The sequence below is a fragment of the Achromobacter ruhlandii genome (genome assembly GCF_002082135.1).
In the GTDB taxonomy this organism is placed as follows: Bacteria; Pseudomonadota; Gammaproteobacteria; order Burkholderiales; family Burkholderiaceae_B; genus Achromobacter; species Achromobacter ruhlandii.
In genome coordinates this window covers 1,169,305-1,225,512 of sequence record NZ_CP017433.1, presented here as the reverse complement: position 1 = coordinate 1,225,512, position 56,208 = coordinate 1,169,305, and the positions used below count along the sequence as shown (strand labels likewise).

54 protein-coding genes and 1 tRNA gene (1 of these 55 only partly in view) are annotated in these 56,208 nt (G+C 67.0%); 17 read left to right on the top strand and 38 right to left on the bottom strand.

Features of this window, described 5'->3' with window-relative positions; translation table 11 throughout:
- The 4 genes from AruCF_RS05545 to AruCF_RS05530 all read right to left on the bottom strand — a co-directional run.
- Positions 1-162, bottom strand: the beginning of a protein-coding gene (locus AruCF_RS05545) for a TIGR03862 family flavoprotein (RefSeq protein WP_049072453.1). It extends 1,122 nt beyond the left edge of the window; the window shows 162 of its 1,284 coding nt (coding positions 1-162); its start codon is at positions 160-162; its stop codon lies off the left edge, out of view.
- Between the two features lie 233 nt (positions 163-395).
- Complete coding sequence (locus AruCF_RS05540) at positions 396-740, bottom strand: hypothetical protein (protein ID WP_049072452.1); 345 nt, start codon at positions 738-740, stop codon at positions 396-398.
- 225 nt (positions 741-965) lie between these two features.
- Positions 966-1,042, bottom strand: a tRNA-Met gene (locus AruCF_RS05535).
- A 20-nt stretch (positions 1,043-1,062) separates the two neighbouring features.
- Positions 1,063-1,443, bottom strand: coding sequence for a hypothetical protein (locus AruCF_RS05530; protein WP_049072450.1), 381 nt, complete (start codon positions 1,441-1,443; stop codon positions 1,063-1,065).
- 168 nt (positions 1,444-1,611) lie between these two features.
- Between AruCF_RS05530 and AruCF_RS05525 the strand changes: the two genes are divergently transcribed.
- Together AruCF_RS05525 and AruCF_RS05520 are read left to right on the top strand one after the other, a co-directional pair.
- Complete coding sequence (locus AruCF_RS05525) at positions 1,612-3,051, top strand: aminotransferase-like domain-containing protein (RefSeq protein WP_049072449.1); 1,440 nt, start codon at positions 1,612-1,614, stop codon at positions 3,049-3,051.
- The gene (locus AruCF_RS05520) at positions 3,048-3,611 is read left to right on the top strand and encodes a DedA family protein (protein WP_049072448.1); all 564 of its coding nucleotides are present in this window, start codon (positions 3,048-3,050) and stop codon (positions 3,609-3,611) included. Before AruCF_RS05525 ends, AruCF_RS05520 begins: the two co-directional genes overlap by 4 nt.
- Before the next feature lie 14 nt (positions 3,612-3,625).
- Here the strand turns inward: AruCF_RS05520 and AruCF_RS05515 are convergent, their stop codons facing one another.
- Complete coding sequence (locus AruCF_RS05515) at positions 3,626-3,856, bottom strand: hypothetical protein (protein ID WP_231891642.1); 231 nt, start codon at positions 3,854-3,856, stop codon at positions 3,626-3,628.
- 232 nt (positions 3,857-4,088) lie between these two features.
- A complete protein-coding gene (locus AruCF_RS05510) occupies positions 4,089-4,334 on the bottom strand; it encodes a hypothetical protein (RefSeq protein WP_006388378.1) in 246 nt (81 codons plus the stop codon).
- 137 nt (positions 4,335-4,471) lie between these two features.
- Here AruCF_RS05510 and AruCF_RS05505 point away from each other — a divergent pair, with 137 nt between their 5' ends.
- The 5 genes from AruCF_RS05505 to AruCF_RS05485 all read left to right on the top strand — a co-directional run bounded on the left by AruCF_RS05505 (position 4,472) and on the right by AruCF_RS05485 (position 8,102).
- A complete protein-coding gene (locus AruCF_RS05505; protein WP_049072447.1) occupies positions 4,472-5,077 on the top strand; it encodes a hypothetical protein in 606 nt (201 codons plus the stop codon).
- Positions 5,078-5,122: 45 nt separating this feature from the next.
- Entirely contained in the window at positions 5,123-5,581 is a 459-nt protein-coding gene (locus AruCF_RS05500; protein ID WP_025140268.1) for an Lrp/AsnC family transcriptional regulator, read from the top strand.
- A 105-nt stretch (positions 5,582-5,686) separates the two neighbouring features.
- Positions 5,687-5,995 (top strand): hypothetical protein, encoded by a 309-nt coding sequence (locus AruCF_RS05495; protein WP_049072446.1) that lies wholly within the window; start codon positions 5,687-5,689, stop codon positions 5,993-5,995.
- A 14-nt stretch (positions 5,996-6,009) separates the two neighbouring features.
- Positions 6,010-6,990: a 4-hydroxythreonine-4-phosphate dehydrogenase PdxA gene (gene pdxA / locus AruCF_RS05490; protein WP_080977350.1), complete on the top strand. Its 981-nt coding sequence runs from the start codon at positions 6,010-6,012 to the stop codon at positions 6,988-6,990.
- 134 nt (positions 6,991-7,124) lie between these two features.
- The gene (locus AruCF_RS05485) at positions 7,125-8,102 is read left to right on the top strand and encodes a bile acid:sodium symporter family protein (RefSeq protein ID WP_049072445.1); all 978 of its coding nucleotides are present in this window, start codon (positions 7,125-7,127) and stop codon (positions 8,100-8,102) included.
- A gap of 71 nt (positions 8,103-8,173) precedes the next feature.
- Here the strand turns inward: AruCF_RS05485 and AruCF_RS05480 are convergent, their stop codons facing one another.
- The 12 genes from AruCF_RS05480 to AruCF_RS05425 all read right to left on the bottom strand — a co-directional run bounded on the left by AruCF_RS05480 (position 8,174) and on the right by AruCF_RS05425 (position 18,320).
- Positions 8,174-9,556, bottom strand: a complete 1,383-nt coding sequence (locus AruCF_RS05480) for a replicative DNA helicase (protein WP_006388372.1) — start codon at positions 9,554-9,556, stop codon at positions 8,174-8,176.
- Positions 9,553-10,392 (bottom strand): RIO1 family regulatory kinase/ATPase domain-containing protein, encoded by an 840-nt coding sequence (locus AruCF_RS05475; RefSeq protein WP_049072444.1) that lies wholly within the window; start codon positions 10,390-10,392, stop codon positions 9,553-9,555. Before AruCF_RS05475 ends, AruCF_RS05480 begins: the two co-directional genes overlap by 4 nt.
- 146 nt (positions 10,393-10,538) lie before the next feature.
- Positions 10,539-10,994, bottom strand: a complete 456-nt coding sequence (gene rplI / locus AruCF_RS05470) for a 50S ribosomal protein L9 (protein WP_020924523.1) — start codon at positions 10,992-10,994, stop codon at positions 10,539-10,541.
- A gap of 14 nt (positions 10,995-11,008) precedes the next feature.
- A complete protein-coding gene (rpsR, locus tag AruCF_RS05465) occupies positions 11,009-11,281 on the bottom strand; it encodes a 30S ribosomal protein S18 (protein ID WP_006218308.1) in 273 nt (90 codons plus the stop codon).
- A 107-nt stretch (positions 11,282-11,388) separates the two neighbouring features.
- Positions 11,389-11,712, bottom strand: coding sequence for a primosomal replication protein N (priB, locus tag AruCF_RS05460; RefSeq protein WP_006388369.1), 324 nt, complete (start codon positions 11,710-11,712; stop codon positions 11,389-11,391).
- 51 nt (positions 11,713-11,763) lie between these two features.
- Positions 11,764-12,138, bottom strand: coding sequence for a 30S ribosomal protein S6 (rpsF, locus tag AruCF_RS05455; RefSeq protein WP_020924524.1), 375 nt, complete (start codon positions 12,136-12,138; stop codon positions 11,764-11,766).
- A 234-nt stretch (positions 12,139-12,372) separates the two neighbouring features.
- Positions 12,373-13,287: a DUF817 domain-containing protein gene (locus tag AruCF_RS05450; protein ID WP_049072442.1), complete on the bottom strand. Its 915-nt coding sequence runs from the start codon at positions 13,285-13,287 to the stop codon at positions 12,373-12,375.
- 7 nt (positions 13,288-13,294) lie between these two features.
- The gene (folE2, locus tag AruCF_RS05445) at positions 13,295-14,092 is read right to left on the bottom strand and encodes a GTP cyclohydrolase FolE2 (RefSeq protein WP_006388366.1); all 798 of its coding nucleotides are present in this window, start codon (positions 14,090-14,092) and stop codon (positions 13,295-13,297) included.
- Positions 14,093-14,282: 190 nt separating this feature from the next.
- The gene (gene dxs, locus AruCF_RS05440; RefSeq protein ID WP_049072441.1) at positions 14,283-16,145 is read right to left on the bottom strand and encodes a 1-deoxy-D-xylulose-5-phosphate synthase; all 1,863 of its coding nucleotides are present in this window, start codon (positions 16,143-16,145) and stop codon (positions 14,283-14,285) included.
- 52 nt (positions 16,146-16,197) lie between these two features.
- Complete coding sequence (locus AruCF_RS05435; protein WP_049072440.1) at positions 16,198-17,109, bottom strand: polyprenyl synthetase family protein; 912 nt, start codon at positions 17,107-17,109, stop codon at positions 16,198-16,200.
- Positions 17,110-17,116: 7 nt separating this feature from the next.
- Complete coding sequence (locus AruCF_RS05430; protein WP_049072439.1) at positions 17,117-17,383, bottom strand: exodeoxyribonuclease VII small subunit; 267 nt, start codon at positions 17,381-17,383, stop codon at positions 17,117-17,119.
- A gap of 82 nt (positions 17,384-17,465) precedes the next feature.
- Entirely contained in the window at positions 17,466-18,320 is an 855-nt protein-coding gene (locus tag AruCF_RS05425) for an IclR family transcriptional regulator (protein WP_049072438.1), read from the bottom strand.
- Between the two features lie 175 nt (positions 18,321-18,495).
- Between AruCF_RS05425 and AruCF_RS05420 the strand changes: the two genes are divergently transcribed.
- The 3 genes from AruCF_RS05420 (at position 18,496) to AruCF_RS05410 (ending at position 22,215) form a co-directional block, all read left to right on the top strand.
- On the top strand, positions 18,496-19,464 hold the full coding sequence (locus AruCF_RS05420; RefSeq protein WP_049072437.1) for a Bug family tripartite tricarboxylate transporter substrate binding protein: 969 nt from the start codon (positions 18,496-18,498) through the stop codon (positions 19,462-19,464).
- A 216-nt stretch (positions 19,465-19,680) separates the two neighbouring features.
- Positions 19,681-20,691, top strand: a complete 1,011-nt coding sequence (locus AruCF_RS05415; RefSeq protein WP_049072436.1) for an acyltransferase — start codon at positions 19,681-19,683, stop codon at positions 20,689-20,691.
- Positions 20,692-21,066: 375 nt separating this feature from the next.
- Positions 21,067-22,215 carry an aromatic ring-hydroxylating oxygenase subunit alpha gene (locus AruCF_RS05410; RefSeq protein ID WP_049072435.1) on the top strand — a complete coding sequence of 383 codons (1,149 nt, stop codon included), beginning with the start codon at positions 21,067-21,069 and terminating at the stop codon, positions 22,213-22,215.
- Positions 22,216-22,281: 66 nt separating this feature from the next.
- Here the strand turns inward: AruCF_RS05410 and AruCF_RS05405 are convergent, their stop codons facing one another.
- From AruCF_RS05405 to AruCF_RS05385, 5 genes are all read right to left on the bottom strand, one after another.
- Positions 22,282-23,412 (bottom strand): TIGR03364 family FAD-dependent oxidoreductase, encoded by a 1,131-nt coding sequence (locus AruCF_RS05405; RefSeq protein WP_049072434.1) that lies wholly within the window; start codon positions 23,410-23,412, stop codon positions 22,282-22,284.
- A gap of 87 nt (positions 23,413-23,499) precedes the next feature.
- Positions 23,500-24,522 (bottom strand): putative 2-aminoethylphosphonate ABC transporter substrate-binding protein, encoded by a 1,023-nt coding sequence (locus AruCF_RS05400; RefSeq protein ID WP_006388357.1) that lies wholly within the window; start codon positions 24,520-24,522, stop codon positions 23,500-23,502.
- Positions 24,523-24,636: 114 nt separating this feature from the next.
- Positions 24,637-25,458: a phosphonoacetaldehyde hydrolase gene (phnX, locus tag AruCF_RS05395; protein WP_049072433.1), complete on the bottom strand. Its 822-nt coding sequence runs from the start codon at positions 25,456-25,458 to the stop codon at positions 24,637-24,639.
- 27 nt (positions 25,459-25,485) lie between these two features.
- A complete protein-coding gene (locus AruCF_RS05390) occupies positions 25,486-27,228 on the bottom strand; it encodes a putative 2-aminoethylphosphonate ABC transporter permease subunit (protein WP_049072432.1) in 1,743 nt (580 codons plus the stop codon).
- A gap of 28 nt (positions 27,229-27,256) precedes the next feature.
- Positions 27,257-28,387 (bottom strand): putative 2-aminoethylphosphonate ABC transporter ATP-binding protein, encoded by a 1,131-nt coding sequence (locus tag AruCF_RS05385; protein ID WP_049072431.1) that lies wholly within the window; start codon positions 28,385-28,387, stop codon positions 27,257-27,259.
- Positions 28,388-28,547: 160 nt separating this feature from the next.
- Here AruCF_RS05385 and AruCF_RS05380 point away from each other — a divergent pair, with 160 nt between their 5' ends.
- Both AruCF_RS05380 and AruCF_RS05375 read left to right on the top strand, forming a co-directional pair.
- Entirely contained in the window at positions 28,548-29,411 is an 864-nt protein-coding gene (locus AruCF_RS05380) for a LysR family transcriptional regulator (protein ID WP_083036572.1), read from the top strand.
- Between the two features lie 52 nt (positions 29,412-29,463).
- Positions 29,464-30,033: a phosphonate degradation HD-domain oxygenase gene (locus AruCF_RS05375; protein WP_049072430.1), complete on the top strand. Its 570-nt coding sequence runs from the start codon at positions 29,464-29,466 to the stop codon at positions 30,031-30,033.
- Positions 30,034-30,105: 72 nt separating this feature from the next.
- Here the strand turns inward: AruCF_RS05375 and AruCF_RS05370 are convergent, their stop codons facing one another.
- Positions 30,106-30,957 carry a sulfurtransferase gene (locus tag AruCF_RS05370; protein ID WP_049072429.1) on the bottom strand — a complete coding sequence of 284 codons (852 nt, stop codon included), beginning with the start codon at positions 30,955-30,957 and terminating at the stop codon, positions 30,106-30,108.
- Between the two features lie 36 nt (positions 30,958-30,993).
- On the bottom strand, positions 30,994-31,848 hold the full coding sequence (locus AruCF_RS05365; RefSeq protein WP_049072427.1) for a DMT family transporter: 855 nt from the start codon (positions 31,846-31,848) through the stop codon (positions 30,994-30,996).
- Positions 31,849-32,001: 153 nt separating this feature from the next.
- Between AruCF_RS05365 and htpX the strand changes: the two genes are divergently transcribed.
- On the top strand, positions 32,002-32,883 hold the full coding sequence (htpX, locus tag AruCF_RS05360; RefSeq protein WP_006388347.1) for a protease HtpX: 882 nt from the start codon (positions 32,002-32,004) through the stop codon (positions 32,881-32,883).
- A 139-nt stretch (positions 32,884-33,022) separates the two neighbouring features.
- On the opposite strand, the gene AruCF_RS05355 is transcribed toward htpX, so the two are convergent.
- On the bottom strand, positions 33,023-34,414 hold the full coding sequence (locus tag AruCF_RS05355; protein WP_020924538.1) for an L-serine ammonia-lyase: 1,392 nt from the start codon (positions 34,412-34,414) through the stop codon (positions 33,023-33,025).
- Between the two features lie 175 nt (positions 34,415-34,589).
- On the opposite strand from AruCF_RS05355, the gene AruCF_RS05350 reads away from it, so the two are divergent.
- A complete protein-coding gene (locus AruCF_RS05350) occupies positions 34,590-36,251 on the top strand; it encodes a Na/Pi cotransporter family protein (RefSeq protein ID WP_049072425.1) in 1,662 nt (553 codons plus the stop codon).
- Positions 36,252-36,992: 741 nt separating this feature from the next.
- On the opposite strand, the gene AruCF_RS05345 is transcribed toward AruCF_RS05350, so the two are convergent.
- The 3 genes from AruCF_RS05345 to polA form a co-directional block, all read right to left on the bottom strand.
- Entirely contained in the window at positions 36,993-37,781 is a 789-nt protein-coding gene (locus AruCF_RS05345) for a dienelactone hydrolase family protein (protein WP_049072424.1), read from the bottom strand.
- Between the two features lie 111 nt (positions 37,782-37,892).
- Positions 37,893-38,732: a ZIP family metal transporter gene (locus AruCF_RS05340; protein ID WP_049072423.1), complete on the bottom strand. Its 840-nt coding sequence runs from the start codon at positions 38,730-38,732 to the stop codon at positions 37,893-37,895.
- Positions 38,733-38,849: 117 nt separating this feature from the next.
- A complete protein-coding gene (gene polA / locus AruCF_RS05335) occupies positions 38,850-41,567 on the bottom strand; it encodes a DNA polymerase I (RefSeq protein WP_049072421.1) in 2,718 nt (905 codons plus the stop codon).
- Here polA and AruCF_RS05330 point away from each other — a divergent pair.
- The gene (locus AruCF_RS05330; RefSeq protein ID WP_455737670.1) at positions 41,566-42,270 is read left to right on the top strand and encodes an LOG family protein; all 705 of its coding nucleotides are present in this window, start codon (positions 41,566-41,568) and stop codon (positions 42,268-42,270) included. The genes polA and AruCF_RS05330 overlap by 2 nt on opposite strands.
- A gap of 69 nt (positions 42,271-42,339) precedes the next feature.
- Here the strand turns inward: AruCF_RS05330 and AruCF_RS05325 are convergent, their stop codons facing one another.
- Together AruCF_RS05325 and AruCF_RS05320 are read right to left on the bottom strand one after the other, a co-directional pair.
- The gene (locus AruCF_RS05325; protein ID WP_049072420.1) at positions 42,340-43,764 is read right to left on the bottom strand and encodes a M20 family metallopeptidase; all 1,425 of its coding nucleotides are present in this window, start codon (positions 43,762-43,764) and stop codon (positions 42,340-42,342) included.
- Positions 43,765-43,861: 97 nt separating this feature from the next.
- Entirely contained in the window at positions 43,862-44,845 is a 984-nt protein-coding gene (locus AruCF_RS05320) for a Bug family tripartite tricarboxylate transporter substrate binding protein (RefSeq protein WP_049072419.1), read from the bottom strand.
- A 130-nt stretch (positions 44,846-44,975) separates the two neighbouring features.
- On the opposite strand from AruCF_RS05320, the gene AruCF_RS05315 reads away from it, so the two are divergent.
- Entirely contained in the window at positions 44,976-45,920 is a 945-nt protein-coding gene (locus AruCF_RS05315; RefSeq protein ID WP_049072418.1) for a LysR family transcriptional regulator, read from the top strand.
- 19 nt (positions 45,921-45,939) lie between these two features.
- Here the strand turns inward: AruCF_RS05315 and AruCF_RS05310 are convergent, their stop codons facing one another.
- Complete coding sequence (locus AruCF_RS05310; protein ID WP_049072417.1) at positions 45,940-46,800, bottom strand: LysR family transcriptional regulator; 861 nt, start codon at positions 46,798-46,800, stop codon at positions 45,940-45,942.
- A 105-nt stretch (positions 46,801-46,905) separates the two neighbouring features.
- Between AruCF_RS05310 and AruCF_RS05305 the strand changes: the two genes are divergently transcribed.
- Entirely contained in the window at positions 46,906-47,298 is a 393-nt protein-coding gene (locus AruCF_RS05305; protein ID WP_049072416.1) for a tautomerase family protein, read from the top strand.
- A 181-nt stretch (positions 47,299-47,479) separates the two neighbouring features.
- On the opposite strand, the gene typA is transcribed toward AruCF_RS05305, so the two are convergent.
- The 6 genes from typA to rimP form a co-directional block, all read right to left on the bottom strand.
- The gene (gene typA / locus AruCF_RS05300; protein ID WP_049072415.1) at positions 47,480-49,303 is read right to left on the bottom strand and encodes a translational GTPase TypA; all 1,824 of its coding nucleotides are present in this window, start codon (positions 49,301-49,303) and stop codon (positions 47,480-47,482) included.
- Entirely contained in the window at positions 49,300-50,049 is a 750-nt protein-coding gene (truB, locus tag AruCF_RS05295) for a tRNA pseudouridine(55) synthase TruB (RefSeq protein ID WP_049072414.1), read from the bottom strand. The genes typA and truB overlap by 4 nt, the downstream gene beginning before the upstream one ends.
- A gap of 39 nt (positions 50,050-50,088) precedes the next feature.
- Complete coding sequence (rbfA, locus tag AruCF_RS05290; RefSeq protein ID WP_006388333.1) at positions 50,089-50,490, bottom strand: 30S ribosome-binding factor RbfA; 402 nt, start codon at positions 50,488-50,490, stop codon at positions 50,089-50,091.
- Between the two features lie 23 nt (positions 50,491-50,513).
- Positions 50,514-53,567, bottom strand: coding sequence for a translation initiation factor IF-2 (gene infB / locus AruCF_RS05285; RefSeq protein WP_083036571.1), 3,054 nt, complete (start codon positions 53,565-53,567; stop codon positions 50,514-50,516).
- Between the two features lie 92 nt (positions 53,568-53,659).
- Positions 53,660-55,138, bottom strand: coding sequence for a transcription termination factor NusA (gene nusA / locus AruCF_RS05280; RefSeq protein ID WP_006388330.1), 1,479 nt, complete (start codon positions 55,136-55,138; stop codon positions 53,660-53,662).
- Positions 55,135-55,638, bottom strand: coding sequence for a ribosome maturation factor RimP (gene rimP / locus AruCF_RS05275; protein WP_049072412.1), 504 nt, complete (start codon positions 55,636-55,638; stop codon positions 55,135-55,137). The genes nusA and rimP overlap by 4 nt, the downstream gene beginning before the upstream one ends.
- Between the last annotated feature and the right edge of the window lie 570 nt (positions 55,639-56,208).

The following is a 56,208-nucleotide window of genomic DNA, read 5'->3' as shown; positions in this document are numbered from 1 at the left end:
CTTGCGCCCCACCGACGGCATCGCGTCGTACACATCGACCTGCGCGCCGCGCGCGGCCAGCTTCTCGGCCGCCATCAGCCCCGCCGGTCCGCCGCCGATCACGGCCACGCGCCTGCCGCACGGATTCTGGGCGCGATGGGAGGAATGCGGATCGGAAGGCATGGCAACGGGATTCAGGATGACCAGGGCGGGACGAACCGCCGGGGCTGCGATTGTCGCATGGGACGGCCACGCCTCCTGCCACGGCCGGCGTCGGATAAAAAATGCCCCGCGCGGGCATTTTTTATCGCTGCGGCCAAGCCTTTGATATTGCTGCGATATCGCGACATGCGCAACGCCTATCCCAAGGCTTGTCCACAGTCGCTGTGGGTAACCGGCCTCCTGACCCGCGGGGCCTAGGCGTTGCCCGCGGCCTGCATGGGACCCGGCCAGGGCTCGGCATCGAGCTGAAAGCGCAATTCCTGGTATTCGCCATCGACCGCCACCGAGCGTAGCAGCCCCGCGCCCAGGGCCTGCCCCAAGGCGCGGCGGCACAGGGTCTCGGGATCATCCGGCAGGGACTGGAACACCCCATCTGGAATGCGCAGCCGCAACAACGCCCGGGGATCGCCCTGCTCGGCAGGCCGACCGATATGGATGTGGGCGGGATAGCCGTGCGGGCACCAGATGCCCACGTGATACTTGCCTTCGGTGCCGGTATCGGCGACGTAGCCGGGATGATCGTATTTTGCCGTGCCCATGGACCCTCCTCGTGTGCGCGGCGGACGCGCGCGCTTGAGCCATGGTAGCGCAGCGCCCGGCCCCTGTGCGGCCGGCGCCCCCCGGGAAACTCCGGGCTGGAACGATGGCTTGATGCAAGGCAAGCGCGGGACGAAAAAAAACCGCGACGAGCGTCGCGGTTTTTTCTGCTGGGCGGGCGGCGGGCCTGGATTGCGGACCGCGCCGGCGCCGATGCTGCTTGAATCTGGTTGCGGGGGCAGGATTTGAACCTACGACCTTCGGGTTATGAGCCCGACGAGCTGCCAGACTGCTCCACCCCGCGTCTGATGTGTGAATCATACATCATTTTGAAATGTTGTGCAGCGCACCGAGGCGATTCGGCGGATTATTTTTGCCTACAAGGCGCCGCAGGCAGCGGGCGGAGGCCAAGATCCACGCCTTTGCGCCGGGGGCTTGCAGGCAGATCAGTTGCGCCTTCCCGAGCGCCGTCACGGTCAGCGTCCCCCGCTCCGGAAGGAAGAAGCTCTCGCCCGCATTCAGGCGCGTGGGCGGCGGCAAATACGTGCCTGGCGGCAGGTCTGAGCGGTAGGCGGGCTCAGCGACCAGCACGCAGCCGCTGACGCAGATGACCGTTGCGCCGCCCCGCAGGCGCAGCTGGCGGCTGGCGCCGGACGGGAGATCGAAACGTTGCGAATGCGGGTCGGGTGCGGAAAAAAGGGCCATGGTCATCTCCAATCTGATGCCCACAGTCTGCGCCCGCCCTGCTTTGCGCAACAGCCACACAATTTGCCTTTCTGTACCGATGCAGGCTATCAGTTTTGGCACTGTTATGGTGTACTTTGCGGAAATCTGTGCCTACCTCAACCTACCCTCGGGGAGCATGATCGGCGCATGGACCCGCAACCGCTATATCTACGCCTGGCGAACCACTACCGGCGCGCCATCCAGACCGGGGTCCTGGCTCCGGCGCAGCGCATGCCGTCGGTGCGCACCCTGGTACGCACCCACCATGTCAGCCTTTCGACCGCGCTGCAGGCCTGCCGGCTGCTCGAAGACGATGGCCTGATCGAGGCCCGCCCCCGCTCCGGCTATTTCGTCCTCAAGCCGCGCCGCAACAGTATCCCGCCCGTCAACGAACCGGACATCCGCCAGGCGCTGGGCACCGCCCAGTATGTCGGCATCCATGACCGGGTGTCGGACTTCGTGGCGAAGTGCGAAGCCCACCCCGTCAGCGCCAACTTCGCGCTGGCCGCCGCGGTGCCGCAAGCGTATCCGATGGAGGAACTCAAGCAGGCCATGATCCGCACCCTGCGGCAGTCGCCGCAAGTGCTGGTCAGCCCGGTGCCGCCGCAAGGCCATCCGCTGTTGCGCACGGTGCTGGCGCGGCGCGCCCTGGCCAACGGCATCAATGCCACGCCCGACGACGTCATCGTCACGCACGGCTGCATCGAGGCCCTCAACCTGGCGCTGCGCGCGGTGGCGCGTCCGGGCGACACCATCGCGGTCGAATCCCCCACCTACTTCGGCCTGCTGCAGATCCTGGAAAGCCTGGGCATGCGCGCGCTGGAAATCCCCACCAGTCCGCAACACGGCCTGTCCATCGAGGCACTGGACCTGGCCTTCCAGACCCACGGCAACATCCGCGCGGTGGTGGTGGTGCCCAACTTCCAGAATCCGCTGGGCTGCGTCATGCCCGACGCCGAAAAGGCCCGCCTGGTCGCCCTGTGCGAGCGCCAGCAGGTGCCCCTGATCGAAGACGACACCTACGGCGCCCTGAACGATGACGACACGCCGCTGGCGGCAGCCAAGTCCTGGGATCCGACTGGCAATGTCATCTATTGCTCGTCGCTGCACAAGACGCTCGCGCCGGGCATGCGGCTGGGCTGGTTGCTGGGCGGGCGCTGGAAAGCGCGCATCGCCATGCTGAAGTTCGCGCAGAGCCGGCCCAACGAACCGCTGGCGCAAATGGCGGTGGCCGAATACCTCGGTTCGCGCGCGTACGATCGGCATCTGACACGGCTGCGCCGACAACTGAAAATGCAGCGCGACCAGACCGCCGAAGTCATCGCCGCGCATTTCCCGCGCGGCACGCGCCTGAGCATGCCCACGGGCGGCATGCTGCTGTGGGTGGAGATGCCGGATGGCCGTTCCGGGCTGGAGGTATTCGAGGCTGCGCTGCGGCAGGGCATCCGCGTGGCGCCCGGCGCCATGTTCTCGAACAGCACGCGCTACAACCATTTCCTGCGCATCAGTTGCGGCCAGCGCCACACACCAGAGATCGCGCGGGCGCTGGCCACGCTGGCGCGCATCGTTGCCGAGCGCCAGCCATGAACCCGCAGCTGCACCAGTTCATCGTCGACTACGGCCTGTGGGCCGTGCTGGGCGGCACGCTGCTCGAAGGCGAAAGCGTGGTGGTGCTGGCGGGATTCCTGTCGCACCAACGCCTGCTGCATCTGCCTTATGTAATGCTGTGCGCGTTCGCCGGTTCGTTCATCGCCGACCAGGGCCTGTTCTACCTGGGCCGGCGCTACCGCGAACACCGCTACGTCCAGCGGATCCGCGCCCAGCCGGCGTTCGGCAAGGCATTGGCGGCGATCGACCGCTATCCGCACGGATTCATCCTGGCGCTACGCTTCCTGTATGGCCTGCGCACGGTGGGGCCGGTGGCGCTGGGCGTATCGCAGGTTTCGCCCATGCGCTTCCTGGCGCTCAACGCCATCGCCGCGGCCATCTGGGCGGTGTGTTTCAGCCTGGTGGGCTATCTGTTCGGACAGACCATCGAGTCCCTGCTCGGCCGCCTTCACGGCGTGGAAACGAAGCTGGCGGTGGCCGTGGCGATCGGCCTGGCGGTCTGGCTGGCCTATTGGCTGTATGCGCGGCGGCGTCGCTGACGCGACGACTTGCGTCAGAACACCAGCTTGCCGCTGGCCCGCAGCACGTGGCGGCGGCGGGCCGCGCGATACAGCCGGCCGATGAAGGGCAGCAGGGCCAGCCGCCGCAGGACGGGGTGGCGCTGGTCGAAGTCGTGCCAGGCCTTGAAGCCATGGCCCAGGCGTTCCCAGCTCTGGCGCGCCTCGGGAGAAAGTTTGCCGGGGTCGAAGGCCGCCAGCTTTGCCGCTTCCGAAACGCGGGCCACCAGGCCACGGTTCCGGTTTTCCAATGGATACTGATTCCGCATGGGGCGGCATATTACCCGGCTTGCGTGACCTCTGCCGCTTCCCGTCGCGGGGGCGGCCAGGCGCGGTTTTGGGGCTGCCTTTGAGCGCGCTTTGCAAGCCATTGTAAATAAAGGAAAAAGGCTTTCTATGCCCGCGCTATCCCAAGGCTTGTCCACAGAAGTTGTGGGTAACTCCGGGCGTCACCCGCGCCTACTTCAGTGCCGCCACGATCTGGTCGCGCACGCTTTCGAAGCCCGCCACGTATTGCGGGTTCTCGGAACGGGCGAGCAGGCTGGAGTAGTTCTGTTCCAGCTGCGCCTCGATGGCTTCGCGCAGGCCCGGCGAGGCCTTGGCCAGATGCAGCATCGTCAGCAGCGCCGAATTGAGCGCGTCGATACGGCCGCCCTGGTGCGAGATGGTGTGCACGATGACGGCGATTTGTTCCTGGGTGTCCATGGGTATGCCTCCTGGCGATAAAGTCGGCGCAAATCCTAGCACGGGCACGACGGGCCGCTGGGCAAGACCAGGCGCGCGCGCTAGCATGAAGCGTAGCGCGGCGCGCCGACGGCGCGTGGCGCAACCGGAGCGCGCCCATGAAGACGATCGACAATTATGTGCCTCCCGACGCGGCCTCGCTGCGGCGCCTGCAGGAGCGGCTGGGCTACAGCGATGCGCAGATGGCCGAACTGGCCGGGCTGGACGAGGCGGTGTCCTGGTCCAGCTACATTGGCGGCCCGGAACCCCGCGCGCTCGGACGCCAGCGCCTCTTGGCCATGGCGGCCCGCCTGACCCTGGACGAACCGGCCTGGCAGGGCGTGCTGGCGGCCATGCGCGAGGCCGGCGCGCGCTTCGACTATGGCGCGCCCGAAGCCGCCGCCCCGGCGCCCTCCCCCATCCCGGCGCCGGAGCAGGAAACCAAATTCGGCATGCTGCTGGTCAGCGACCGCGGCGCGTTCCACGAAATGGAGCAACTGCGCGAGTTCGCCCACCACGTGCATGAATCCGGCGCCAGCGACCTAGTGCGCACGGCGCGCTACGACAGCGGCGCCGACCTGTGCCGCTTCACGTTGGCGCCGCCACGCCCGGAAGACGCCGCGCGCCGCGACCGGGTCTTCGACGCGGCGTCGAAAACCATCACCCGCTTCGCCTTCGATGGCCGCGTCTATCGCGGCGGCCTGCCGCCCGAATCCGACGGTTGACGCGCCGATTGACGCGCGCCACGTCGCCCCTGTATGGTCGGGCGCATGAACGAACGCCTAGACGCCATTGACCGGCAACTGCTCAGCCTGCTGCAGGCCAACGCCCGCGAACCCGCCGCCATTCTGGCCCGCAAGCTCGGGCTGGCGCGCACCACCGTGGTGGCGCGCATCGCCCGGCTGGAACGCGAAAGCATCGTGGCCGGCTACGGCGTGCGCCTGGGACGCCTGCTGGAAGAGGCCGCGGTGCGCGCCTATTGCTTCATCAGCGTGCTGCCGAAGACGCCGGCGGCGGTAATCCGCGAATTGGAAAAGATGCCCGAAGTCGAAGAGGTCTCGTCGGTCAGCGGCCCCTATGACTACCTGATCTTCCTGCGCTGCGAAACCCATGAGCAGCTGGATGCATTGCTCGACCGCATCGGCCTGATCGATGGCGTCAAGCAGACGCAGACCTCCATCGTGCTCAGCCGCAAGGTCGACCGCCGCAGCGCGGTCGGCGCGCCCTGACCCTGCCGCCGCCCTCGGCCTGGCCGCCCTCCCGATGCCGTGACGCACGCCCGATGCGGGCGGCATAATGTTGTAATGTGATTTGTCGCCTTCTACGGATCCACTATGCTCGCTCGCCTTGCCCTCGCCTCCGCCTTGCTCGCCATCCTGGCCGCCTGCTCCAGCATGAGCGAAGTGACGCCTACCGGCAAGAATTCCTACAGCGTCACGTACAGCTCGGGCACGCAGCTGCTGACCTGGGTCGAAATCAAGAACCAGGCACTGCAGCGCGCCGATCAGTACTGCCAGTCGATCGGCCGCAAGCTGCAAAAGCCCGCGGTCACCTCCAACCATGCCACGGGCCTGGGCTCCAAGCGCGCCACCGTCACGTTCGAGTGCGGCGAGATCGAACCGCCGAAGAGCACCAGGCAGTAAACCGGGAACCTATCGTGAACACCCCTGCGCCCGTGGGCATCACCATGGGGGATGCCGCCGGCATTGGCCCCGAAATCGTCGTCAAGGCCTGCGCCCAGGGCCTGAATGCCCCTTGCGTGGTGTATGGCGATGCGGGCGCGTTGCGGCGCGCCGCGGCCGCGCTGGGCGCGCGCCTGGAGGTTCGCGAGATCGCCAACGTCGGCCAGGCCAGCGGCGATGCCGGCCGCATCGAGGTGATGGCCTGCGGTCCCGCCCTGCCGCCCGACCTGCCCCACGGCAAGGTCAGCGCGGCCGCCGGACGCGCCGCCTACGACTACGTCTGCGCCGCCATCGACGACGCCCAGGCCGGCCGCATCCGCGCCATCGTCACGGCGCCGTTGAACAAGCAGTCGATGCACGAGGCCGGCATCGACTACCCCGGCCACACCGAGATCCTGGCGGAACGCTCGGGCACCGACGACTTCGCCATGATGCTCGCCAACGACGAACTGCGCGTGCTGCTGGTGACCATCCACGTCGCCCTGGCCGACGTCATGGCGCGCATCACGCCGGAGGCCGAACTGACCGCCATGCGCCTGGCCGACCGCGCCTGCCGCCAGATGGGCATCGCCCGGCCGCGCGTCGCGGTGGCTGGCCTGAACCCGCACGCCGGCGAAGGCGGCAAGTTCGGCCGCGAGGACATCGACATCATCGAGCCGGCCATCCGTCAGGCACGCGACGAGGGCATCGACGCCAGCGGTCCGTGGCCCGGCGACACAGTCTTCATGCGGGCCCGCCGCGGCGAGTTCGACATCGTGGTGGCCCAATACCACGACCAGGGCCTGATCCCGGTGAAATACCTGGGCGTGGACCACGGCGTCAACGTCACCGTCGGCCTGCCGTTCGTGCGCACCAGCGTCGACCACGGCACCGCGTTCGACATCGCCGGCAAGGGCGTGGCCGACCAGGCCTCGCTGATCGCCGCCTTCGACCTGGCCCTGGCCATGACGCCCTGACCGCCCACGGCGGGGCCGGCAGGCGGACACCCGCCCGGCCCGCCATAGGGCGGCACGCGCCCGAGGTCTACAATACGCCCCGATTCCGGCGCCCTGGCGCGCCGCCGCTTTCCGTCATTGCCCCTACCCCCTCCATGTCACGTCTTGTCCGTCTCCTGCCCGATCGCTTCACCCTCTACCTGATCTGCACCGTCATCATCGCCAGCATCGTGCCCGCCCATGGCCAGGGCGTGGTGGTGTTCGGCTGGATCACCAACATCGCGGTCGGCCTGCTGTTCTTCCTGCACGGCGCCCGCCTGTCGCGCGAAGCCATCATCGCCGGCCTGACGCACTGGAAGCTGCACCTCACGATCTTCTCGGCCACCTTCCTGATGTTCCCGCTGCTGGGCCTGGCGCTCAAGCCGGTGCTGGAACCGCTGGTCACGCCCGAGCTCTACCTCGGCATCCTGTTCCTGTGCTGCCTGCCGGCCACGGTGCAGTCGGCCATCGCCTTCACCTCGATGGCGCGCGGCAACGTGCCGGCGGCGGTCTGCAGCGCCTCGGCCTCGAGCCTGCTGGGCATTTTCCTGACGCCGCTGCTGGTCGGCACGGTGGTCGCCAACGCCGGCAGCGCGCCGATTTCGTTCGACGCGGTCGGCAAGATCATGCTGCAGTTGCTGCTGCCGTTCGTGCTGGGTCAGTTCGCGCGTCGCTGGATCGGCGCCTGGGTGCACAAGCGCAAGGCGATGCTGAAATTCGTCGACCAGGGTTCGATCCTGCTGGTGGTCTACACCGCGTTTTCGGAAGCCATCAACGAGGGCCTGTGGCGCTCCACGCCGATCCCGGCGCTGCTGGGCCTGGTGGCGTGCTGCGCCGTCATCCTGGCGCTGGCGCTGGGCCTGTCGGCGCTGGCCGGCAGGATGTTCGGCTTCAACCTGCCCGACCGCATCACGCTGCTGTTCTGCGGCTCCAAGAAGAGCCTGGCCAGCGGCATTCCGATGGCCCAAGTGCTGTTCGCGGGCCACGCGGTAGGCGCCATCGTGCTGCCGCTGATGCTGTTCCACCAGATCCAGTTGATGGTCTGCGGCGTGCTGGCCGCGCGCTACGGCAAGCGGCCCGAAACGGAAGAATGATTCCGGCACGCCAGCATGAAAAAGCCGCGCCCTCGGGCGCGGCTTTTTTCTGGCCAGGCGGTTGCGCACGCTCAATACATGTCGCGCGGCTGCGCGCCGGAGAAGTTCAGGAAGCGCGTGCTCGAACCCTGGAAGGTCAGGCGCACCGTGCCGATGGGGCCGTTACGCTGCTTGCCGATGATGATCTCGGCGGTGCCCTTGTCCGGCGAATCCGGGTTGTAGACCTCGTCGCGGTAGATGAACAGGATCACGTCGGCATCCTGTTCAATGGCGCCCGACTCGCGCAGGTCGCTCATCACGGGACGCTTGTTGGGACGCTGCTCCAGGCTGCGGTTCAGCTGCGACAGCGCGATCAGCGGACAGTTCAGCTCCTTGGCCAGGCCCTTGAGCGAACGGCTGATTTCCGACACTTCGGTGGCGCGGTTTTCGCCCGAACCGTTGCCGGACATCAGCTGCAGGTAGTCGATGATGATCAGGCCGAGCTGGCCGCACTGGCGCGCCAGGCGGCGCGCGCGGGCGCGCACTTCCATCGGGCTGAGCGCGGGCGATTCGTCGATATAGACCTGCGCATCCTGCATCAGCTGCACCGCGTGGGTCACGCGCGGCCAGTCTTCGGCGATCAGCTTGCCGGTCCGCATGCGGTGCTGGTCGAGCAGGCCGACCGAGCCCAGCATACGCATTGCCAGTTGCACCGCGCCCATTTCCATCGAGAACACCGCCACCGGCAGGCCCTCTTCGATGGCCACGTGTTCGCCAATGTTCATCGAGAACGAGGTCTTGCCCATGGACGGGCGGCCGGCCACGATGATCAGGTCGCCGCCCTGCATGCCCGAGGTCATCTTGTCGAGATCGGTGAAGCCGGTGGGCACGCCGGTCACGTCGGAAGTGCTTTCGCGGTGGTAGAGCTCGTCGATGCGTTCCACCACCTGTGTCAGCAGCGGCTGGATTTCCTGGAAGCCGGCGGCGCCGCGCGCGCCTTCCTGGGCGATCTGGAACACCTTGGACTCGGCCTCGTCCAGCAGTTGGCGCGCTTCCTTGCCCTGCGGGTTCATGGCGGCCGAGGAAATCTCGTCAGCGATCGACACCAGCTTGCGCAGCATGGCGCGCTCGCGCACGATCTCGCCATAGCGGCGGATGTTCGCGGCGGACGGCGTGTTGTGCGCCAGCGCGTTCAGATACGCCAGGCCGCCAGCGTCTTCGGCCTTGCCGGCGCTGACCAGCGATTCGTGCACGGTGATGACGTCGGCCGGCCGCGCCAGACCGATGAGCCGGGCGATGTGGTGCCAGATGAGCCGGTGATCGTGGCGGTAGAAGTCTTCCTCGACCAGCACGTCGGCGATGCGGTCCCAGGCTGCGTTGTCCAGCAGCAGGCCGCCCAGCACCGACTGCTCCGCCTCAATGGAATGGGGAGGAACGCGCAGGTATTCGAGCTGGGAATCGGCAGGTGTGTTCATGGCTTCAATAATAACGGCTGCAGGATATCCGCGACGCGGAAGAAACCCTGCACATCGCGCGACGGCAGGCGGCCCAGCAGGGGCCGCAGCGGCGTGGCGATGAAGGAAAGCACCCGGGTCAGGCGGCGCAGGCGGGCCTTGACCTCGGGGTCGGGATTGCATTCGAAATAGACATCCAGCGCCAGTTTACCCAGCGCCCGGCCCACGTCGTCGGGCAATTTACGCAACGACACCAGCGAGGCCAGCATCTGGAACAGATCATAGGCCTGGGCCAGCGGACGCGACAGCGTGGAACCGATGTTCTCTTCGAAATCGATGCGCCACAGCTCGCCGTCCTGCAGGGTGATATTGCGAATCTGCGCGCCGCCATGCCACAACCCCCGGGCATGGAAAGCGGCCAGGTCGGTCGCGGCGGCGCGCGTCAGCCACAGGCGCGAGGTGGTGTCTTCATTGCGGATCAGGTCGGCCAGGTCCTCGCCAACGAACTCCAGCACCAGAAGCCCCTCTTCCTGCCACCAGACCTCGGGCACGCGACAGCCGGCCTGCAGCAACTGCTTCAGGCGCCGGGCCTCGTGTTCCAGGCCGTTGCGCAACAGGATGCCGGGCCGCGGGAATTCGCCCAGGAACAGCTTGCACCCCAGTCCAAGAAACAGTGCGCGCGCATAGCGCAACACATAGCTCACACCACTGGCCAGGCTCGGACGCCGGCGCTTGATGATGCAGCGCACCCCGTCGATGGTCACATCGCGCACCGACGGCTCGCGCTCGGCATCCACGCTGTCGAGCCAGGCGCGCAATCCGGGGGGGGCATTGTGATGGACGGGCGGCGGGGTCAAGAGGTCCTCGGACGAAACAGCGTGGGAGACAAGCGTGCAGCCCGCAAGACTACACGTAAATGGCGGCGGGTAAAGCGAGGAGAAACAAGGCGCAAAGAAAAAAAGCCGGCGCGCGGGCCGGCTTTTTTTCTACCGCGGGGTCAGGCTTACGACAGTTCGCCTTCGACCAGCACCGTGACATCGACGACGACGTCAGCGTGCAGGGCGACCTGGATCGGGAACTCGCCGATGGCCTTGAGCTGGCCATTGGGCATGCGCACCTGGGCCTTTTCGATGCCTTCGAAACCGGCCTTCTTCAGACCTTCGGCGATGTCGGCGTTGGTCACCGAGCCGAACAGACGGCCGTCGACGCCAGCCTTCTGGACGATCTTCAGCTGGTAGCCGTTGACGCGCTCACCCAGGGCCTGGGCGGCGGCCAGCTTCTCGGCCTGGATCTTTTCCAGTTCGGCGCGGCGGGCTTCGAATTCCTTCAGGGCGGCGTCGGTTGCGCGACGGGCCTTCTTCTGGGGGATCAGGAAGTTGCGGGCGTAGCCATCACGCACGCGAACGACTTCGCCGAGGTTACCCAGGTTGACGACTTTTTCGAGCAGAATAACTTGCATTTCAGTGCCCCGGATTAGTTGTGGTTGTCGGTGTAAGGCAACAGGGCCAGGAAGCGCGCGCGCTTGATGGCGGTGTCCAGCTGGCGCTGGTAGATTGCCTTGGTGCCGGTCAGGCGAGCCGGGATGATCTTGCCGTTTTCTTGCACGAAGTCGCGCAGGGTGTCCAGATCCTTGTAGTCGATCTCTTCGACGCCGGCGGCGGTGAAGCGGCAGAACTTACGACGCTTGAAGAGCGGGTTCTGCTGCGTGAATTTGCGTTTTTCCTTGCGTTTTCCGAAGAAAGCCATGATATGTGCCTCTATGTTTGAGGGGACCGGGTCTGCCTTGATCGGGCCCGACTCCCCGTAACCTATCCGTATTCAGAAGGCGCTCTCGCGCCCGTTGCCCTTCCCTGTCAAGCCACCAGCGGATCGCGTCCTGCGCTGCCGCTGATCCTGCGCGCCTGCTGCAGATGCAGCTTGAACTTCACCGAGTCCTTGCGCACGGGGGCCAGAAACCCCTGCACCTGCAATTCGGACCCCAGCGCCGTTCCTTGCAACAGCAACGCCAGATCGCCCAGTGCCACGGCCGAGATCGTCAGTTCGACACGGCGCGGATGGCCGGCTTCGATGACCTCGGATTCGTGCGCCAGCACCATTTCCAGGGCTGGCAGACCGGCGGGAGTGTGGCGCAAAGGCTCGCATTCGAGAACGCGGGCGCTGAGTTCCAGCTTGTTCATCCTGCCAGGCACCAAGGGGACTTCATGGGATGGGCTCTGCCTGAGCCCTGCTTACTCGGCCTGAGCCGCGACAGCTTCCGCCGAAGCCTTGCGGGCTTCTTCGCGCTCGACCGACTTCATCATGATCGAGGGAGCGGTCTGGGCCTTCTTGGTCTTGATGACCAGGTGGCGCAGCACGGCGTCGTTGTAGCGGAACGAGTGTTCCAGCTCATCCAGCGTGGCTTGGCCGCACTCGATGTTCAGGCAGACGTAGTGAGCCTTGACGAGCTTCTGGATCGGGTAGGCCAGTTGACGGCGGCCCCAGTCTTCCAGGCGGTGCACCGAGCCGCCTTGGCCCGTGACCAGCGCTTGGTAACGCTCGACCATGGCGGGCACTTGCTCGCTTTGGTCGGGGTGAACGATAAACACCACTTCGTAGTGACGCATGAGTAAAACTCCTTGAGGATGTCTTGCCTGCCGCTCGCCCGACACCGTCATCAGTTCGCGCGCGCATCGCGTTCGCGGTCAGTTCCGGCTTTCCAGTGCTTTCTCTATCACTGGTCTTTTTCTTCGAGGCGTATGGCTTGCAAGGGGCAGCCCGCTGCCCAAAAAACATGGGCGGTCGAGCAAGAAAGCTCTCGATTATCGCCGATCGGACCGTTGGACGCAAGCCAGCGGCGCTCAGGAAATCGGGGACGCGTTGTTCGCCCCCGCTGGGCGCGGCGTATCGGCCACGCCGATCTCGCGGGGCCGGCTGACCACGCTGACCATCACGTAGCTGATGATCATGAGCAGGAACCACGAGCCCAGCTTGTTGATCGACACCAGTTCCCAGCCTTGCGACTGGTTGGGATAGCGCCAGGCGTTGGCGAAGGTGCCGATGTTCTCGGCGAACCAGATGAACAAAGCCACCAGCACGAACCCCAGCAGCAACGGCATGCGGCGGTAGTCGCGCCAGATGCGGAAATAGACCCAGGTGCGGGCGAACAGTAGCGCCGTCAGGCCGAACAGCGCCAGCCGGAAATCGACAATGAAATGGTGCGCGAAGAAGTTCACGTAGATCAGCACCGACAGCGCCACGGTGGCGGCCAGCGGCGGATGGGCCCGGAAGCGGAAGTCGAACAGGCGCCAGACCCGCGCCAGATAGCTGCCGACCGCCGCGTACATGAAGCCGGTGAAGAGCGGCACGCCGCCAAGGCGCAGCACGCTGGCCTCGGGGTAGATCCAGGAGCCGGCCGCCGTCTTGAACAGTTCCATGCCGGTGCCGACCACATGGAACATCAGGATGACCTTGGCCTCGTCCCAGGTTTCCATGCGCAGGGCCAGCAGCGCGGCCTGGATCGCCAGCGCCGCCAGCGTCAGGAAATCGTAGCGCGCCAGCCAGGCGTCCTTGGGATACCACCAGTGCGTGCCCAGCAGCAGCGCGCACATCAGGCCGCCGAACAGGCAGGCCCAACCCTGCTTCACGCCAAAACGGAAGAACTCATAGAGCGCGAGGCCCAAACGACCGCGGCCGGCCAGGTGATCGGCCAGCCGCGCTTCCCATCCCGCCAGTCGCGCAATGAGCGGCCAGTCGCTGGCCGCCGGATGCCGCACGGAGGACTCAGCCTTCCACCACGGCGTAGGCCGAGTGGTTGTGGATCGATTCGAAGTTCTCGGCCTCGACGCGGTAGCGGGCGATGCCGGGGTGCGCGTTCAGGCGGGCCGCCACGTCGCGCACCAGGTCTTCGACGAACTTGGGGTTGTCGTAGGCGCGTTCGGTGACGTACTTCTCGTCGGGGCGCTTGAGCAGGCCCCAGAGCTCACAAGAGCCTTCGTCTTCGATCAGGCGGATGACGCCATCCATGCTGATGTCCGACTCCAGGATGGCCGAGACCGTCACGTGCGAACGCTGGTTGTGCGCGCCGTATTCGGAGATGGCCTTGGAACACGGGCACAGGCTGGTCACCGGCACCTGCACCACCAGTTCGAACTCGACCTGGTCGCCCTGGGCGCGGGCGATCCACTGCACTTCGTAGTCCAGCAGGCTCTGCACGCCGGAGATCGGCGCCGACTTGTTGATGAAGTACGGGAAGGCCGCGGTGATGTCGCCGCGCTCGGCGTGCAGCAACGGCAGCATGTCGGCCGCCATGGCGCGGAACAGCGTCGGCGTCATGGGGGTGCTGCGGTACTTTTCCAGCAGCGCCACGAAGCGGGACATATGCGTCCCCTTTTCTTCGGGGGGCAGCGCCACCGTCAGGGTCCAGTTGGCCACGGTGCCCTGGGGCGAACCGTCGGCGTTCTCGATGAGCATGGGGTGGCGCACGCCACGGATGCCCACGCGCTGGATCGGGATGTGCCGCGTGTCCGTCGAGCTCTGGACGTCGGGCATCACGATGGCGGGGTCGATCGGAGAATTCATTTCGGCTTACCAGTCTGGGCGACGAGCGTGGCGTAAACACGCAGACCCAGGAATCTTTAGGAGGGGGCCATTATCGCCCAAAGTCCCGCCAGCGCCAGGGAAAACCCTTTCATTCGTAGGCCGGCGGGGCCGGAACACACTGTTTCGCCACACGGACCAAACCGGCGGGCCGGTCCGTGGGTACGCGCAATCAGGCCAGCAGCGTGGCGTAGCGCGTCCGGATCGATTGCTCGATACCGGCGGCGTCCAGGCCGATCCCGGCCAGCAGCGCCAGCTGATCGCCGTGGTCGATGAACTCGTCGGGAAAGCCCAGTTGCAGCACCGGAATCGCGATGCCTTCGGCGGCCAGCACCTCCAGCACCGCGCTGCCAGCGCCGCCCATGATGGCAGCGTCCTCGATCGTCACCAGCGCGTCGTGGCGGCTGGCCAGATCCAGGATCAGCGCGCGGTCGATCGGCTTGACGAAGCGCATGTCGGCCACGGTGGCGTCCAGCTTTTCGGCCGCCGCCAGCGCCGGCTGCAGCAGCGTGCCGAAGCCGAGGATGGCGATCTTGCGGCCTTCGCGCCGCACCACGCCGCGGCCCAGCTCGACCGTATCCAGGCCGGCCGTTTCCGGCGCGCCGCAGCCCGCGCCGCGCGGATAGCGCACCGAGGCCGGGCCGGGATACTGATAACAGGTGGACAGCAGCAGGCGGGTTTCGTTTTCGTCCGAGGGGGTAGCCACCACCATGTTCGGCACGCAGCGCAGGAACGCGGTGTCGTAGTTGCCGGCGTGGGTCGCGCCGTCGGCGCCGACGATGCCGGCGCGGTCGAGCGCGAAGGTGACGTCCAGGTTCTGCAGCGCCACGTCGTGGATCAGCTGGTCGTAGCCGCGCTGCAGGAAGGTCGAGTAGATCGCCAGCACCGGCTTCTGCCCCTCGCAGGCGATGCCGCCGGCGAACGTCACGGCGTGCTGTTCGGCAATGCCGACGTCGAAGTAGCGCTGCGGGAAGCGCTTCTCGAATTCGACCAGGCCGCTACCCTCGCGCATCGCCGGGGTGACGGCAACCAGCCGCGAATCCTGCTCGCCCATCTCGCACAGCCAGTCGCTGAACACCTGGGTGAAGGTGCGCTTGCCCGGCGCCTTCGATTGCTGGATGCCGACGGCGGGGTCGAACTTGCCCGGCCCGTGGTACAGCACCGGATCGGCCTCGGCCAGCTTGTAGCCCTGCCCTTTCTTGGTGACCACGTGCAGGAACTGCAAGCCTTGCAGCGCCTTCAGGTTCTGCAGCGTCGGCACCAGCGCGTCGAGGTCGTGGCCGTCGATCGGGCCGACGTAGTTGAAGCCGAACTCCTCGAACAGCGTGGCCGGCGTGACCATGCCCTTGGCGTGTTCCTCGAAGCGGCGCGCCAGTTCCAGCACCGGCGGCACGTGCTGCAGCACGGCGCGGCCGACGTTCTTGGCGGCGGCGTAGAAGCGGCCCGACATCAGGCGCGCCAGGTAGCGGTTCAGCGCCCCCACCGGCGGCGAGATCGACATGTCGTTGTCGTTCAGGATCACCAGCAGGTTGATGTTGGCGGTGACGCCGGCGTTGTTCATGGCTTCGAAGGCCATGCCGGCGGACATCGCGCCGTCGCCGATCACGGCGATGTGCTGGCGCTGCACGCCGGCGTTGCGCGAAGCCACCGCCATGCCCAGCGCGGCCGAGATCGACGTGGACGAATGCGCGGTGCCGAAGGCGTCGTATTCGGATTCGCTGCGCTTCGGAAAGCCCGAGATGCCGCCCAGCTGGCGCAGCTTGGCCATGCCCGCGCGGCGTCCGGTCAGGATCTTGTGCGGATAGGACTGGTGGCCCACGTCCCAGACGATGCGGTCATGCGGCGTATCGAAGACCTGGTGCAGCGCCAGCGTCAGTTCCACCGTGCCCAGGTTCGACGACAGGTGGCCGCCGGTCTTGGAGACCGACTCCAGGACGAAGCCGCGCAACTCGTCGGCCAGCCGCTTGAGCTCGCGACGATCCAGGCGCTTGAGGTCTGCCGGGGATTGGATGCGGTCCAGTAATTCAGTCGTCATGCTTGTATGGGGTTCGTATGCCCGGCCTGCGGCCAGCCCGGACGGGTCACGGTCAGCGGTCTCGGAGGACGATGAAATCCGCCAGTTCGGCCAGGCGCTTGCCGGCGTCGCCCAGTGGCTCGAGCGCGGCCAGCGCGGCTTCGCGCAGCTCGCCGGCGAACGCGCGCGCTTCGTCCAGGCCCAGCAGCGAAACGTAGGTCGGCTTGTTTTCGGCCGCGTCCTTGCCCGGCGTCTTGCCCAGGCTGGCGGAATCGGCGGTCACGTCGAGGATGTCGTCCACCACCTGGAACGCCAGGCCCATGGCCTGGGCGTAGATGTCCAGGGCCTGGCGCGAGGCCGAGCTGGCGCCGGCGACGATGCCGCCCAGCGCCACGCTGCAGGCCAGCATGGCGCCGGTCTTCATGCTGTGCATCTGCTGCAGTTCGTCGCGCGAGAGCCGGTGGCCGACGCTGAGCAGGTCGATGGCCTGGCCGCCGGCCATGCCCTGGCTGCCCGCCGCGCGCGCCAGCGACTGCGTCGCCTGCACGATCAGCGCCGGAGCAATCGGCATGGAGGCCAGCAGCTCGAAGGCGAGCGGTTGCAGCGCGTCGCCGGCCAGCATGGCGGTGGCTTCGTCGAATTGCACGTGGGTGGTGGGGCGGCCGCGGCGCAGGACGTCGTCGTCCATGCAGGGCAGGTCGTCATGCACCAGCGAGTAGGCGTGGATCAGTTCCACCGCCGCCGCGGCGCGGTCCAGCGAAGCCTCGACAGCCAGCACGCTGCCGCTGACCGGGCAGGCCTGACCGGCGGCGTAGACCAGCGCGGCCCGTACCCGCTTGCCGCCGCCGAGCACGGCGTAGCGCATGGCTTCATGCAGGCGGGCGGGCACGGCGTCGGCGGCCGGCAGGAGGTCGTCGAGCACGTCTTCGACATGTCGCACGCGGCCCTGCAGCCACTCCGGGAAAGCGAGTTGTATTTGCTTCATCCGATTCTTATTCGTCATCCAGCGCCGCCGGGTCCAGCGGGCGCAGCAAGTCGCCTTCGAGGACCTTGACCTGCTGTTCGGCCTGCGCCAAGCGTTCCTGGCAGACGCGCGTCAACGCCACGCCGCGGCGATAGGCGGCCAGCGACTGCTCCAGCGGCAGCGAACCGTCTTCCATGGCCGCGACCAGCGATTCCAGTTCGGCCAGGGCCGTTTCGAAATCCTGGGGCAAGGGACGGTCGTCGGTCTGCGGATCGGCTTGTGAAGGTTTGGCCAAACGGGCCTCCGGGGGCACTAGGGGTGGATCAATCCGTGAATTGTACGAGATACCACGGCCGCGCCCCGATGCGCCGCCACGCTCAGGCAGAGGCGCCCGCCAGTCCCGCAATGGCGGCCCGCAGCGCCGGGGCCACCTGGCCGCGCAGCGCGGATTCCGGCAACAGCGCTTCCGGCCCGCCGCAACTCATGACGAAGACGCCCTCGCCCGTCACGGAGGCGAACGGCACGGCCACCGCGTTGATGCCCGATTGCCATTCGCCGATGGCGAAGCAGCAGCCGGTATCGACCAATTCGGCGCGGGCGCGCTCGATCGCGGCCGCGGCCGGCGCGGCCGGCCCCAACCGTTCCAGCACGTCGGCGCAGGCGGCGGCTGGCAGGCTGGCGAGGTAGGCGCGGCCCATGGCGCTGTCGAGGCTGGCGCGGTAGCCCACCGGCAGGCGCAGGTACAGGGCGGAAGAACCGTGGATGGCCTCGACGTAGGTCATCGCATCGCCATCGAACGCGCCCAGCGCCACCGCGCCCCCGGTTTCGCGCGCCAGATCGGTCATCGAGGCCTTGGCCAGCTCGCGCACCTCCAGCCCGGCCAGCAGGCCGAACCCCAGCGCCAGCACGCCGTAGCCGGGCGAGTACTTGCCGGTGTCCGGGTGATAGCGCAGATAGCCCAGCTCGGTCAGCGTGTACGTGATGCGGCTGATGGTGGGCTTGGGCAGGCCGGTCAGGCGCGCCAGGTCCAAATTGCCCAGCGCCGCCACGCCCGGCCGGAAGCAGCGCAGCACTTCCAGGCCGCGCGCCAGCGCGGTGATGAAGTCCGGCGACACCGGGCCCTCGCCCACGGCACCGGCGCGCTTGCGGCGCGCGGGCGCGCTCAGCGCCAGCTTCTGGTCGGGCTTGGCGGCGGGATGGGGGATGCGCTTGGGGTCAGAAAAAGATTGCATTTCTATTCGCTTCGTTTTTATAGTTTATTCCGAATAACAAAACTAAATTCCAATTAGCGGAATTTAATACATCCATGGAGACCTGGCAAGCCTGCGCCGTCCCGCCCCCAAGCGGACCGGCCGGGCCGAGCCGGGCCCGGCCAACCACTCATGCACGCGATTTCAAGGGGAAAACATGATTCGCAAGCGCTACACATTCCTGGCGGGTTTGCTGCTCAGCGTCGCCGCGCTGGGCGCCCAGGCCGATACTTACCCGTCCCGCCCGATCAAGGTGATCTCGCCGTTCCCGGCGGGCGGCGCCACCGACGTGCTGACCCGCGTCCTGGCCGAGCGCATGGCCAAGACGCTGGGCCAGCCCATGATTGTCGAGAACAAGGCGGGCGCCGGCACCTCGATCGGCGCCGCCTTCGTCTCGCGCGAGGCGCCGGACGGCTACACCATACTCATGGCCACCAACTCCACCCTGGTGACCAACCGCTATCTGTATAAGGAACTGCCCTACGACCCAGACGGCTTCGCGCCGATCGGCATGGTCGGCGTGGGCCCGCTGGTGCTGCTGTCCAGCCCCAAGCGTCCGTTCAACAGCACCGCCGATGTCGTCGCCTTCGCCAAGCAGAATCCGGGCAAGCTGACCTTCGCCACTTTCGGCGCCGGCACGTCGTCGCACCTGGCCGGCGAACTGTTCAAGGAGCGCGCCGGCATCGACATCCTGCACGTGCCGTTCAAGGGCGCGACCCAGGCCCTGCCGGCGTTGATCAGCGGCGACGTGGACCTGTTCTTCGACATGGTCGCCACCGGCATGCCGCAGGCCGAGGCCGGCAAGGTCAAGGTATTCGGCATCACCAGCCCCAACCGCCTGGCCACCGAATCGAAACTGCCGACCCTGGCCGAGCAGGGCTACGCAGGCTTCGACATGACGGCCTGGTTCAGCTTTGTCGCGCCGAAAGGCACGCCGGCCCCGGCGCTGGAAAAGCTGCAGGCGGCCCTGGCCGATACGCTCAAGGACGACGCCGTGAAAAAACGCATGCTGGAGATGGGCATCGACCCGCGTTCCGGCAGCCCGGCGGAACTGGCGCAACAGATCAAGAACGAGCAGCCCATCGTGTCGCAACTGATCAAACAGGCCAATATCGTCCTGCAATGACGGCGGCCGCCGTTTCGTGACAAAAGGTTCACGGACCCGCATCGTCCGCGAGGCGGCGCGCCCGGCGCCCTTGACCGGCAGCGCCCGCCCGGGCCTGTCGGTTTTTCATGCGCCCCCTAACCCCTGGATACAGTACCGGCGCCGCATCGGCTGCTAAGGTGAAAAGCGAGGACGGGCCGTCGCGCCCTCCCCGCTTCACTCGTCTCCGGGAGTCCGATGCCATTGACCGATGACCGCTACGCCCGACTGGATGCCGCCCGTTGGCTCGCCGCCGCGGCGGTGGTGCTGCTGCATAGCGCCGCCCTGATCGTCAGCGAACCAGCGGCGTTCGGCAAGGGCGCCTGGCTGGCCGCCAATATCTACGATTCGGCGGCTCGCTGGTGCGTGCCCGTGTTCGTGATGGTCAGCGGCGCCCTGCTGCTCGACCCCGCCAGACCGCAGGACGCGCGCCGCTTCTACAGCAAGCGGGCCGCGCGGATCCTGACGCCGCTGGTGTTCTGGAGCCTGTTCTACCTGGCCTGGCGCACCGGCCTGGACTGGTGGGACGACGGCCATGTCGATTTTTCCTTCTGGCCGCGCAAGGTCGCCCAGGGCGAGCCCTACTACCATCTCTGGTACCTCTACATGATTGTGGGGCTGTACCTGTTCGCGCCGCTGGTGCGGCTGCTGTATGCGCGCAGCACGCCGCGCTCGCGTTCGCTGTGGGTGGTGGGCATCCTGGGCCTGGCGATCCTCGATGCGCTCTATCGCCGCGCCCTCGGCGCGCAGCCGGGTTTCTTCCTGACCTGGTTCCTGCCCTATCTGGGCTATTTCGTGGCCGGCCGCCAGATCTTCGATGGCGAACTACGTGTGCCGCGTCCGGCCCTGGTGCTGGCCGCGAGCGTGGCAGCCACGGCCCTGGGTGTGTACACCATGTCCAGCAACCGGACGCTGGACACCTATTTCTACGATTACTTCAGCCTGACCGTGCCATTCATGTCGCTGGCGGCGTTCCAGTGCATCGTCTCGTCGCCCCGGCTGCCGCGGCTGGCATCGCTGGCCCCGCTGACCTTCGGGGTCTACCTGATCCATCCGGTGTTCCTGGATGTGGCGCACCGCGCCGGCGCCATCAGCGGCGCGGGTCGCGACGCCTGGGTCGTGCCTTTGCTGACCCTGGCGGTGTTTGCCTTGTCCGCCGCCAGCAGTTGGCTGTTGCGGCGCCATCCCGCCACCCGCAAGCTGGTCTGAAAAACCTACGCCGCGCAAGGTTATTCGGGTTTTGCGCGGGGTCAAATCAACACGGCCGGATCTTCACTAAGCTTCACCGATCTTCACGGGCGTGGGGAAAAGGGTTGGGGTACAATGGACGGCTTACTTGATCGGCCAGACACCGATTTTTCTTCGCGCCAGAACGGATTTGCGGATTTGGCCACCGCCCCTTGCAAACCGTGTTTGCAAAACCGCGAAAGCGGCCGGGGACGTGGCAATGTTCAAGCCGTCCTGGCTTTTTAACGCCGGGCCGCCCCAGAAAGAGGCCCCCATTTGAGGGCAGTCAGCCCACCAGGTACGTAGTACACAGTGGGCGCGGCGTTGGGGGAAATATTCATCCGAGCGGAGGGAATCATGACCGACATCGGTCGGATGGCACATGTTGTGCCAGCTCGCACCCAGCTACCCGTCAGTGCTTACTTTGACGAAGCCCTCTTTGCCCGCGAGCAAGAACTCATTTTCAAGCAATCCTCGCTGTACGTCGGCCACCAGAAGCTGGTGCCCGAAGTCGGGGATTGGCGCACCTTGGCCCAGGAAAATGGAGGGCGCGTGCTGGTTCGCAACCAGCAGGGCGTTGACCTCATCTCAAATGTCTGCCGCCACCGCCAGGCATTGATGCTGGGCGGCCAGGCCGGCGACGTCACCGGCCATTGCAATTCGCACGGCAGCCTCAAGGCCACCGGCGGCAACATCGTCTGCCCGCTGCACCGCTGGACCTACAACAACCAGGGCGAGCTGCTGGGCGCGCCGCAGTTCGACACCACGCCGTGCATGAACCTGCAGAAATTCCGTCTGCGTGATTGCCACGGCCTGCTGTTCGAAGGCCCGCGCGACCCGGCCGCCGACATGGCGCCGCTGTTCGCGCGCCCGGAGTTCGACTTCGGCGACTACGTGCTGGACCACGTCGAAGTGCACCAGTGCAACTACAACTGGAAGACCTTCATCGAGGTGTATCTGGAGGACTACCACGTCGGCCCGTTCCACCCCGGCCTGGGCCGCTTCGTCACCTGCGACGACCTGACCTGGGAGTTCAACGACTGGTACAGCCTGCAGAAGGTCGGCGTGCACAACGCGCTGGCCCAGCCGGGTTCGGACGTGTACAGGCAATGGCATGATCGCCTGCTGTCGTTCCGCGACGGCGATGCGCCGGATTTCGGCGCCGTCTGGGTCACGTATTTTCCGACCCACATGATCGAGCTGTATCCGCACGTGCTGGTGCTGTCGACGTTGTACCCGAAGAGCCCGCAGGAAACGGTCAACGTGGTCGAGTTCTACTACCCCGAGGAAATCGCCGCCTTTGAGCGCGAGTTCGTCGAGGCGCAGCGCGCGGCCTACATGGAAACGGCGATCGAGGACGACGAGATCGCCGAGCGCATGGACGCCGGCCGCAAGGCGCTGATGCTGCGCGGCGTGAACGAGACCGGTCCTTACCAGTCGCCGATGGAAGACGGCATGCAGCACTTCCATGAGTGGTACCGCCGCATCATGCAGGAGCGGCTCTGAGGACACGCTCCGCCAACGCAAAAGGGCTCGCGATCGCGAGCCCTTTCTTTTTGCCGGGGCGGCTGCTCAGCGGCCGAGGGCGGCGGCGACGGTGCGCTCCCCGATCGCCAGTCCGACCGTCATGCCCACGCCCGAATGCATCACCGCCACCGTGGTGGCGGCATCCACCGGCATCACGGAGAACGGCGCGGGGCCGTGCGTGCCATAGACGCCCTGCCAGCGCTCCAGCACCCGCAGCCGCGCGCCCAGCGCCTGCGACGCCAGGTCCAGCATGGCATTGTCGACCGCCTCGTCGTTGAACGGGAAGGCATCCTGGCCGTAGCGGTGCGAGTCGCCGATGATCAACTCGCCATAGGGCGTGGGGCTGATCAGCAGATGGATGCCGTTTTCCAGCAGCATCGGCGTGCGCGCCTGGATCTGCTCGCGCAGCGCCAGCGCCGATGGCAGGTCGGAGAAGGCGCCGTAGTGCACGCAGGACAGGCCGGTCAAGAGCGGGCGGTCCAGCGCCATCGGACGCGTCTCGAAGGCCGCGCGCAGCATCTGCAGGCGCGTCACCTCCAGGTTCAGCGGCGCGAACTGTTCGGGCAGCAGCGTCAGGTAGTCGTGGCCGGGGCAGACGAAGACGTGCGCACCGGCGAAGTCGCCCGCGGTGGTCGCGACCTGCCCCTGCTCGACGGCGCGCGCCAGGGTGCCGGTGACGAACTCGACGCCCAGCGATTCGGCCAGGTAGCGCGTGATGGCCGGCAAGGCCTCGCGCGAATAGATCTGCAGGTCGTCCAGCCCGCGCAGCGCGGCGCAGTGGTGCGCCAGCTGGCCGTCATACAGCTTCGCCACCTCACGGCCCGACAGCAGCTCGGCGCGATAGCCTTCCTGTTGCAGGCGGGTCCGGGCGAACTCGTCCAGCACGTCGGCCTCGCCGGCGTCGCGCGCCAGCACCAGCGCGCCGTTGGCGCGCACATGGAAGCCGGCCTGGGATGCCAGGTCCAGCCACAGCTCGCGCGCCTGCTGGGCGTGCGACAGCATCATGCCGGGAGCCTGGCCGGTGACGATCACCTGCCCGAAATTGCGGATGGTCGCGCCATGCGCCTGGCGGCTGCGTTCGATCACGGCCACCGACAGGCCGCGCTTGGCGGCGGCCCAGGCGTGGGCGATGCCCAGCATGCCGGCGCCGACCACGACTACGTCGAATTTTTTCATTTGGAAAACGAGGCAAAGAGGTTGCGCGGGAAGCGCCCGCCCGGGCGCTTCCCCTGCCGCGGCGGCGTGGCCGCCGCGGTGGCCCGATTACTTCTTCTTGGGCTCGGACTTGCCGTCGTAGCGGCGGGTCCACTCGGCGATGATGCGATCGCGGTTGGTGGCGGCCCAGACGAAGTCGTTCTTGATCATGCGCTTGGTCAGGTCGGCCGGCAGGTTGGGGTTGGACGTGGCGATCGAGGGAATCGCCAGCACCGCGAAGTTGGCCTTGTACAGCTCGTTGGCCTCGCGGCTGGCCGAGAAGTCGGCCAGCTTGCGCGCGGCTTCCAGGTTCTTGGTGCCCTTGACGATGGCGGTGGCTTCGACTTCCCAGCCCAACCCTTCCGACGGGAACACGGCTTCGACCGGCGCGCCGTCGGCCTTGAGCTTGGCGGCGCGGTAGTCGAACGACACGCCGATCGGGAATTCGCCGGCGGCGGCCATGTTGCACGGCTTGGAGCCCGAGTGCGTGTACGAACCGATGTTCTTGTGCAGGGCGTCCATGTAGGCCCAGCCCTTTTCTTCGCCGAAGATCTGCAGCCAGGCGCTGACGTCCAGGAAGCCCGTGCCCGACGAGGCCGGGTTCGGCATGACGATCTTGCCGGCGTAGACCGGCTTGGTCAGGTCTTGCCACGATTCGGGCTTGGGCAGCTTCTGCTTTTCGGCTTCGACGGTGTTAAAGCAGATGGCGGCGGCAAAGCCGTCCATGCCGACCCAGGTGGGCTCGGCCTTGGCATCGCGCATGTTGGCGGCGATCTGGTCCAGGCCCTTGGGGGCGTAGGGCTGCAGCATGCCTTCCTTGTCCATCAGGCCCAGCGAGGTGCCGGCCAAGCCCCAGATCACGTCGGCCTTGGGGTTGCCCTTTTCGGCCAGCAGCTTGGCGGTGATGATGCCGGTGGAATCGCGCACCCACTGGATCTTGATGTCGGGGTTGGCCTTCTCGAAGGCGGCCTGGTAGGCCTTGATCTGGTCGGCTTCCAGCGCCGTGTAGACGGTCAACGTGGTCTCGGCGGAAGCGGCGCCGGTGATGCCGGCGAAGGCGGCGGCCAGGGCAAGCAGCGTGAAGCGTTTCATGAGGGTACTCCGTGGGTGAGCGGAAAAAGGGTGAGTCGGGTCGCCGCGGCCGGCCCGTGCCCGCCGCGGTGCGTTGCGAAAAAAAGTTGGGTCAGGATCCCGGCGTGGGCGGCCTCAGGGTCGCTGCCCCGCCGCCAGGCGGGATTCGATATCGGCAATCACGCCGGGCAGGTCGGCCACGGTGTCGATCAGGTAGTGCGGCGCGGCGCCCGACAATTCACGGCCGGCGCGTTCGCGGGCCGCCTGGCGGCCGTTGTCGTCCAGGCTCAGGTATTCGTCCAGCGTCAGGCCGGCGGCGTTGCCCGACAGCAGCAGGCCGACGGTCCACATGCCGGCGCGGCGGCCTTCCTCGATGCCGGGAGCGGTGTCGTCGACCTTGACGCAGCCGGCCACATCCGTCAGGCCCAGCTCCACCACGTTCTTGAGCGCCATGGCCGGCGCCGGGCGCGCGCGTGGCACGTCGTCGCTGGCGACGATGCAATCGGGTTCGAGGCCTTCGCCGGCGGCGCGCTCGACCACGCGGCGCATCACGCTGCCGGGGTAGCCTGAACACGAGCCGATCTTCAGGCCGCGCTGGCGCAGCGCGCGCAGCAGCTCGGCCGCGCCGGGAATGGCCGCCGAGTACTGCGCCACCTTGTTCAGCTGCATCGGCAGGAAACGCTCATAGATGGCGGTGACGTCGTCGTCGGTCGGCAGGCGGCCGAACCGGGCCTGGTATTGATTGGCGATGGCGGGTTCGTCGCACAGCGCGCGGATGTGGTCCCACTTGCCCACGCCCATCGGGCCGCGGGCCTGCTCCAGCGTGACTTCCATGCCGAACTCGGCAAAGGCGTCGACGAACACCTTGGTCGGGGCAAACGAACCGAAGTCGACCAGCGTGCCGGCCCAATCGAAAATCACCGCTTCCAGGCGGACGGGCAGAGGCGAAACAGTCATGAGGGTCTTCCTTGCAGAATATTTAAATCAAAGAGTCGCGGGCCGGCGCCAGGCCTGGCTGCGCGCCACCAGGGCGCGGCTGGCCAGGTGCAGCAGCAGCGCCGCCACCGCCGAGCTGGCCATGATCACGGTGCACATGGCGGCGGCCGGGCCGATAAAGCCGGCGTCATCCATGTTCAGCACCGCGACGGCGGCCAGCACCGTGGACGGGCTGTACAGGAACACCACGGCGGACACGGTGGTCATGGCGGAAACGAACAGGTAGCGGGCGACGTCCAGCGCGGCCGGCAGGCACATCGGCAGCGTCACGCGCAGGAAGGTGGTCAGGCGCGGCACCTTGAGCGAGGCCGAGGCAGCCTCGAATTCCGGGTCCAGTGCGTTCAGCGCGGTGGCCGCCGTCAGGTGCGCGCTGGTGTAGAAGTGCACCACCGTGCACAGCACCAGCAGCGGCATGGTGCCGTACAGCACATTCAGCGGATTGGCGGCGCCGTTGAAGAAGAAGATGTAGCCCAGGCCCAGCACTAGGCCGGGCACGGCCATCGGCATCAGCGCCAGCATCCCCAGCACGCCGCGCAGGCCGCGCGACGACGCGCTGCGGGCCGGCACCTTTTCCATCATCCAGGCGCCCAGGAACACCACCACCGTGCCGATCAGCGCGGTGCAGAAGGCCAGTTCCAGGCTGTTGCGCCAGGCCAGCCAGCCGCCGCCATCCATATTGTCGAAGTCGTAAGAACGCAGCGACAGCGACAGGTTGTAGGGCCACATCTTCACGAACGAGGCCCACACCGCCACGCCGATGATGAGCAGCAGGAACCCGGCCATGGCGCCCGCCAGCAGCAGGAAGGCCGTGTCGCGCCGGCGGTTGGCGCCGGCCGCGTAGGGCTGGGCGCGGCCGCTCAGCTGGGCGCCCTGGCGGGCCCGCAGGCGGCGGTCCAGCACGAAGGTCAGCAGCGCCGGCAGCAACAGCAGGATGCCGATGGCGGCGCCCTTGGGGAAGTTCTGCTGGCCGACCACGGCCTTGTAGGCTTCCATCGCCAACACGTTGTAGTCGCCGCCCACCACCTTGGGCACGCCGAAGTCGGTCACCGTCAGCGTGAACACCACGCAGCAGGCCGAGAACACCGCATAGCGCGTGCCGGGCAGGGTCACCGTCATGAAGGTGCGCAACGGCCCGGCGCCCATGGCGCGCGCCGCGTCATAGAGGCGGCCGTCGGCCAGCGTCAGGCCGGTCAGCAGGATCATCAGCGCGTGCGGGAAGGTATAGAACGCCTCGCCCACCACGATGCCCCAGAAGCCATAGATGGTCGCGCCGCCGAACAGGCCTTTCAGCAGGCCCTGGTTGCCCAACAGGTAGACCAGCGCGATGCCCGGCAGCAGCGACGGCGCCAGCAGCGGCAGCAGCGCGATGGTGCGCAGCAGGCCCTTGCCCGGAATGCGGCTGCGCGTCAGGGCGTAGGCGAAGGCATAGGCGCATGGCACCACCAGCATCATGGTGACCACGCCCACCGTCAGGCTGCGCCCGACCATGCCGAGGAAACCGTCGGCGCCGATGATGCCCAGCACCACCGACAGACCGGCCCAGTCGCCATTGGCGTCGGTGACCGACTTGGCCAGGATCGCCACCAGCGGCAGGGCCAGGAACAGCGCCAGTCCCAGCGCCAGGGCGCCCTGCCCGAGCGTCAGCCCGAGGGCGCCGATCCAGGCGGGCAGCGGCCGGCGGCCCAATGACGCAGCAACGGGGGCGACGGACGTGTCAGCGGGCACGGACATGGCGGCGGGGACGGGGCTCGCAGCCGGATCAAGCGTAGGCGCGAATCGCATGGCGCGGCAGCTCCACCCAGCAACGGCTGGCAGCGTGAGGCCCCAGCAGGGCATCTCCGGTTTCAGGGGACACGATCGAGTGCACGGTGGCGCCGGGCACGCCTTCCAGGCGCAGCGCCAGGCGGTAGCCGCGGCCCAGGAACACACCGTCCAGCACGTCGGCCAGCATGGTGTTGGGCTGCTCCGGACGCGCCACGCTCACGCGCACCGCCTCGGGCCGCACGAACAGCTTGCCGACGTTGCGCTCCAGCGCCTCGTCCACCGCCAGTTCCTGGCGGCCGACGCGAGCGTGGTGCGCATCGATGCGCTCGAACGGCAGCCAGTTGGCCTCGCCGACAAAATCGGCGATGAAGGCAGAACCCGGCTGGCGATACAGCTCGCGCGGGGTGCCGAATTGTTCAATGACGCCGCCGTTCATGACGGCGATGCGGTCGGCCATGACCATGGCCTCTTCCTGGTCGTGCGTCACCATCAGCGTGGTGATTGACAGGCGTTTCTGCAGCGCGCGCAATTCGATGCGCAGATGTTCGCGCACCCGCGCATCCAGTGCCGACATCGGCTCGTCCAGCAGCAACAGGGACGGCGACGGCGCCAGGGCGCGGGCCAGCGCCACGCGCTGCTGCTGGCCGCCGGAGATCTGGCCCGGATATTTATGGGAAGCGCCGGCCAGGCCCACCAGCGTCAGCATTTCCTCGACCCGGTCGGCCACATGCTTGCGATGGGCGCGCTTGCCGCTCAGGCCATACGCCACGTTCTGGGCCACGGTCAGGTTGGGAAACAGCGCATAGGACTGGAACAGGATGCCGTAGTCGCGCTCTTGGGGCTCGGCGTGGGAGATGTCACGGCCCGACAGGAGGATGGTGCCGCTGTCCTGGCGCTCCAGGCCGGCGATGGCGCGCAGCAGCGTGGTCTTGCCGCAGCCCGAGGGGCCCAGCAGGCACACCAGTTCACCGGCGCGGATATCCAGCGACACATCCGACAGCGCCGTATGGCTGCCGAAGCGCTTGACGAGATTGCTGACCGAAAGAAAGCCCCCGCGCTGCGCTCCGGGCTGGGGCGTAGCGCCCGTCGGAACAGTGTTGGTATCGCGTTGGAGCTGTTGGGCCATGGGGCCTCCGGTCTGGGAACGAAGGCAGTATGGAAGGCGCGTATTGAGTGTTTATGACACTTCGCGCAAATGCAGTAATAAAAACATCAAATTATTTTGGTGTACTGGCGGTCTTGCGCAATCCGTCCACCGATTCATCCGTTTACAGGCCCTGCCCAACGTGCTCGTCGCCGAACTGAAATCCTTCTATGCCGTGGCTCGCTGCGGCACCGTCACCAAGGCCGCGGCCCAGTTGGGCGTCAGCCAACCCACGGTGACGGGGCAACTGCGCCAGTTGGAATCGCGCTATGGCGTCGAGCTGTTCCATCGCCAGGGGCGCGGCATGCGACTGTCGGATGCCGGGCACAGCCTGATGCCGATGGTCGAAAAGCTGGTGCAGCAGGAAACCGAGATCGATTTCCGGCTGCGCGACGCCAGCGACCTGCGCGAGGGCAACCTGCGCATCGGCGCCACCGGGCCGTACTACATCATGGACACGGTGCGCCGCTACAACCAGCTCTACCCCGGCATCGACCTGACCGTGGCCATCGGCAACTCGCAGAGCATGCTGCAGGCGCTGCATGATTATCGTATCGAGATTGCCACGTCCTCGTTTCTGATGGATGACAAGCATTTGTACCGCCGCATGATCGCGGCGGATCCGATCCGCGTGGTGACGCATCGCGGCCACCCGCTGGCGCGGCGCGGCAAGGTGGCGCTGGCCGACCTGGCCGACCACGCGCTGCTGCTGCGCGAACCCGGATCGATGACGCGCCAGCTGACCGAAGAAGCCCTGCAGGCGGCCGGCGTGACGGTCAAGCGCACGCTGGAAATCGGCAGCCGCGAATCGATCCACCAGGCGATCCTGTGCGAACTGGGCATCAGCCTGATCCCGTCACGCGAAATCCCGTCCCATCCCGAACTGGCGGCCCTGGACATCGAGGGCGCCGATGTCGTGATGCATGAATACCTGTACTGCCTGCGCGAGCGCCAACCGGTGCAGCTCATCGCGCGCTTTCTGGAGATGGCGCCGGCAGCCGGCTGATCCGTGGGATCACTGCCCGCCTCTTCCCCTTGCGGCCACTCAGGAGACAACCATGGCCTTGACCCTGCAGGACATCGAACAGCTTTTCCTGGAACGCGGGCACCGTTCCTATCATGGCGAATCCGTCAGCCACCTGCGCCACGCGCTGCAGACCGCGACGCTGGCCGAACGCCATGGCGCCAATGCCCAGTTGATCACTGCCTGCCTGCTGCACGACCTCGGCCACCTGATCGCGGACCATCCGGACACGCCCACCCTGCGCGGCATCGACGACAAGCATCAATATTTCGTGCTGCCGTTCCTGCGCGGGCTGTTCAGTTCGGCGGTGCTGGATCCGATCCGGCTGCACGTGGAGGCCAAGCGCTACCTCTGCTATGTGGAGCCGCAGTATGAAGCGTCGCTTTCGGAGGATTCGAAACGCAGCCTGGCGCTTCAGGGGGGCAGCTTCGATGCGGGCCAGGCGGTGGATTTCGCCAGCATGCCGGGCGCGCCGGATGCGATCCGCCTGAGGCGCTGGGACGACATGGCCAAGGTGCCGGGGCTGGCCACGCCACCGCTGGACCACTTCCTGGAGATCGCCGAAAGCGTCTCTGGACGGGTCAAGCTGGCGGCGGTCTGGTAAGGCCGCCCCCGCGCCGTCGGGATACCACGGCGCGGTTTCAGGCCCGGCTTGCGGCCGGGCCGGCCGGCGCGCTCACTCGCCCTTGGCCACCGGCCGGGAGGGATCGCTGCACCACTCGCTCCACGAGCCCGGATAGAGGCGCGAGCCGGCCAGGCCGGCGATTTCCATCGACAGCAGGTTGTGGCACGCGGTGATGCCCGAGCCGCACTGGTGCACGATGGCCGCGGGGTCGCGGCCGTCCAGCAAGGCGGTGAATTCCTCGCGCAATTGCGCCGCGTCCTTGAAACGGCCGTCGGCCTGCAGGTTCTGGCCGTTCGGACGATTCAGCGCGCCGGGAATGTGGCCGGCCACCGGATCCATCGGCTCGACCTCGCCGCGATAGCGGTTGGCGGCGCGCGCGTCGATCACGGTGAACGCGGGCCGGGCGATGTTGTCCAGCACCGCCTGCGCATCCACGCTGCCCGCGAGCGGCGCCGCTGGCGTCACCGGCGCGCCCGCCTGCACCGGCGCGGCCGCCTCGGTGGAGGTGGGCAGCCCGGCCGCCTGCCAGGCCTGCCAGCCGCCGTCGAGCACGGCGACCCGGTCGTGACCCAGCCAGCGCAGCATCCACCACAGGTGCGCGGCGTACATGCCGCCGCTGGCGTCATACGCCACCACCAGGGTCTCGGGCGTGACGCCGTGCGCCGCCATCAGCGCGCCGAACTGCCCGCGCTCGGGCAGCGGATGGCGGCCATTGCGGCCGGTGCGGGCGGCGGCCAGTTCGGTTTCATGGTCGAGGTAGCGGGCGCCAGGAATGTGGCCCGCCGCATAGGCTTCGCGGCCGGCGGAGTGATTGATCAGGTCGTGGCGCACGTCGAACACGCGCACGTCCGCCGCGCCCAGGTGCGTGGCGAGGTCGGCCGCGGAAATCAGGGTCATGGTCATCGGAAATCCTCCTCTGATGGGGTCGGGTTCGCGGAATCAGGCTGGCTTGGGATCGCGCATGGTGCGCCAGACCGACAGCAGACCCGCCGAAATGATCAGGCCCATGCCGGCCCAGGCAAGGCCATCCAGGGTATCGCCCCAGAAGCCCATGCCGAGCAGGGCCGCGAAGATAATGGTGCTGTACTGCAGCGCGGCGGTCAGCAGCGCCGAGCCCAGGCCGAACGCCCGCGTCATGGCCAACTGGCCGAACAGGCCGGTCACGCCCACGCCCAGCAGCGAGCTGTAGCCGGTCCAGTCGGCCTGGCCCCAGCCCTCGAAACCCAGGCCGGCGAAACTGGAGGCGCACACCGCCACCGAAAAGAACAGCACTGTGCGCCATTCGGGTTCGCCGATGCGGCCAAGCTGGCGGATCTGCATCATGGCGATCGCCGACATGGCGCCGGCGCCCAGGCCGAGCAAGGCCGCCAGCCACTGGTCTTCGTTGATGCTGGGGCGCAGCACCGCGATCACGCCCAGGAACCCCAGGGCCACGGCGGCGATCCGCACCGGATCGCGCTGCGCCCCGCCCCACCCCAGCATCCAGCAGGCGATGAACAGCGGCGCGGTGTAGTTCAGGCTGGTGGCGGTGGCCAGGGGAAGGTGGGCGATGGCGAAGAAACCGAGCCACATCGAGGTGACGCCGGACAGATTGCGCCACAGGTGCAGCTTCCAGCTGGTGGGCACGATCGACTGGCGCCCGGCGCGCGCCCAGATCAGCAGCAGCACCACCGACGGCAGGCCGCGGAACAGCACCACTTGCGGCAGCGTCGCGCCGTGCTCGGTGCCCAGCTTCACGAACGACCCCATGATGGCGAACATGGCGGACGCCAGCAACATCCAAAGTGCCTGCATTGGGGGTTAGCGCTCAGGTGAAAGTGAGGGGGAAATAGGGGAAAGCGATACTATACTCTCCGTCACCGGGAGCAGCGCGGCAGTCGGGGAACTGCTGCGCCGCGGCACAGTCCAATCCCGCACAAGTCCCGCTCGCTGAGGAACAAAAAAAGCATGAAACGCATCATCCTTTTCGTCATTACCAACCTGGCCGTCATGCTCGTGCTGTCGGCCACGCTACGCATCCTGGGCGTAGACCGCTACCTGACCGCCAACGGCCTGAACTTGCAGGCGCTGCTGATCTTCTCGGTCGTGGTCGGCTTCACCGGCGCCATCATCTCGCTGCTGATCAGCAAGCCCATGGCCAAATGGAGCACCGGCGCCCAGGTGCTGGACCCGAACGCGCCGCGCAACCAGCGCGAGGCCTGGCTGCTGGACACCGTCCACCAGCTCGCCGACCGCGCCGGCATCGGTCGCCCGGAAGTCGCCATCTACGACGGCGCGCCCAACGCATTCGCCACCGGCGCCTTCAAGAACGACTCGCTGGTGGCGGTGTCGACCGGCCTGCTCGAAAGCATGAGCGAAGAGGAAGTGGCCGCGGTGCTGGCCCACGAAGTGGCGCACATCGCCAACGGCGACATGGTCACGCTGACCCTGATCCAGGGCGTGGTCAACACTTTCGTGGTGTTCCTGGCGCGCGTGGTCGGCTACTTCATCGACCGCGTGGTGTTCAAGAACGAACGCGGCCTCGGCCCGGGCTACATGGTCACCGTGATCGTCTGTGAGATCATTTTCGGCATCCTGGCTTCGATCATCGTGGCCTGGTTCTCGCGCCAGCGCGAATACCGCGCCGATGCCGGCTCGGCCCACCTGATGGGCGCCCGCGAACCCATGATCCGCGCCCTGGCCCGCCTGGGCGGCCTGGAGCCGGGCGAGTTGCCCAAGTCGTTCGAAGCCTCCGGCATCACCGGCAAGGGCGGCCTGGCGGCCATGTTCGCCTCGCACCCGCCGATCCCGGCCCGCATCGCCGCGCTGCAGAATGCCCGCGTGATCTGATCCCGGCACAGGCCTGGGAAAAGCCCCCACGCCGCGCCTTCGGCTTGCGTCCCCCCGGGGCGCTTTCATCGTGAGGCGGCTCGGCAATGAAAAAGCCCCTTGAGCGATCAAGGGGCTTTTTGTTGGGGGCGGACCCGCCTCAGCACTCGACGATGTTCACCGCCAGGCCGCCGCGCGCCGTTTCCTTGTACTTGGTCTTCATGTCGGCGCCGGTCTCGCGCATGGTCTTGATGACCGAATCCAGCGACACGTAGTGCTGGCCGTCGCCGCGCAATGCCATGCGGGCGGCGTTGACGGCCTTGATCGAGGCCATCGCGTTGCGTTCGATACAGGGAATCTGCACCAGCCCGCCGACCGGATCGCAGGTCAGGCCCAGGTTGTGCTCCATGCCGATCTCGGCCGCGTTCTCGACCTGCTCGACCGAACCGCCCAGCGCCGCGGCCAGACCGCCCGCCGCCATCGAACAGGCCACCCCGACCTCGCCCTGGCAGCCGACCTCGGCGCCCGACAGCGAGGCGTTGTACTTGTACAGCAGCCCCACGGCCGCCGCGGTCAGCAGGAAGTCGCGTACGCCCTCGCGGTTGGAACCGGGGACAAAGCGGTCGTAATAATGCAGCACCGCGGGGATGATGCCCGCCGCGCCGTTGGTGGGCGCGGTCACCACGCGCCCGCCGGCGGCGTTTTCCTCGTTCACCGCCATGGCGTACAGGTTGACCCAGTCCATCACCGACAGCGGATCGGACAGCGTGCGCTCGGCGCGCTGGGTCAGGTTGCGGTACAGCTCCGGGGCGCGGCGGCGCACCCGCAGCGGACCCGGCAGTTCGCCATCGGCTTCGGGGTAATTGATGCCACAGCCGCGCGACACGCAGTCCTGCATCACTTGCCAGATGCGGTCCAGCCCGCCCGCGACCTCGCCCGCCTCGCGCCAGGTCAGCTCGTTCTTCATCATGAGCTGCGCCACGCTCAGGCCGCTTTCGCGGCACATGGTCAGCAGCTCACGGCCGGTGCGGAACGGGTACGGCAACTGGTCGTGCGCGGCGATGACCTGGCTGTTGGAGGCACCCGCCGTCACCACGAAGCCGCCCCCCACCGACAGGTAGCGGGCCTCGCGCAGCGACTGCCCTTCAGCGTCGAAGGCGTGGAATTTCATGCCGTTGGGGTGCTCGGCCATGGCCTCGCGGCGGTAGAACATCATGTGTTCCTTTTCCACGAACGGCACCGGATAGTGGCCCAGCAGCGGCAGCTGGCGGCTGGCCCGCACCGACGCGATCATGCCGGCGATGGCGGCCGGGTCGACCGTGTCGGGCGCCTCGCCCATCAGGCCCAGCAGCACGCCCTTGTCGGTGCCGTGCCCCTTGCCGGTGGCGCCCAGCGAGCCATAGAGCTCGGCGCGCACGCTGGCCACCTTGGGCAACAGGCCGTCTCGCTCCAGCCCCTGGGCAAACAGCAAGGCGGCCCGCATGGGGCCGACCGTATGGGAGCTCGACGGGCCTATGCCTATTTTGAACAGATCGAAAACGGAAACGGCCACCGCAAAACCCCTGCATCCAAGAATGATCCGGCAATGATACGCGGAAGGTCCGGCGCTGCGCAGCAAAGCCCTGCGAGGCGTATGCTGTATTCCGGATACGGGTTTCCCCGCCCGTCCCGGCATGCGATCATTACAGAATTATTTCTTGTCATAAAAAGAAGGGAACTGCCCCAGGATGTCCGGACTCATTACCCTGCTTGACTTCGCCGGCTACGTCGCCCTGCTGCTATGGGGCGTGCACATGGTCCAGACGGGCGTGCAGCGCGCCTTCGGCGCCGCCCTGGGCGCCGCGCTGGGCCGCGCCCTCGGCACCCGCCTGCGGGCCTTCGCCGCCGGTCTCGGCATCACCGCCGCGCTGCAAAGCAGCACCGCCACCGGCCTCATGATCACCGGCTTCGCCGCCGGCGGCGTGGTCGGCCTGGTGCCGGCGCTGGCCGCCATGCTGGGGGCCAACGTCGGCACCACGCTGATCGTGCAACTGCTGTCGTTCGACCTGACCTCGCTGGCGCCCATCCTGATCCTGGCGGGCGTCTGGATGTTCCGCCGCTATCCGCCGGGGCGCACCCGCGACCTGGGCCGGGTCTTCATCGGCCTGGGCCTGCTGCTGCTGTCGCTGCACCAACTGGTGGAACTGTTCGAGCCGTTCCAAACCGCTCCAATGCTGGGCATGATCCTGGACGCCCTGGCCACCCAGCCGGTGGCGGCCGTGCTGCTGTCGGCCGCCTTCACCTGGGCCGCCCATTCCAGCGTCGCCGTGGTGGTGCTGGTCATGTCGCTGGCCAGCCACCACATGGTGGCGCCGCACGTGGCTTTCGCGCTGGTGCTGGGCGCCAACCTCGGCACCGCCATCAACCCCATGATCGAAGGCGTCACCGGCGACGATCCCGCCGCCCGCCGCCTGCCCCTGGGCAACCTGCTGACCCGCGTCCTGGGCGTGCTGGCCGGCCTGGTGCTGCTGCCTTGGCTGCAACCGCTGATGAGCGAGATGTCCAGCGACCCGGCCCGCGCCGTCGCCAACTTCCACACTCTGTTCAACGCCGTCATCGCGCTGGTGTTCCTGCCGCTGCTGGCGCCCTACGCCGCGTTACTGACCCGCTGGCTGCCCAAGCGCGCCGACCCTAACGACCCGTCCCGCCCCCAATACCTGGATGAATGGGCCCATGACGTGCCCGCCGTCGCCCTGGGCAACGCCGCGCGCGAGGCGCTGCGCATGGCCGACATGCTGCAAACCCTGTTGCTGTACGCCCGCGCCGGCTTCAAGCGCGACAACCGGCACCGCATGGTGCAGGCCCGCCAGCTGGACGCCGCCCTGGACAAGCTCGAAAGCGCCATCACCACTTACCTGGCCACGCTGGACCAGGAAAACATGACGCGCGACGACGTGCAGCGCATGGATGACATCCTGGCCTTCATCAGCAACATCGGCCACGCCGGCGACATCGCCCACCATGGCCTGCTCAGCCACATCGCCAAGCTGCGCAAGCAGGGTTGGACCTTCTCTCCCGAACAACGCGCCAGCCTCGACGACACGCTGGGCGAACTGATCGCCAACCAACGCCAGGCCGCCGCCCTCTTCGTCAACGACGACCTGCGCCAGGCCCGCGCCCTGGCCGGTGAAAAGTCGCGTTTCCGCACCATCGAAACGCAGGCAGCCGACGCCCACCTGCAGAAAATCAAGGGCGGCCAGGTCGACGCCGCCGAAGTCGGCGCCCTCTACCTCGACATCCTGCGCGACATGAAGGGCATCAACTCCCACCTGGTCGGCGCCGCCGCCTACCCCCTCCTGGCCCGCCACGGCGAACTCCTCCCCAGCAGGCTGCGCGAAGCGGGGAATTAGGGCCCCCACGCGGCGCGCTTCGCGCTTGCTGCCCCCCGAGGGGGCTGCCCCGCCTTCGGGCGGCCGGGCGGCGGGGCGACCCCCACGCCGCGCACGCTTTGCGCGCTTGCTGCCCCCCCGAGGGGGCTGCCCCGCCTTCGGGCGGCCGGGCGGCTATCCTGGCGGGAGGTTTTTGAGGGTTCCCGCGCTCCCCCTCACTGGCTGCCACCGTTGGAAGCTACCCCGGCTTGAAGCAGCAATGCCGCAAGGCGGAAACACCGGCACATGCAACGTGAGCACGACGCATCACGATGCGCCACACCATGCGGCGTCACCCCTACCAGCAAAACACACATCGCCATCCGCGCGCAGCGAACCCGGCCCCGGCGCCCCACACCACGTATGCCAGGGCCGGCTGCCCGCGCAGCCGGCCCTGGCGGGCCCCGCAACCCTCCCGCATGCCGCCTCGGTCCAGCAGCGCCCCTAGCCTCGAAACCGGTAGCCCTGCGCGGGTGGCGCGCGGGTGGGCGGGGCGTGTAGATGCGCCCGGCGGAAACCGTAGGGAGCCGAAGGCGGACGAGGTTGAGCACGGGGAAGTCCGGAGCGAACGCTCCGGACCGCAATCGTAGGCGCGCCCGCCCGCGCGCCACCCGCGCCGGGCGGCCTATGTAGCGCCGGCCGGGCCTGCGAAGCAACAACCGCCAAAAAAAACCGCCACGCAAACGCGCAGCGGCTTCATCACGCCCAGAGGAAAAATCCCCCTCAAAGGTACCGCTTGAACCACTCAAGCATCCGCCCCCACCCATCCTTGGCCGCCTCCGCCTGATAATTCGCCCGGTAATCCGCCATGAACGCATGATCCGCCTGCGGATACACCACGAACTCCGACCGCCGGGCATTCTCATTGCCCGCCGCCAGCTTCGTCTTCATGATCTCGATATCCGACACCGGAATGCTGGCATCCTTGGCCCCATACAACCCCAGCACGGGCGCATGCAGGTCATTCACCACATCGAACGCATAGCGCTTGATCAACGGCCCATGCCCCGTGCTCAGCTTGCCGTACCAGGCCACGCCCACCTTCACATCCGGATTGTGCGCCGCGTACATCCAAGTCAGGCGCCCCCCCCAGCAGAACCCCGTCACCGCCACGCGCTTCGGATCGCCGCCATGCTCCGCGGCCCAGGCCACGCTGGCATCCAGATCCGCGAATACCTGCTCGTCGGGCACCTTGCTGACGATCTCCGCGATCAGCTTGGGAATATCGGTATAGGTCGACGCATCCCCCTGGCGCTCGTACAGATTGGCGGCCACGGCCAGATAGCCGGCCTTGGCGACCCGGCGGCAGACATCCTTGATGTGCTCATGCACCCCGAAGATTTCCTGGATCACCAGCACGACCGGCAGGTCGCGCTTGCCCTCGGGCGCGGCGTAATAGGCATCGATGGATCCATCGGCCACGGGCAGCCGGAAATCCCCGTGGACCAGTCCCTGCGCATCGGTGTGGATCACGGTGGGGGCGACGTTGCCGGCGGCGGCGGAAAAACTCATGGCGAACTCCTGTGTAGGGATCAACGCGGAACCGATCCCGCGGCTCGCCTTCAGGGCATCCGCGGTGACCGGCCAGGTTCGTAAGCAAAGCCGGGTACCGCGCGCCACGGTTCAATGCGTGTGCATGTGCTCCGTACGCGCCGCGCCGTGGCCCGCGTCCGCCTCGTGGTCGTGCCCGTGGTGCATCAGGGTCGTCACGCTGTAGATCAGCGCCACGCCCACGCCCACCAGCAGCAACTGCGGCACCGCATCGGCCAGGGATACCCGTTCGTGCATCTGCGGCATCAGGTCGGCCACCGAAATGTAGAGGAAGCTGCTGGCGGCAACCACCAATACGTACGGCACCCAATCCTGCGCCTGTTGCAGCACGAAGTAGCCTATTATGCCGCCCAAGGCTGAACACAAGCTGGTGAACAGGATCAGCGCGAACGCCCGGCGGCGCGCCAGGCCGGCGTTGAGCAACACCACGAAATCGCCCAGCTTGTGGGGCACCTCGTGCACGATGATCGAGGCCGCGGTCAGCACGCCCAGAAGCGGATCGGTCAGGAAGGCCGCCGCCACCAACACCCCGTCGCACAAATTGTGCAACGAACTGCCGATCAGGATCAGCACGCCCCCGCGACCGGCCTCATGCCGGTCGTGGCCATGATGGTGATGGTGTCCGTCGCCCTCGTGGTGATGGCTGTGGCGCAGCAGCGCGATCTTCTCCAGCACGAAAAAACCGATCAGCGACGCCAGCATCAACCCGAACAGCACATGGGCGTCCGCCACGCCGCTTTCGAACGCCTCGGGCAACAGATGCAGGAGCGCAACCGACAGCAGCACACCCACGGACAGGCTGACCATGTGGTGCAGATAGTGGGCGAACACCTTGTAGGCCAGCCAGCTGGCGACAAAGACGGCGATGAGGCCACCGGTGACGGTGGCGAGCAGGACCCAGAGCAGCAGCATTGGGGGACGTATTATTGGGGAAGGAAGCGCAACATTATATTGTTACGGCCATAAAAGCAAAAATGGGCCGCCCGCGCGACGGACGGCCCATGGCCCCCTGACGTGCAGGAACCTGACTCAGTGGGCCTGCTCCCAGTTCTTGCCCACGCCCACTTCGGCCACCAGCGGCACGCGCAGCTCGGCCACGTTGCACATCAATTGCGGCAGCGTCTTCCTGACCAATTCGAGTTCGGCATCGGGCGCTTCCAGCACCAGTTCGTCGTGCACCTGCATGATCATGCGGGTCTGCAGTTTTTCGGCTTCGAGCCAGTCCTGTACCGCCACCATCGCCATCTTGATGAGGTCGGCCGCGGTGCCCTGCATCGGCGCATTGATCGCCGCGCGCTCGGCGCCCTGGCGCCGCGGCCCGGATGCGCCGCGGATTTCCGGCAACTGCAGCCGGCGTCCGAACACGGTTTCGACGTAGCCTTGTTCGCGCGCTACGCGGCGAGTGTTCTCCATATACATCGCCACGCCGGGATAGCGGGCGAAGTAACGGTCGATGTAAGCCTGCGCCGCGTCGCGCGTGATACCCAGGTTGGACGCCAGGCCAAACACACCCATGCCATAGATCAGGCCGAAGTTGATCGCCTTGGCCGCGCGCCGCTGCTCGGACGACACGTCCGCCAGCGCCACGCCGAACACTTCCGACGCCGTGGCGCGATGGATGTCCTCGCCGGCCGCGAAGGCGCGCTGCAGGTTTGCGTCATCCGACACGTGCGCCATGATGCGCAGCTCGATCTGCGAATAGTCGGCTGACAGCAGCATGCCCTGCTCGGCAATGAAGGCCTCGCGCACGCGACGTCCGGCCTCGGTGCGCACCGGGATGTTCTGCAGGTTGGGATCGGACGAAGCCAGCCGGCCGGTGATCACCGCGGCCTGCGAATAATGCGTGTGCACGCGGCCGGTGTCGGGGTTGATCATACGCGGCAGCTTGTCCGTGTAGGTGGACTTGAGCTTGGACAGTCCGCGGTACTCCAGCAGCACCTGCGGCAGCGGATAGTCCTGCGCCAGCTTGCTCAGCACTTCCTCGTCGGTCGACGGCGCGCCGCCGGCGGTCTTGCGCACCACCGGCAGTTGCATGCGGCCGAACAGGATCTCGCCCAATTGCTTGGGCGAATTCAGATTGAAGGGCTGGCCGGCCAGTTCGTAGGCTTTCTGCTCGAGCTGCAGCATTTCCTGGCCCAGCTTGTGGCTCTGGCGGCCCAGTTCGGCGGCATCGACCTTGACGCCATTGCGCTCGATCGTGGTCAGCACCGCGGACACCTGCATTTCCAGCAGGTAGATGCGTTCCAGCCCCGCGTCGGCCGCCACCTGCGGACGTAGCACCTGATGCAATTGCAAGGTGAAATCGGCGTCTTCGGCGGCGTAGTGGCCGGCCTTGTCCACCGCCACTTCATCAAAGCCGATCTGCTTGGCGCCCTTGCCGCACAGGTCCTCGTACGAGACACCGCTGCGGCCCAGGTAGCGCTGCGCCAGGTCGTTCAGGCCGACGCCGCGATGCGACTCCAGCACATAGGCCTGCAGCATGGTGTCTTCGGCAATGCCGGCCAGGCGGACGCCTTCGTTGGCGAACACATGCGTGTCGTACTTGGCGTGATGCAGCAGCTTGGCGCGCGAGGCATCCTGCAGCCACGGACGCAGGCGTTCCAGCACCTCGGCCTTGGGCAATTGCGTCGCGCCGTCGGGGCCGCGATGCGCCACCGGAATGTAGCAGGCCACGCCCGGCGCCACCGCCATCGACAGGCCGACCAATTTGGCCTGCATCTCGTCCAGCGAAGTGGTCTCGGTATCCAGCGCCACCAGGGGCGCCTTGTCCACCAATTCCATCCAGGCATCGAACGCAGCCCAGTCGTCAATGATGCGGTAATCCAGTTCCGTCGGCGCGGCTGGCACTTCGGCCGCCACGCGGGCGTCGCCCGTCGGCACGCGCTCGGCGTCGCCGGTCAGGTCACGCAGCCAGGTACGGAAACCGTAGCGTTCGTAGAGTTCTGTCAGGGTGGCGTCGTCGCGATCGCGCGGCGTCAGGTCGTCGACGCTGTCGACGTACCCGGTCAGGTCGCAATCGCACTTGACCGTCAACAGCTGGCGCGTCAGCGGGAAATTGGGAATGGCTTCGCGCAGGTTGCTGCCGGCCACGCCCTTGATGCCCTCGGCGCCCTCGACCAGTTTGTCGATCGAACCGAATTCGGAGATCCACTTGGCGGCCGTCTTGGGGCCGACCTTGGTCACGCCCGGCACGTTGTCGACGGTATCGCCCACCAGCATCAGGTAGTCGACGATGCGGTCCGGCGCCACGCCGAACTTGTTGACCACGCCCGCCTCGTCCAGCACCTCGCCGCTCATGGTGTTGACCAGCGTGACGTGGCTGTTGACCAGTTGCGCCAGGTCCTTGTCGCCGGTGGACACCACCGTGTGCACGCCGCGTTCGGCGGCGCGGCAGGCCAGCGTGCCGATCACGTCATCGGCCTCGACGCCTTCGATGGCCAGCACCGGCCAGCCCAGCGCCCGCACGGCGCGGTGAATGGGTTCGATCTGGGCCGCCAGGTCTTCCGGCATGGGCGGGCGGTGCGACTTGTATTCCGGATACAGGTCGTCCCGGAAGGTCTTGCCGCGCGCATCGAAAATACATGCGGCATACTCTGCCTTATAGTCGGATACAAGCTTGCGCAACATATTCACCACGCCGTACAGCGCACCCGTAGGTTCGCCTTGCGCGTTGCGCAAATCAGGCATAGCGTGGAAAGCGCGGTACAAGTAGCTTGAACCGTCGACCAGCAATAAGGTTTTTTTCATGGTTACAAAGGCAGATATGGCAACAACTGCGGCAACAATTGCGGCTACCCCCGCCGAAAAACAAATTCCGCTGATTATGTCAGAGATACGGACGGCGGCGGAAAAGCTCGCGCATATCGGGCCCGCGGTCAGTGTCTTCGGCAGCGCGCGCGTCAGCCGCAACTCCCCCCACTATGAAACCACCGTGGCCATCTCGGCCGCCCTGGCCGAGGCGGGGTTCGCGGTCATCGCGGGCGGTGGACCGGGCATCATGGAAGCGGCCAACAAGGGCGCCTTCGAAACCGGCGGCACCAGCATCGGGCTGAACATCAGCCTGCCGCACGAGGCCCACAACAACGAGTATCAAACCATCAGCCTGTCGTTTGAGTACTTTTTCTCCCGCAAGGCCACGTTCTTCATGCACAGCTTCGCCTACGTGGCGATGCCGGGCGGCTTCGGCACCCTGGATGAGCTCTTCGAGGCCCTGACGCTGATCCAGACCGGCAAGGTCCCGCCCGCGCCCATCGTGCTGGTGGGCAGCGAATACTGGTCCGGCCTGGTCGAATGGCTCGGCGGCCAGGTGTTGGGCAATGGCATGATCGGGGCGCACGACCTGGATCTGTTCATCATTGAGGATGATCCGCGCAAGGTCGTGCGCAAGGTGGTCGAATTCCACCAGAAAGTCAGCACAGAAGCGCAATACGCGCCATCCCTGCCGGCCTGACACACGCCGGCCCGCGGCGTGGACCGGCATACGCCGGGCGGCCCCGAATCGCGGCCGCCCCGCCCGCTCCTACTTGCGCATGAACGACGGCACCACGTCCGCCGGAATCGGGCAGACATACGGCTGGCCGCGGCGCATCTCCAGCAGCTCTTCCTTGGCGCGCGCGAGCGCCTCGGGCTGGCCATACAGGTCGGCCGCGGTTGCCGCGATGATCTTGGCCGCGTGCACCATGCCCTTGTGCGCCAGCGACAGCTTGCCCTGCGCCACCATCTGCCACGAATGGAACGGCGTGCCGTAGGCATAGCACGCGCCCCAGCATTGCGCCGTGGGCGTCACCCAACTGACGTCGCCGACGTCGGTCGAACCATAGCTGATCTCGTGCTTGCCGGGCTCGTACGGCGCCACCCCGCTGTACAGCGGCGTGGGGTTGCGCAGCACCGCGCCCAGATTCTTGCCGGCGTTATCGATGTCATCGGCAGAAATCGCGTCCCACATGCGACGCGCGGCCTGCTGCTCGCCGTCGGTGTACGCGGGTCCCTGCAGCGCCTGCATGTTGTCATACATGACCTGATTGAGCACGCCGTTGGGGATGTAGTTCGAGCAGGCCTTGTCGAACACGATCTCCAGCTCGCAGCCCGTCATCAGCGCCGCGCCCCGCGCCACATTCTTGACCCGCTCATATAGCTCGGCGGCCTGCGAATTGATGGGCGCGCGCACCAGGTACAGTACCTCCGCGCGGGCCTGCACCACGTTGGGCGAAATACCGCCGCTGTTGGTCACCGCATAGTGCACCCGCGCGTCCGGCACCATGTGCTCGCGCAGGTAGTTCACGCCCACGTTCATCAGCTCCACCGCGTCCAGCGCGCTGCGCCCCAGATGCGGCGAATTGGCCGCGTGCGCGGCCACGCCGCGAAAGCGGAAATAGGCCTGGATATTGGCCAGCGACGATTGATGGAAGATGCCGGTGTGGGAAGCCGGATGCCAGGTCAGCGCCGCGTCCAGGTCGTCGAACAGGCCGGCTCGCGCCATGAAGGTCTTGCCCGAGCCGCCCTCCTCGGCCGGACAGCCGTAGAAGCGGATCCGCCCGGGCAGGCCGTTGCGCTCCAGGAATTCCTTGACCGCCACCGCCGCGAAATGGGCGGCCGTGCCCAGCAGGTGATGGCCGCAGCCGTGGCCATTGCCATTGGGCGTTTCCGGCGAGGGCTGGCAAGCATAGGCCCCGCTTTCCTGGCTCAGCCCCGACAGGGCGTCGTATTCGCCAAGGATGCCAATCACCGGACCGTCCGTGCCCGCCTCGGCGACGAAAGCCGTGGGAATGCCGGCCGCGTCGCGGGTAACGCGAAAGCCCGCCTCTTCCAGCATGGCGATGTGCAGTTCGGCCGATTTGTGCTCGTCATAGCGCAGCTCGGCCAGGCTCCAGATGCGGTCGCTCAGCTCGGCGTAGCGGTCGCTGCGCGCGTCAATGAACGGGGCAAGAATGTCGATGGTTCCCATCGTGTCTCCAGTGGCGGTTCTACAGGATTGGTTCTACAGGATTGGTTCTACAGGATTTACCCGCGCCGGCGACGACGCGCTACCGGCGGTGCAACGCTTACTCGTCAAGCTTGATGGCCGCAGTTTCAACGATATTGCGGTTGGCGGCCAGTGTCTGCGCGATGCGCTGACCGAAGGCCTGCGGCGTGCCGGTGTCGGGCTCGGCGCCCAGGCTGGCCAGGCGCTGCGCCAGCGCCGGATCCGCCATGGCTTGCCGCACCGCGTCGTTGAGCTTGCCCACCACCGCGTCGGGCGTGCCGGCCGGCGCCACCAGGCCGAACCAGGTCTGGCCCAGCGCGTTCAACCGCGGGTAGCCCAGCTCGGCCAGCGTCGGTAGTTGCGCCAGCCCCGTCAGGCGCGTTGGGGCGGCCACCGCGATCGGGCGCAGCTTGCCCGCCTTGATCAGCGACTGCGCCGAGGCGTACTGGTCTTGCTGCACCTGCACCTCGCCGCCCACGGCGGCGGTCAGCGCCGGACCCATGCCGCGGTACGGCACGTGCAGCACCTCGACCTTGAGGTCGGCATTCATCGCCGCCAGGTTCAGGTGGCCGAGCGAGCCGACGCCCGGCGAACCGAAGGAATACTTGCCGGGATGGGCGCGTAGTTCGGCCAGGAACTGGGCGAAGTCGGTCGCCGGAAACGCCGGATTGACCATCCACACCACCGGCACGTTCGCCACCGAGCCGACCGGCTTCAACTGGGTCGCCGGATCGACGCGCGCGGTGCCGTACAGCAGCGGATTGACCGCCATGGTGCTGACCGTGGCCATGCCCAGGGTGTAGCCATCGGGTTCGGCGCGCGCCACCGCCTCGGTGCCGATCAGGCCGCCGGCGCCGGCGCGGTTTTCCACCACCACGCTCTGGCCCAGTTCCTTGCGCAGGCCATCGGCCACCACGCGCGCCAGCACGTCGGTGGAACCGCCGGGGGCGAACGGCACGATCAGGCGCACCGGCTGCGAGGGATAGGCGCCCTGCGCGAGCGCCACGGAGGAGGCGCCGACCAGGGCGGCGCAGACGACAGCATGCAACAGACGAGACTTCATGGAACGGCGCATCCTCGAATGGAAACCGGTAGCAGCCGGCGTCACGCCATTCTGGGCAGGGCATATCCTTATTTCAAATACATTAATGGACTCTTATATTCGCGTTTTGAATAGCTCATTCCCCCGCGCGATGGATGTCGCCCCTGCCACCCTGCTTGCCCGCCTGCTGGCCAAGGGCCGCTTGCGCCACCTGCAACTACTGGCCGGCATCGCCGAACTGGGCAGCCTGCAGCAGGCCGCCGCCCGGATCGGCATGAGCCAGCCCGCCGCCACCCACGCCCTGGCCGACATCGAATCCCTGCTGGGCGTCGAACTGTTCGAGCGCCACGCCCGCGGCATGCGCACCACCCGCAGCGGACAACTGATGGCCGATTGCGCGCGCGACATGCTCACCACGCTGCGCGCCTCGACCGACTCGGTGGCCGCCCTGCGTGGCGGCGCCTCGGGCAGCCTGCGCCTGGGCGCCATTCCGGCGGCCAGCTGCGGCCTGTTGGCCGAACGCCTGCCCGCCTACATGCGGACCCATCCCGACCTGCAGGTGGAGTTTCAGGAAGGCAGCCGCGAACAGCTGCTGCCGCTGGCGGCGGCCGGCACACTGGACATGCTCTTGTGCCGGCGCCCGGAAGCGTTGCCTGCGGGCCTGGAATTCGTCCCGCTGCAGCAGGACGACGCCGTCATTGTGGCCACGCCAGGCCATCCGCTTCTGGCGGCTGAAGCCGCGCCGACCCTGGCCCAGGTGACGTCCCAGCTCTGGATCCAGCCCCGTCCCGAACTGGCGATCCACGCCGTCTTTACCGCCTTCTTCGAGCGCGCCGGCGTGGTGCCACGGCTCTGCCGCCTGGCCAGCGCCGCGCCGCCGATGCCGCTGCTGATCGCGGTCATGCAGGCGCAGCAGGCACTGGCCATGGTGCCGCTGACGCTGGCCGGCTGGTATCTGCAGCACGGCCATTTCCAGCGCCTGCGGATCGAGTCGCCGGGCGCGTTCCAGCCCATCGGCGCCCTCGTGGGCGAGGCCGGCCCGGGCCGCGAATTCCTGCACTGGCTGATGCGCGCGCCGGACCGGCAAGCGCCCTAGCCGCCGCGCCGAGGCCGGCTCAACGCAGCGCCCGCTCGATCGCCTCGCGCGCCTGACCGATAAAGCGGTCTTCGCCCGGCCGGGGCGGCAGCAGGCGGAATTCGACGTCGGGCAAGGACGGCAGCCCCGGCGCCTGCAAGCGGCCGATGCCGGGCGTCAGCGCCGACTCGTTCAGGCAGGCCACGCCCAGCCCCGCCGCGATCGCCAGCTGCAGCCCCGCCACGCCCGAGGCCACGTGCGCCACCGCGTACGGCACCGCGCGCCGCGCCAGCAGCCGCTCGGCGTACTGGCGCAACGCGCAGGTCTCGGGCAGCGCCAGTAGCGGCAGCGGCTCAGGCGGCGCCGACGCGCCCTCGGCCGCCATCCACAGCAATGACTCACGCCGCAGCAACGCCCCCTGCGGCCGCCCTTTCGACGCGCCGCGCTCCTGGATCACCATCGAGATGCCGACATCGACCTCGCCGCGTTCGTAGGCCGCCTCGATCGTGCCGCTCTTCATGATGGTGACGTGCATGCGCACCTGCGGGTACTGCTCGTTCAGACGCCGCAGTAGCCGCGCCACATCGCCCGGTCGGAAGTAGTCGGTGATGCACAGCCGCAGCTCACCACGCAGTGCCACGCCGCGCAGGTCGCGAAAGGCCTCGTCGCTCAGCGCCAGGATGGCGCGCGCATGCGACAGCAGGCGCTCGCCGGCGGGGGTGGCGATCACGCCCGCCTTGCCGCGGATCAGCAGCGGCTGGCCGGCCCGTTCCTCCAGCTTGCGCATCTGCTCGCTGACCGACGACTGCGACAGGAACACCTTGGGCGCGGCCGCCGTGAGGCTGCCCGCTTCCAGCACCGCCACCAGGGTGCGGAGCTGGTCGAGATCGAATCCGGACATGAGCCATCCAACGGTTTATGCGATGGTTGAAATCGTAAATTCCCGCTTTTCCGATGTCAATGCGGTCCCTACACTGGCTCCATTCCCCTCACCAAGGAGCCTGTCATGCCCCACATCGTCGTCCACGTCTCTGGCCAACCCGATGCCAGCCGCAACCGCCGCATCGTCGATGCGGTCGCCGGATTGACCCAATCCGTGCTCGGCAAGAAACTGCCGGTCATCGCCATCACGCTGCAGCACATCCCCCACGACCAGTGGTTCATCGGCGCGCGCCCGCTGTCGGAAACGGGCAGGAACGCCTTCCACCTGGATATCAGCGTCACCGACGAGACCAATACCAAGGCCGAGAAGGCGCGCTTCATCCAGGAGATCTACGCGTCCTTCAGCGAGATCCTGGGCGAACTGCACGAATGCTCCTATGTGCACGTGATCGACGCGCGCGCGGCGGCCTACGGGTATGGCGGAAAGACCCAGGAATACCGCCACCAGCATGCCTGAGCCCGCGTGCCGGCGCACGGGCGGCGGCCGCTGCGCCGCGCGGCCGGCGGCGTGCAGGCCGTCGGCCGCTTGAACAGCGCCGCTGGCAAGCCCGCGTCCCGAACGAAAAAAAGCCGCGCACCCCGAAGGATGTGCGGCTTTTCCGATTGCCAGGCGCGCGGGACAGACGTCCCGCCTCGCCTTACACGGCGGATTCGCGTGCGGCGCGCTTGCGGTCGTTTTCCTGCAGGTGACGCTTGCGCAGGCGGATCGACTTGGGCGTGATTTCGACCAGTTCGTCGTCGTCGATGAATTCCACGGCGTATTCCAGCGACATCTGGATCGGCGGCACCAGGCGCACGGCTTCGTCGGTGCCCGAGGCGCGCACGTTGGTCAGCTGCTTGCCCTTGATCGGGTTCACGACCAGGTCGTTGTCGCGGCTGTGGATGCCGATGATCATGCCTTCGTACAGCGCATCGCCCGGGTTCACGAACATGCGGCCGCGATCCTGCAGCTTCCACAGCGCGTAGGCCACGGCGTCGCCGTTGTCCTGGCTGATCAGCACGCCGTTGCGGCGCTCGCCGATCGAGCCTTCCTTGATGGGCGCGTATTCGTGGAAGATGTGGCTCATCAGGCCGGTGCCGCGCGTCAGCGTCAGGAATTCGTTCTGGAAGCCGATCAGGCCACGGGCCGGAATCAGGTATTCCAGGCGGGTGCGGCCACGGCCGTCCGGCTGCATGTCCTGCAGATCGCCCTTGCGGCGGCCCAGTTCTTCCATCACGCCGCCCTGGTGGGCGTCTTCGACGTCGATGGTCAGCGATTCGAACGGCTCGCACTTGACGCCGTCGACTTCCTTGAACACCACGCGCGGACGCGACACGGCCAGCTCGTAGCCTTCGCGGCGCATCGTTTCCAGCAGAATCGTCAGGTGCAGTTCGCCGCGGCCCGACACTTCGAACACGGTGTCGTCGCCGGTGTCGCGCACGCGCAGCGCCACGTTCGACTTCAGTTCGCGGTCCAGGCGGTCGCGCAGCTGGCGGCTGGTGACGAACTTGCCTTCACGGCCGGCCAGCGGCGAAGTGTTGACCATGAAGTTCATGGTCAGCGTCGGCTCGTCGATGCGCAGCATCGGCAGCACGTCCTGCGTCACCGGGTCGGTCACGGTGCAGCCGATGCCCAGGTCTTCGATACCGTTGATCAGCACGATGTCGCCGGCTTCGGCTTCATCCACCACGATGCGCTCCAGGCCGTGGAACTTCAGCACCTGGTTGATGCGGCCGCGGCCGCCCTGGCCCTCGGGACCGAACTTGTAGGCCACTTCCATGCCGGGACGCATGCGGCCGCGGTTGATGCGGCCCACGCCAATCTTGCCGACGTAGCTGTTGTAGTCCAGCGAGATGATCTGCATCTGCAGCGGGCCGTTGGGATCGTCGTCACGTTGCGGCACGTGCTGCAGGATGGCTTCGAACAGGGGGCGCATGTCGCCTTCGCGCACATCCGGGCTCAGGCCGGCGTAGCCGGACAGGCCCGAGGCGTACACCACCGGGAAGTCCAGCTGCTCGTCGGTCGCGCCGAGCTTGTCGAACAGGTCGAACGTGGCGTTGATGACGAAATCGGTGCGGGCGCCCGGACGGTCGACCTTGTTGACCACCACGATGGGCTTCAGGCCCAGGGCCAGCGCCTTGCGGGTCACGAAGATGGTCTGCGGCATCGGGCCTTCGACGGCATCGACCAGCAGCAGCACGCCGTCGACCATCGACAGCACGCGCTCGACTTCGCCACCGAAGTCCGCGTGCCCCGGGGTGTCGACGATGTTGATGTGCGTGCCTTCGTATTCAACGGCACAGTTCTTGGCCAGAATCGTGATGCCGCGTTCTTTTTCCAGGTCGTTCGAGTCCATGACCCGTTCGGTCAGCGCCTGGTTTTCGCGGAAGGTGCCGGATTGGCGCAGCAGCTGGTCGACCAGGGTGGTTTTACCGTGGTCCACGTGGGCGATGATGGCGACGTTGCGCAAGGCGCGAGTCATAGCGAGTCCTTTAAGGTGGTGGCGGGCAGCAAGCCCGCCGGCAATTCGTTCAGTGCAAGCAATGCCTGCTTCGGGTCTGGCATCGCCTGCAAGGCATCCAGCGCAACGGCGCGTTCCAGAGAAAATGGCCCGACGTGCGTGCGCCGCAGCGCCGCCAGGTGGGCGTAACAGCCCAGCGCGCGCCCGATGTCCTGGGCCAGCGTCCGGATGTATGTGCCTTTACTGCAAGCCACATCGATCTCTGCCTGCGTCCCGTTCAGGGACAGCAGCTCGATGCGGTAAATCGTAATCTGCCGCGGCGGGCGTTCCAGCTCGATGCCCTGCCGCGCGTATTCGTACAACGGCTTGCCGTCGCGCTTGAGCGCCGAATACATGGGCGGAATCTGCTCGATCGTGCCCGAGAAACGTGACAGCGCATCGCGCAGCGCCTGTTCCTCGACCACGAAGCCGGGCGCGGCGGTAGCCACCACGTTGCCGGTCAGGTCGCCGGAATCGGTTTCCTCGCCAAATTGCAGCGTAGCGCGATAGGCCTTGTCGGCGTCAAGCATCGCGCCGGAAATCTTGGTTGCCCGGCCCATGCAGCACACCAGCAGGCCGGTGGCGAAGGGGTCGAGGGTGCCGGTATGGCCGGCTTTCGCCGCGTCCATGGCACGCTTGGCGCGTTGCAGCGCGTGGTTGCTCGACAAACCTACGGGTTTGTCGAGCAACAGCACACCGTCGAGCGCAAGCCCGCGTCGTTTAGCCATCGTCGGAATCCGGAAATTAAAGCAGTGACGACAGCCCGATCAGGACTGGTCTTCAGGTTCGTCGGGCACGCCCGAGTGCGGGCCGGGCCGGTTTGCGCGGTCGATGAGGATCGACATTTCGATACCACGGGCAATCTGCTCGTCGTGGAAGAAACGCAAAGTGGGGACAGTATGAATGTGCAGCAGCTTGTACAGCTGCGAGTGCAGCCAGCCGGCCTTCTCGTTCAGCAAGGCGGTCGCGGCCTCGGGCTCGGCGCCCAGGACCGTGAAATACACCTTGGCATGCGCGTAGTCGGTCGACAGTTCCACACCGGAGAGCGTGATCAAGCCAGCGCGGGTCGTGTCGATCTCGCGCTGGATGATCCCGGCCAGATCCTTCTGGATCTGGTCGGCCAGTCGCAGATTGCGACCGGGGATGGCTTTGGACTTGTGACGGCTCATTAGAAGCAATGCCTCGCGACGCCTTACAGCGTACGCGCGATTTCCTTGATTTCAAAGACTTCCAGCTGGTCGCCCACCTGGATGTCGTTGTTGCCGCGCAGCGTAAGACCGCAATCGAAGCCCGACTTGACTTCCTTGACGTCGTCCTTGAAGCGGCGCAGCGAATCGAGCTGGCCGGTCCACTGGACCACGTTGTTGCGCAGCAGGCGGACCTGCGAATCGCGACGCACCAGGCCGTCTAGCACCATGCAACCGGCGATGTTGCCGATGCGGGAGATGCTGTAGACCTCGCGGATCTCGACCAGGCCGATGACTTCTTCCTTCTTCTCGGGCGCCAACATGCCCGACATGGCTGCCTTCACTTCGTCCACGGCGTCGTAGATGATGTTGTAGTAGCGCACGTCGATGCCGTTGGTCTCGGCCAGCTTCTTGGCGCTGGCTTCGGCGCGGACGTTGAAGCCGATCACCACGGCGTTCGAGGCGATCGCCAGGTTGATGTCGCTTTCCGAGATGCCGCCCACGGCCGCGTGCACCACTTGCACGCGCACTTCGTCGGTCGACAGCTTGGTCAGCGACTGCACCAGCGCTTCCTGCGAACCCTGGACGTCGGTCTTGACGATCAGCGCCAGGGTCTGGGTGCCTTCGCCCAGGTTGTCGAACATCGATTCCAGCTTGGCGGCCTGTTGGCGGGCCAGCTTGACGTCGCGGAACTTGCCCTGGCGGAACAGCGCGATTTCGCGCGCCTTGCGCTCGTCGGACAGCACCATCAGTTCGTCGCCGGCGGCCGGCACTTCGGTGAGGCCCTGGATTTCCACCGGGATCGACGGACCGGCGGCCTGGATCGGCTTGCCGTTCTCGTCGAGCATGGCGCGCACGCGGCCGAAGCTGGCGCCAGCCAGCACCACGTCGCCGCGGTTCAGCGTGCCGCTCTGGACCAGGATGGTCGCGACCGGGCCGCGGCCCTTGTCCAGGCGGGCTTCGATCACCAGGCCCTTGGCGGGCGCGTCGACCGGCGCCTTCAGTTCCAGCAGTTCGGCTTGCAGCAGCACGTTCTCGAGCAGCGCGTCGATGCCCTCGCCGGTCTTGGCCGACACCGGCACGAACGGCACGTCGCCGCCGTATTCTTCCGGCACCACTTCCTCGGCGACCAGTTCCTGCTTGACGCGCTCGGGGTTGGCGCTGGGCTTGTCGATCTTGGTCATGGCCACCACCATCGGCACGCCCGCGGCCTTGGCGTGGTGGATGGCTTCACGCGTCTGCGGCATCACGCCGTCGTCGGCCGCGCAGACCAGGATGACGATGTCGGTGGCCTTGGCGCCGCGGGCACGCATGGCGGTGAACGCCTCGTGGCCCGGGGTATCCAGGAAGGTCACCATGCCGCGCTCGGTTTCCACGTGGTAGGCGCCGATGTGCTGCGTAATGCCGCCGGCTTCGCCCGCGGCGACCTTGGCGCGGCGGATGTAGTCCAGCAGCGAGGTCTTGCCGTGGTCGACGTGGCCCATCACTGTCACGACCGGGGCGCGCGGCAGCTGTTCGGCTTCCGACACGCTGGCGGTTTCGTCCAGGAAGGCTTCCGGGTCGTCGAGCTTGGCGGCGATCGCCACGTGGCCCAGTTCCTCGACCACGATCATCGCGGTTTCCTGGTCCAGCACCTGGTTGATGGTGACCATCTGGCCCAATTTCATCAATTGCTTGATGACCTCGGCGGCCTTGACGGACATCTTGTGGGCCAGGTCGGCCACGCTGATGGTTTCCGGCACGTGCACTTCACGCGCGATGAACTCCTGCGGCGCGGGCTCGTTGCGGCGGTCGTTCTGCTGGTTGCGGCCACCACGGCCGCCACTCTTGCCACCGCCCTTGCCGCCGGCACGCCAGCCGTCGCGGCTGGCCGGCGCCGCCGGCTTGTCGGCCGGCTTCTTGCGCGAGGCGTCATCCGACCAGGTCGAAGCGACTTCGGCGGTCTTGATGGTCTTCTTGGTGCCGGGCGCGGCGGGCTTGGCATCCTTCTTGGCGCCAGGCGCGGCGGCGCCCTTGCCGGCCGGCTTGTGCAGCGTGCCCGAGATCGGGGCGGCCGCGGCGGCGGGCGCTTCCGGTTCGGGAGCGCGCAGCACCTTGCGCGGACGGTTCAGCATCTCGCGCAGGGCGGCAGCTTCGGCCTCGGCGGCACGGCGGGCCTCGTCGCGGCCAGCGCCGGTGGCGGAGGCGGCGAGCGGCGGGCCGGCGCGGCGATTGTCGGCGCGGTTCCCGACCTTGGCGGCGGGCGCAACGGACTCGACCGGCTTGGCGGCGGATTTCACGGGTTCAGACTTCGCGGCAGGCGGCACCTGGGCGACAACAGGCGCGGCGGCCTGGGCGGACGATGGTTCGGACTTATTGGCTAGCACAACGGGTTCCGGCTTGGCTTCTTCAGCCTTGGGCTCGGTGGATTCAGTCTTGACTTCGGGCTTGGCCTCTTCGGCCACGGGCTCGGCAGGAGCGGGCGCCGGCGTCGGTTCCGGTTCAGGCTTAGCCTGGACTTCGGCGGCGGGAGCCGCAACGGGGGCGGGCACTTCGGCCGCGACGGGTTCAACAGGCGCGGCCGCTTCTACCGGTGCGGGCGCTTCGACAGCAGCGGGCTCTTGCACCGGGGCAGGAGCCGGCGCCTGGATGGGCGTGGCTTCGCGCGGTTCGGCCGGCTTGGCCGCCTCGGGCACGACGGGTGCGGACACCGGCTGTGCTTCCTCGACGGACGATTCTTCCTCAGCGCGGGCGCTGGCGGCCTGCTCCAGGGCGATTTCGGAGGGATCACGCTTGACGAACACGCGCTTCTTGCGGACCTCGACCTGGATGGTGCGCGAGCGGCCGGTGGCATCTGCCTGGCGGATCTCGGAGGTCTGGCGGCGCGTCAGGGTGATCTTCTTGCCTTCGGTCGCGCCGTGGGCGCGACGCAGCGATTCGAGCAATTTCGCCTTGTCGCTGTCGGTGACGGAATCGTCCACCGATTTGAGGTCAACGCCGGCCGAGCGCAGCTGTTCCAGCAGCACATTGGCAGGCATTTTCAGCTCGGTAGCGAACTGGGCGACGGTGTTACTCGACATTAGGCTCTCTCTTCCCTATATGCAGCTATTACAAACAACGTGAACTTGCGGCGGACTTGACGGCCATCCGCCGCAGACCCGTGTCCTTTTGGTTATTCTTCATCGAACCAATGGGCGCGGGCACGCATGATGAGGTCGCTGGCTTCCTGTTCGGTCAGGCCGGCGATTTCCGCCAGCTCGTCCGTCGCCAATTCGGCCAGATCATCACGCGTATGCACTTGACGCTCGGCCAGCTTGGCGGCCAGTTCGGGCGTCACGCCTTCGAGTTCAAGCAGATCCTGGGCCGTCTCAAGGCGCTCTTCCTGGGCGATGGCCTCGGTCAGCAGCGCATTGCGGGCACGGGCGCGCAACTCGTTGATGGTGTCTTCGTCGAACGCCTCGATCTCCAGCAGTTCCTGCATGGGGACGTAGGCGATTTCCTCGATACCGGTGAAACCTTCGTCGATCAGGATGTCGGCGACTTCCTCATCGACGTCCAGCTTGTTCATGAACGTGGCGCGCAGGCCCGAACGCTCGACTTCCTGGCGGTTCAGGCTTTCTTCCGGCGTCATGATGTTGATCTGCCAGCCGGTCAGCTCGGACGCCAGGCGCACGTTCTGGCCCTTGGCGCCGATCGCCTTGGGCAGGTTTTCCTCGTCGACCACCACGTCCATCGCGTGCTTGTCTTCGTCCACCACGATGGACTCGACGTTGGCCGGCGCCAGGGCGCCGATGACGAACTGCGCGGGATCTTCCGACCACAACACGATGTCGACCTGCTCGCCACCCAGCTCGTTGCGCACAGCGGTCACGCGCGAACCGCGCATGCCGACGCAGGTGCCAATGGGGTCGATACGCTTATCGTATGCCACCACGGCGATCTTCGCACGCACGCCGGCGTCGCGAGCCGCCGCCTTGATCTCGAGCAGGCCCTGCTCGATCTCGGGCACTTCGTTCTCGAACAGTTGGCGGATGAACTCGGGCGAGGTACGCGACAGGATCACCTGCTGGCCACGGGCGGCGTGGTCGACGCGCAACACGAAAGCGCGCACGCGGTCGGCGACGCGCAGGTTTTCCTTCGGGATCATTTCGGAACGCGGCAGACGCGCTTCGATCTTGCCGGTCTCGATGATGGCGTCGCCCTTGTCCATGCGCTTGATGGTGCCGGACACGATGGTTTCGCCGCGATCCAGGAAGTCGTTCAGCACCTGCTCGCGCTCGGCGTCGCGGATCTTCTGCAGGATCGCCTGCTTGGCGGCCTGTGCGCCGATACGACCGAATTCGATGGGTTCGAGCGGCTCCTCGATGTACTCGCCAACCTGGATGTTGGGCACGATCTCGACCGCGTCCGACAGCATTTCCTGCTTGTCGGGCTCTTGCAGGCCCGCTTCATCGGGCACCACCAGCCAGCGGCGGAAACCTTCGTGGTCACCGGTTTCACGATCGATGGCAACACGAATGTCCGCATCATCCTTGAAGCGCTTTTTCATGGCCGAGGCCAGCGCGCTTTCCAGCGCCCCGAACACGACATCACGCGTGACGTTCTTTTCACGCGCCAAGGCATCGACCAACAGAAGAATTTCGCGACTCATCGCTTTTTGCCCTTGAAATCCAGAACGGGGTCCAGTTTTGCACGCTCGATATCGTCGACCGTGAAATTCAACACCTGGACTTCGTTCTTTTTTGCCTCAAATTCGAGACCGAACACGGTCTTGTGCATCCCAGCCGCGGCGTCGGAAGCCGCGGGCGCGTCTTCGGGCACGGTCAACGTGCCGGAGAAGACCTTGCGTCCGTCCAATGCCTCGCGCAGCTTGATCTCGATGCGTTCGCCAGCGAACCGGCGGAATTCGGCCTCGTTGCGCAGCGGGCGATCAACGCCCGGCGAGCCGACTTCCAGCCGCTTGTAGTCGATGTTCTCGACCTCGTACACCCGCGACAATTGGCGGGACACCTGCTCGCAGTCTTCGATGCGCACACCGCCGACCCGATCGATCGTGACGCGCAAAAGGCCCAGCGCGGCACGTTCGACGTCAACGAGTTCGACGTCCATGCCGGCCAGTGCCTCTTCGGTCAATGCGAATAAATCAGCCATATACTCAAAAAAAATGGGCTGCACGCCCAGCCCACCGTATTGCACAGTGCCCAGCCGCCACCCTACTGCACGTAAGGAGCAATGCTGGGCAGTGCCCTATATTGCGACCTAATTTTCGGCTCGCGCCGCCCTTGCGGCGCACCCGCCAGCTTCGCATTCCGCATTTGCTTGCACACCCGCCGTGCCAACCGCCACAGCCAGGATGCACGCCATCAAACAGGCATTCCGGCGCGCCAGACGGCAAAAGCGGGGCGCGAACCAGGGAACGCGCAACGAACGCGAAGCCATGAAAACCATTGATTTTACCAGATAAACCGGAAAAACGCCTGATTCGTCACGGGCTTACGTTTATGTGGGACGCATCCAGCCGGCGGCGCCGCGCGGACGCCGCCTCGGGGGACGGTTTAACGCCCCCGGGTACCCCGTCCGCCCATCACGCCTAGACGCGATTCATGGGCCGACGCGCCACGCGGTTGCCAGTCATCGCCTCGGGGAGCAGCCCCGCTGCGCGCCGCCCGCGGCTTGCCGCCCGCGCCCGGCCCCTTGTTGCCGCCACCGGCGCGCGGGGCT

Bases quoted from the DNA above. Each gene is read 5' to 3' on its own strand.
- AruCF_RS05530 (WP_049072450.1), bottom strand. From the start codon at position 1,443: ATGGCCCTTTTTTCCGCACCCGACCCGCATTCGCAACGTTTCGATCTC.
- AruCF_RS05320 (WP_049072419.1), bottom strand. From the start codon at position 44,845: ATGAAGTCTCGTCTGTTGCATGCTGTCGTCTGCGCCGCCCTGGTCGGC.
- AruCF_RS05415 (WP_049072436.1), top strand. From the start codon at position 19,681: ATGCCATTGACCGATGACCGCTACGCCCGACTGGATGCCGCCCGTTGG.
- truB (WP_049072414.1), bottom strand. From the start codon at position 50,049: ATGGCTAAACGACGCGGGCTTGCGCTCGACGGTGTGCTGTTGCTCGAC.
- rbfA (WP_006388333.1), bottom strand. From the start codon at position 50,490: ATGAGCCGTCACAAGTCCAAAGCCATCCCCGGTCGCAATCTGCGACTG.
- rpsF (WP_020924524.1), bottom strand. From the start codon at position 12,138: ATGCGTCACTACGAAGTGGTGTTTATCGTTCACCCCGACCAAAGCGAG.
- rimP (WP_049072412.1), bottom strand. From the start codon at position 55,638: ATGGCTGATTTATTCGCATTGACCGAAGAGGCACTGGCCGGCATGGAC.
- nusA (WP_006388330.1), bottom strand. From the start codon at position 55,138: ATGAGTCGCGAAATTCTTCTGTTGGTCGATGCCTTGGCGCGTGAAAAG.
- AruCF_RS05305 (WP_049072416.1), top strand. From the start codon at position 46,906: ATGCCCCACATCGTCGTCCACGTCTCTGGCCAACCCGATGCCAGCCGC.
- AruCF_RS05330 (WP_455737670.1), top strand. From the start codon at position 41,566: ATGGTTACAAAGGCAGATATGGCAACAACTGCGGCAACAATTGCGGCT.
- AruCF_RS05405 (WP_049072434.1), bottom strand. From the start codon at position 23,412: ATGAAAAAATTCGACGTAGTCGTGGTCGGCGCCGGCATGCTGGGCATC.
- AruCF_RS05365 (WP_049072427.1), bottom strand. From the start codon at position 31,848: ATGCAGGCACTTTGGATGTTGCTGGCGTCCGCCATGTTCGCCATCATG.
- AruCF_RS05310 (WP_049072417.1), bottom strand. From the start codon at position 46,800: ATGTCCGGATTCGATCTCGACCAGCTCCGCACCCTGGTGGCGGTGCTG.
- AruCF_RS05425 (WP_049072438.1), bottom strand. From the start codon at position 18,320: ATGCAATCTTTTTCTGACCCCAAGCGCATCCCCCATCCCGCCGCCAAG.
- AruCF_RS05485 (WP_049072445.1), top strand. From the start codon at position 7,125: ATGTCACGTCTTGTCCGTCTCCTGCCCGATCGCTTCACCCTCTACCTG.
- AruCF_RS05510 (WP_006388378.1), bottom strand. From the start codon at position 4,334: ATGGACACCCAGGAACAAATCGCCGTCATCGTGCACACCATCTCGCAC.
- AruCF_RS05495 (WP_049072446.1), top strand. From the start codon at position 5,687: ATGCTCGCTCGCCTTGCCCTCGCCTCCGCCTTGCTCGCCATCCTGGCC.
- AruCF_RS05340 (WP_049072423.1), bottom strand. From the start codon at position 38,732: ATGCTGCTGCTCTGGGTCCTGCTCGCCACCGTCACCGGTGGCCTCATC.
- AruCF_RS05370 (WP_049072429.1), bottom strand. From the start codon at position 30,957: ATGACCATGACCCTGATTTCCGCGGCCGACCTCGCCACGCACCTGGGC.
- phnX (WP_049072433.1), bottom strand. From the start codon at position 25,458: ATGACTGTTTCGCCTCTGCCCGTCCGCCTGGAAGCGGTGATTTTCGAT.
- rplI (WP_020924523.1), bottom strand. From the start codon at position 10,994: ATGCAAGTTATTCTGCTCGAAAAAGTCGTCAACCTGGGTAACCTCGGC.
- rpsR (WP_006218308.1), bottom strand. From the start codon at position 11,281: ATGGCTTTCTTCGGAAAACGCAAGGAAAAACGCAAATTCACGCAGCAG.
- AruCF_RS05325 (WP_049072420.1), bottom strand. From the start codon at position 43,764: ATGGGAACCATCGACATTCTTGCCCCGTTCATTGACGCGCGCAGCGAC.
- AruCF_RS05400 (WP_006388357.1), bottom strand. From the start codon at position 24,522: ATGAAACGCTTCACGCTGCTTGCCCTGGCCGCCGCCTTCGCCGGCATC.
- AruCF_RS05375 (WP_049072430.1), top strand. From the start codon at position 29,464: ATGGCCTTGACCCTGCAGGACATCGAACAGCTTTTCCTGGAACGCGGG.
- AruCF_RS05480 (WP_006388372.1), bottom strand. From the start codon at position 9,556: ATGAACACACCTGCCGATTCCCAGCTCGAATACCTGCGCGTTCCTCCC.
- AruCF_RS05540 (WP_049072452.1), bottom strand. From the start codon at position 740: ATGGGCACGGCAAAATACGATCATCCCGGCTACGTCGCCGATACCGGC.
- AruCF_RS05345 (WP_049072424.1), bottom strand. From the start codon at position 37,781: ATGAGTTTTTCCGCCGCCGCCGGCAACGTCGCCCCCACCGTGATCCAC.
- typA (WP_049072415.1), bottom strand. From the start codon at position 49,303: ATGACTCGCGCCTTGCGCAACGTCGCCATCATCGCCCACGTGGACCAC.
- AruCF_RS05385 (WP_049072431.1), bottom strand. From the start codon at position 28,387: ATGGCCCAACAGCTCCAACGCGATACCAACACTGTTCCGACGGGCGCT.
- polA (WP_049072421.1), bottom strand. From the start codon at position 41,567: ATGAAAAAAACCTTATTGCTGGTCGACGGTTCAAGCTACTTGTACCGC.
- AruCF_RS05350 (WP_049072425.1), top strand. From the start codon at position 34,590: ATGTCCGGACTCATTACCCTGCTTGACTTCGCCGGCTACGTCGCCCTG.
- AruCF_RS05525 (WP_049072449.1), top strand. From the start codon at position 1,612: ATGGACCCGCAACCGCTATATCTACGCCTGGCGAACCACTACCGGCGC.
- AruCF_RS05500 (WP_025140268.1), top strand. From the start codon at position 5,123: ATGAACGAACGCCTAGACGCCATTGACCGGCAACTGCTCAGCCTGCTG.
- AruCF_RS05420 (WP_049072437.1), top strand. From the start codon at position 18,496: ATGATTCGCAAGCGCTACACATTCCTGGCGGGTTTGCTGCTCAGCGTC.
- htpX (WP_006388347.1), top strand. From the start codon at position 32,002: ATGAAACGCATCATCCTTTTCGTCATTACCAACCTGGCCGTCATGCTC.
- AruCF_RS05520 (WP_049072448.1), top strand. From the start codon at position 3,048: ATGAACCCGCAGCTGCACCAGTTCATCGTCGACTACGGCCTGTGGGCC.
- AruCF_RS05505 (WP_049072447.1), top strand. From the start codon at position 4,472: ATGAAGACGATCGACAATTATGTGCCTCCCGACGCGGCCTCGCTGCGG.
- folE2 (WP_006388366.1), bottom strand. From the start codon at position 14,092: ATGAATTCTCCGATCGACCCCGCCATCGTGATGCCCGACGTCCAGAGC.
- AruCF_RS05435 (WP_049072440.1), bottom strand. From the start codon at position 17,109: ATGAAGCAAATACAACTCGCTTTCCCGGAGTGGCTGCAGGGCCGCGTG.
- AruCF_RS05410 (WP_049072435.1), top strand. From the start codon at position 21,067: ATGACCGACATCGGTCGGATGGCACATGTTGTGCCAGCTCGCACCCAG.
- AruCF_RS05390 (WP_049072432.1), bottom strand. From the start codon at position 27,228: ATGTCCGTGCCCGCTGACACGTCCGTCGCCCCCGTTGCTGCGTCATTG.
- infB (WP_083036571.1), bottom strand. From the start codon at position 53,567: ATGTCGAGTAACACCGTCGCCCAGTTCGCTACCGAGCTGAAAATGCCT.
- priB (WP_006388369.1), bottom strand. From the start codon at position 11,712: ATGAACAAGCTGGAACTCAGCGCCCGCGTTCTCGAATGCGAGCCTTTG.
- dxs (WP_049072441.1), bottom strand. From the start codon at position 16,145: ATGACGACTGAATTACTGGACCGCATCCAATCCCCGGCAGACCTCAAG.
- AruCF_RS05315 (WP_049072418.1), top strand. From the start codon at position 44,976: ATGGATGTCGCCCCTGCCACCCTGCTTGCCCGCCTGCTGGCCAAGGGC.